This is a genomic window from Nonomuraea sp. NPDC049655 (genome assembly GCF_044465465.1).
Lineage (GTDB): Bacteria > Actinomycetota > Actinomycetes > Streptosporangiales > Streptosporangiaceae > Nonomuraea.
In genome coordinates this window covers 476,396-531,896 of the sequence record NZ_JBITLS010000003.1, presented here as the reverse complement: position 1 = coordinate 531,896, position 55,501 = coordinate 476,396, and the positions used below count along the sequence as shown (strand labels likewise).

Annotated in this window: 54 protein-coding genes (1 of these 54 only partly in view); 25 read left to right on the top strand and 29 right to left on the bottom strand. The window is 73.1% G+C overall.

Annotated elements, in window-relative coordinates; genetic code table 11:
- Window positions 1-475 carry the 3' end of a SpoIIE family protein phosphatase gene (locus ACIBQ6_RS12230; protein ID WP_397211588.1) on the top strand. It extends 3,701 nt beyond the left edge of the window, so the window shows 475 of its 4,176 coding nt (coding positions 3,702-4,176); the start codon falls outside the window, past its left edge; its stop codon occupies window positions 473-475.
- A complete protein-coding gene (locus tag ACIBQ6_RS12225) occupies window positions 472-798 on the top strand; it encodes an STAS domain-containing protein (protein WP_358286916.1) in 327 nt (108 codons plus the stop codon). Before ACIBQ6_RS12230 ends, ACIBQ6_RS12225 begins: the two co-directional genes overlap by 4 nt.
- Before the next feature lie 47 nt (window positions 799-845).
- Here ACIBQ6_RS12225 and ACIBQ6_RS12220 read toward each other — a convergent pair whose 3' ends face one another.
- A complete protein-coding gene (locus ACIBQ6_RS12220; protein ID WP_397211587.1) occupies window positions 846-1,955 on the bottom strand; it encodes a hypothetical protein in 1,110 nt (369 codons plus the stop codon).
- Window positions 1,956-2,329: 374 nt separating this feature from the next.
- On the opposite strand from ACIBQ6_RS12220, the gene ACIBQ6_RS12215 reads away from it, so the two are divergent.
- Together ACIBQ6_RS12215 and ACIBQ6_RS12210 are read left to right on the top strand one after the other, a co-directional pair.
- On the top strand, window positions 2,330-3,223 hold the full coding sequence (locus tag ACIBQ6_RS12215) for an SRPBCC family protein (protein ID WP_397211586.1): 894 nt from the start codon (window positions 2,330-2,332) through the stop codon (window positions 3,221-3,223).
- Window positions 3,220-4,389, top strand: coding sequence for a zinc-dependent alcohol dehydrogenase (locus tag ACIBQ6_RS12210; protein ID WP_358286910.1), 1,170 nt, complete (start codon window positions 3,220-3,222; stop codon window positions 4,387-4,389). The genes ACIBQ6_RS12215 and ACIBQ6_RS12210 overlap by 4 nt, the downstream gene beginning before the upstream one ends.
- A 127-nt stretch (window positions 4,390-4,516) precedes the next feature.
- Here ACIBQ6_RS12210 and ACIBQ6_RS12205 read toward each other — a convergent pair whose 3' ends face one another.
- From ACIBQ6_RS12205 to ACIBQ6_RS12165, 9 genes are all read right to left on the bottom strand, one after another.
- Window positions 4,517-5,563, bottom strand: a complete 1,047-nt coding sequence (locus ACIBQ6_RS12205; RefSeq protein ID WP_397211584.1) for an ABC transporter ATP-binding protein — start codon at window positions 5,561-5,563, stop codon at window positions 4,517-4,519.
- The gene (locus ACIBQ6_RS12200) at window positions 5,545-6,342 is read right to left on the bottom strand and encodes an ABC transporter permease (protein ID WP_358286907.1); all 798 of its coding nucleotides are present in this window, start codon (window positions 6,340-6,342) and stop codon (window positions 5,545-5,547) included. The genes ACIBQ6_RS12205 and ACIBQ6_RS12200 overlap by 19 nt, the downstream gene beginning before the upstream one ends.
- 95 nt (window positions 6,343-6,437) lie before the next feature.
- Window positions 6,438-7,241 carry a molybdate ABC transporter substrate-binding protein gene (gene modA / locus ACIBQ6_RS12195; protein WP_397211582.1) on the bottom strand — a complete coding sequence of 268 codons (804 nt, stop codon included), beginning with the start codon at window positions 7,239-7,241 and terminating at the stop codon, window positions 6,438-6,440.
- Between the two features lie 13 nt (window positions 7,242-7,254).
- Window positions 7,255-7,668: a helix-turn-helix transcriptional regulator gene (locus ACIBQ6_RS12190; RefSeq protein WP_357979097.1), complete on the bottom strand. Its 414-nt coding sequence runs from the start codon at window positions 7,666-7,668 to the stop codon at window positions 7,255-7,257.
- 151 nt (window positions 7,669-7,819) lie between these two features.
- Complete coding sequence (locus ACIBQ6_RS12185) at window positions 7,820-8,977, bottom strand: Cmx/CmrA family chloramphenicol efflux MFS transporter (RefSeq protein ID WP_397211580.1); 1,158 nt, start codon at window positions 8,975-8,977, stop codon at window positions 7,820-7,822.
- A 309-nt stretch (window positions 8,978-9,286) separates the two neighbouring features.
- The gene (locus ACIBQ6_RS12180) at window positions 9,287-11,077 is read right to left on the bottom strand and encodes an FtsX-like permease family protein (RefSeq protein ID WP_397211578.1); all 1,791 of its coding nucleotides are present in this window, start codon (window positions 11,075-11,077) and stop codon (window positions 9,287-9,289) included.
- A gap of 5 nt (window positions 11,078-11,082) precedes the next feature.
- Entirely contained in the window at window positions 11,083-11,811 is a 729-nt protein-coding gene (locus ACIBQ6_RS12175) for an ABC transporter ATP-binding protein (protein WP_397211576.1), read from the bottom strand.
- Window positions 11,808-12,341, bottom strand: a complete 534-nt coding sequence (locus ACIBQ6_RS12170; RefSeq protein ID WP_397211575.1) for a PadR family transcriptional regulator — start codon at window positions 12,339-12,341, stop codon at window positions 11,808-11,810. The genes ACIBQ6_RS12175 and ACIBQ6_RS12170 overlap by 4 nt, the downstream gene beginning before the upstream one ends.
- A gap of 59 nt (window positions 12,342-12,400) precedes the next feature.
- Window positions 12,401-13,249 (bottom strand): hypothetical protein, encoded by an 849-nt coding sequence (locus tag ACIBQ6_RS12165; protein ID WP_397211573.1) that lies wholly within the window; start codon window positions 13,247-13,249, stop codon window positions 12,401-12,403.
- 124 nt (window positions 13,250-13,373) lie between these two features.
- Between ACIBQ6_RS12165 and ACIBQ6_RS12160 the strand changes: the two genes are divergently transcribed.
- Window positions 13,374-13,499 (top strand): hypothetical protein, encoded by a 126-nt coding sequence (locus ACIBQ6_RS12160; protein ID WP_397211571.1) that lies wholly within the window; start codon window positions 13,374-13,376, stop codon window positions 13,497-13,499.
- Entirely contained in the window at window positions 13,492-13,644 is a 153-nt protein-coding gene (locus ACIBQ6_RS12155) for a hypothetical protein (protein WP_397211569.1), read from the top strand. Before ACIBQ6_RS12160 ends, ACIBQ6_RS12155 begins: the two co-directional genes overlap by 8 nt.
- Here the strand turns inward: ACIBQ6_RS12155 and ACIBQ6_RS12150 are convergent.
- Window positions 13,637-14,224, bottom strand: coding sequence for a TetR/AcrR family transcriptional regulator (locus tag ACIBQ6_RS12150; RefSeq protein WP_397211567.1), 588 nt, complete (start codon window positions 14,222-14,224; stop codon window positions 13,637-13,639). The genes ACIBQ6_RS12155 and ACIBQ6_RS12150 overlap by 8 nt on opposite strands.
- Window positions 14,225-14,323: 99 nt before the next feature.
- On the opposite strand from ACIBQ6_RS12150, the gene ACIBQ6_RS12145 reads away from it, so the two are divergent.
- Window positions 14,324-15,427, top strand: coding sequence for an FAD-dependent monooxygenase (locus tag ACIBQ6_RS12145; RefSeq protein WP_397211565.1), 1,104 nt, complete (start codon window positions 14,324-14,326; stop codon window positions 15,425-15,427).
- Window positions 15,428-15,452: 25 nt separating this feature from the next.
- On the opposite strand, the gene ACIBQ6_RS12140 is transcribed toward ACIBQ6_RS12145, so the two are convergent.
- The 5 genes from ACIBQ6_RS12140 to ACIBQ6_RS12120 all read right to left on the bottom strand — a co-directional run bounded on the left by ACIBQ6_RS12140 (window position 15,453) and on the right by ACIBQ6_RS12120 (window position 21,519).
- Complete coding sequence (locus ACIBQ6_RS12140) at window positions 15,453-16,058, bottom strand: response regulator transcription factor (RefSeq protein WP_358286887.1); 606 nt, start codon at window positions 16,056-16,058, stop codon at window positions 15,453-15,455.
- On the bottom strand, window positions 16,055-17,191 hold the full coding sequence (locus ACIBQ6_RS12135; protein WP_397211563.1) for a sensor histidine kinase: 1,137 nt from the start codon (window positions 17,189-17,191) through the stop codon (window positions 16,055-16,057). Before ACIBQ6_RS12135 ends, ACIBQ6_RS12140 begins: the two co-directional genes overlap by 4 nt.
- The gene (locus ACIBQ6_RS12130) at window positions 17,188-18,213 is read right to left on the bottom strand and encodes a hypothetical protein (protein ID WP_397211561.1); all 1,026 of its coding nucleotides are present in this window, start codon (window positions 18,211-18,213) and stop codon (window positions 17,188-17,190) included. The genes ACIBQ6_RS12135 and ACIBQ6_RS12130 overlap by 4 nt, the downstream gene beginning before the upstream one ends.
- A gap of 264 nt (window positions 18,214-18,477) precedes the next feature.
- Window positions 18,478-19,680, bottom strand: coding sequence for an RCC1 domain-containing protein (locus tag ACIBQ6_RS12125; RefSeq protein ID WP_397211559.1), 1,203 nt, complete (start codon window positions 19,678-19,680; stop codon window positions 18,478-18,480).
- Between the two features lie 198 nt (window positions 19,681-19,878).
- A complete protein-coding gene (locus tag ACIBQ6_RS12120) occupies window positions 19,879-21,519 on the bottom strand; it encodes a bifunctional metallophosphatase/5'-nucleotidase (RefSeq protein ID WP_358286879.1) in 1,641 nt (546 codons plus the stop codon).
- Between the two features lie 112 nt (window positions 21,520-21,631).
- Here ACIBQ6_RS12120 and ACIBQ6_RS12115 point away from each other — a divergent pair, with 112 nt between their 5' ends.
- From ACIBQ6_RS12115 to vph, 8 genes are read left to right on the top strand one after another with little or no spacing between them, the layout of a single operon-like run.
- On the top strand, window positions 21,632-22,495 hold the full coding sequence (locus ACIBQ6_RS12115; RefSeq protein ID WP_358286878.1) for a MurR/RpiR family transcriptional regulator: 864 nt from the start codon (window positions 21,632-21,634) through the stop codon (window positions 22,493-22,495).
- 8 nt (window positions 22,496-22,503) lie between these two features.
- A complete protein-coding gene (locus ACIBQ6_RS12110) occupies window positions 22,504-23,739 on the top strand; it encodes an extracellular solute-binding protein (protein ID WP_358286876.1) in 1,236 nt (411 codons plus the stop codon).
- The gene (locus tag ACIBQ6_RS12105; RefSeq protein WP_358286874.1) at window positions 23,730-24,614 is read left to right on the top strand and encodes a sugar ABC transporter permease; all 885 of its coding nucleotides are present in this window, start codon (window positions 23,730-23,732) and stop codon (window positions 24,612-24,614) included. Before ACIBQ6_RS12110 ends, ACIBQ6_RS12105 begins: the two co-directional genes overlap by 10 nt.
- Complete coding sequence (locus tag ACIBQ6_RS12100; RefSeq protein WP_358286873.1) at window positions 24,611-25,414, top strand: carbohydrate ABC transporter permease; 804 nt, start codon at window positions 24,611-24,613, stop codon at window positions 25,412-25,414. The genes ACIBQ6_RS12105 and ACIBQ6_RS12100 overlap by 4 nt, the downstream gene beginning before the upstream one ends.
- A 10-nt stretch (window positions 25,415-25,424) precedes the next feature.
- On the top strand, window positions 25,425-26,171 hold the full coding sequence (locus ACIBQ6_RS12095; RefSeq protein ID WP_397211556.1) for a sugar isomerase domain-containing protein: 747 nt from the start codon (window positions 25,425-25,427) through the stop codon (window positions 26,169-26,171).
- Window positions 26,168-27,190, top strand: coding sequence for a hypothetical protein (locus ACIBQ6_RS12090; RefSeq protein WP_397211554.1), 1,023 nt, complete (start codon window positions 26,168-26,170; stop codon window positions 27,188-27,190). Before ACIBQ6_RS12095 ends, ACIBQ6_RS12090 begins: the two co-directional genes overlap by 4 nt.
- A complete protein-coding gene (locus ACIBQ6_RS12085) occupies window positions 27,187-28,206 on the top strand; it encodes an N-acetylglucosamine kinase (protein WP_397211552.1) in 1,020 nt (339 codons plus the stop codon). Before ACIBQ6_RS12090 ends, ACIBQ6_RS12085 begins: the two co-directional genes overlap by 4 nt.
- 59 nt (window positions 28,207-28,265) lie before the next feature.
- Window positions 28,266-29,126, top strand: a complete 861-nt coding sequence (gene vph / locus ACIBQ6_RS12080) for a viomycin phosphotransferase (RefSeq protein WP_397211550.1) — start codon at window positions 28,266-28,268, stop codon at window positions 29,124-29,126.
- Window positions 29,127-29,147: 21 nt separating this feature from the next.
- Here vph and ACIBQ6_RS12075 read toward each other — a convergent pair whose 3' ends face one another.
- Window positions 29,148-29,684 carry a helix-turn-helix domain-containing protein gene (locus ACIBQ6_RS12075; RefSeq protein ID WP_397211548.1) on the bottom strand — a complete coding sequence of 179 codons (537 nt, stop codon included), beginning with the start codon at window positions 29,682-29,684 and terminating at the stop codon, window positions 29,148-29,150.
- Between the two features lie 53 nt (window positions 29,685-29,737).
- Between ACIBQ6_RS12075 and ACIBQ6_RS12070 the strand changes: the two genes are divergently transcribed.
- Entirely contained in the window at window positions 29,738-30,631 is an 894-nt protein-coding gene (locus tag ACIBQ6_RS12070; protein ID WP_397211546.1) for an alpha/beta fold hydrolase, read from the top strand.
- A gap of 22 nt (window positions 30,632-30,653) precedes the next feature.
- On the opposite strand, the gene ACIBQ6_RS12065 is transcribed toward ACIBQ6_RS12070, so the two are convergent.
- On the bottom strand, window positions 30,654-31,256 hold the full coding sequence (locus ACIBQ6_RS12065) for a TetR/AcrR family transcriptional regulator (RefSeq protein ID WP_358287569.1): 603 nt from the start codon (window positions 31,254-31,256) through the stop codon (window positions 30,654-30,656).
- A gap of 121 nt (window positions 31,257-31,377) precedes the next feature.
- Between ACIBQ6_RS12065 and ACIBQ6_RS12060 the strand changes: the two genes are divergently transcribed.
- A complete protein-coding gene (locus ACIBQ6_RS12060; protein ID WP_397211544.1) occupies window positions 31,378-32,190 on the top strand; it encodes an SDR family NAD(P)-dependent oxidoreductase in 813 nt (270 codons plus the stop codon).
- 76 nt (window positions 32,191-32,266) lie between these two features.
- Window positions 32,267-35,410 (top strand): BTAD domain-containing putative transcriptional regulator, encoded by a 3,144-nt coding sequence (locus ACIBQ6_RS12055; protein ID WP_397211542.1) that lies wholly within the window; start codon window positions 32,267-32,269, stop codon window positions 35,408-35,410.
- A gap of 307 nt (window positions 35,411-35,717) precedes the next feature.
- On the opposite strand, the gene ACIBQ6_RS12050 is transcribed toward ACIBQ6_RS12055, so the two are convergent.
- A complete protein-coding gene (locus tag ACIBQ6_RS12050) occupies window positions 35,718-36,503 on the bottom strand; it encodes an alpha/beta fold hydrolase (protein WP_397211540.1) in 786 nt (261 codons plus the stop codon).
- 134 nt (window positions 36,504-36,637) lie between these two features.
- On the opposite strand from ACIBQ6_RS12050, the gene ACIBQ6_RS12045 reads away from it, so the two are divergent.
- Window positions 36,638-37,342, top strand: coding sequence for a LuxR C-terminal-related transcriptional regulator (locus ACIBQ6_RS12045; protein WP_397211538.1), 705 nt, complete (start codon window positions 36,638-36,640; stop codon window positions 37,340-37,342).
- A gap of 28 nt (window positions 37,343-37,370) precedes the next feature.
- Here ACIBQ6_RS12045 and ACIBQ6_RS12040 read toward each other — a convergent pair whose 3' ends face one another.
- Window positions 37,371-37,694, bottom strand: coding sequence for a hypothetical protein (locus ACIBQ6_RS12040; RefSeq protein ID WP_397211536.1), 324 nt, complete (start codon window positions 37,692-37,694; stop codon window positions 37,371-37,373).
- 163 nt (window positions 37,695-37,857) lie between these two features.
- Here ACIBQ6_RS12040 and ACIBQ6_RS12035 point away from each other — a divergent pair, with 163 nt between their 5' ends.
- A complete protein-coding gene (locus ACIBQ6_RS12035; protein WP_397211534.1) occupies window positions 37,858-38,082 on the top strand; it encodes a hypothetical protein in 225 nt (74 codons plus the stop codon).
- 72 nt (window positions 38,083-38,154) lie between these two features.
- Window positions 38,155-40,230 (top strand): NAD-dependent DNA ligase LigA, encoded by a 2,076-nt coding sequence (gene ligA, locus ACIBQ6_RS12030; RefSeq protein ID WP_397211532.1) that lies wholly within the window; start codon window positions 38,155-38,157, stop codon window positions 40,228-40,230.
- Between the two features lie 195 nt (window positions 40,231-40,425).
- Here the strand turns inward: ligA and ACIBQ6_RS12025 are convergent, their stop codons facing one another.
- Window positions 40,426-42,039: a thiamine pyrophosphate-dependent enzyme gene (locus ACIBQ6_RS12025; RefSeq protein ID WP_397211530.1), complete on the bottom strand. Its 1,614-nt coding sequence runs from the start codon at window positions 42,037-42,039 to the stop codon at window positions 40,426-40,428.
- A gap of 305 nt (window positions 42,040-42,344) precedes the next feature.
- On the opposite strand from ACIBQ6_RS12025, the gene ACIBQ6_RS12020 reads away from it, so the two are divergent.
- Window positions 42,345-43,481, top strand: coding sequence for an FAD-dependent oxidoreductase (locus ACIBQ6_RS12020; protein WP_397211528.1), 1,137 nt, complete (start codon window positions 42,345-42,347; stop codon window positions 43,479-43,481).
- 41 nt (window positions 43,482-43,522) lie between these two features.
- On the top strand, window positions 43,523-43,975 hold the full coding sequence (locus tag ACIBQ6_RS12015; RefSeq protein ID WP_397211526.1) for a hypothetical protein: 453 nt from the start codon (window positions 43,523-43,525) through the stop codon (window positions 43,973-43,975).
- A 156-nt stretch (window positions 43,976-44,131) separates the two neighbouring features.
- On the opposite strand, the gene ACIBQ6_RS12010 is transcribed toward ACIBQ6_RS12015, so the two are convergent.
- Window positions 44,132-44,563, bottom strand: a complete 432-nt coding sequence (locus tag ACIBQ6_RS12010) for a hypothetical protein (protein WP_397211524.1) — start codon at window positions 44,561-44,563, stop codon at window positions 44,132-44,134.
- A gap of 68 nt (window positions 44,564-44,631) precedes the next feature.
- On the opposite strand from ACIBQ6_RS12010, the gene ACIBQ6_RS12005 reads away from it, so the two are divergent.
- On the top strand, window positions 44,632-45,849 hold the full coding sequence (locus tag ACIBQ6_RS12005) for an NAD(P)/FAD-dependent oxidoreductase (protein WP_397211522.1): 1,218 nt from the start codon (window positions 44,632-44,634) through the stop codon (window positions 45,847-45,849).
- A 116-nt stretch (window positions 45,850-45,965) separates the two neighbouring features.
- Here ACIBQ6_RS12005 and ACIBQ6_RS12000 read toward each other — a convergent pair whose 3' ends face one another.
- Both ACIBQ6_RS12000 and ACIBQ6_RS11995 read right to left on the bottom strand, forming a co-directional pair.
- A complete protein-coding gene (locus ACIBQ6_RS12000) occupies window positions 45,966-46,736 on the bottom strand; it encodes a hypothetical protein (RefSeq protein WP_397211520.1) in 771 nt (256 codons plus the stop codon).
- Window positions 46,733-47,089 (bottom strand): hypothetical protein, encoded by a 357-nt coding sequence (locus ACIBQ6_RS11995; protein WP_358286833.1) that lies wholly within the window; start codon window positions 47,087-47,089, stop codon window positions 46,733-46,735. Before ACIBQ6_RS11995 ends, ACIBQ6_RS12000 begins: the two co-directional genes overlap by 4 nt.
- Before the next feature lie 68 nt (window positions 47,090-47,157).
- Between ACIBQ6_RS11995 and ACIBQ6_RS11990 the strand changes: the two genes are divergently transcribed.
- Window positions 47,158-51,717, top strand: coding sequence for a CHAT domain-containing protein (locus ACIBQ6_RS11990; protein ID WP_397211518.1), 4,560 nt, complete (start codon window positions 47,158-47,160; stop codon window positions 51,715-51,717).
- 30 nt (window positions 51,718-51,747) lie between these two features.
- On the opposite strand, the gene ACIBQ6_RS11985 is transcribed toward ACIBQ6_RS11990, so the two are convergent.
- From ACIBQ6_RS11985 to ACIBQ6_RS11965, 5 genes are all read right to left on the bottom strand, one after another.
- Window positions 51,748-52,659, bottom strand: coding sequence for a hypothetical protein (locus ACIBQ6_RS11985; protein WP_397211516.1), 912 nt, complete (start codon window positions 52,657-52,659; stop codon window positions 51,748-51,750).
- The gene (locus ACIBQ6_RS11980) at window positions 52,656-53,486 is read right to left on the bottom strand and encodes a hypothetical protein (RefSeq protein WP_397211514.1); all 831 of its coding nucleotides are present in this window, start codon (window positions 53,484-53,486) and stop codon (window positions 52,656-52,658) included. The genes ACIBQ6_RS11985 and ACIBQ6_RS11980 overlap by 4 nt, the downstream gene beginning before the upstream one ends.
- Before the next feature lie 158 nt (window positions 53,487-53,644).
- A complete protein-coding gene (locus tag ACIBQ6_RS11975) occupies window positions 53,645-54,541 on the bottom strand; it encodes a hypothetical protein (protein WP_397211512.1) in 897 nt (298 codons plus the stop codon).
- Window positions 54,542-54,719: 178 nt separating this feature from the next.
- Window positions 54,720-55,112: a hypothetical protein gene (locus ACIBQ6_RS11970; RefSeq protein ID WP_397211510.1), complete on the bottom strand. Its 393-nt coding sequence runs from the start codon at window positions 55,110-55,112 to the stop codon at window positions 54,720-54,722.
- A complete protein-coding gene (locus ACIBQ6_RS11965) occupies window positions 55,106-55,444 on the bottom strand; it encodes a hypothetical protein (protein WP_397211508.1) in 339 nt (112 codons plus the stop codon). The genes ACIBQ6_RS11970 and ACIBQ6_RS11965 overlap by 7 nt, the downstream gene beginning before the upstream one ends.
- Window positions 55,445-55,501: the final 57 nt, after the last annotated feature.

Genomic DNA, 55,501 nt, shown 5'->3' with positions numbered 1-55,501 from the left:
GATCGAGGAGCTGGCCAGCGACGTCATGTCCTCCCTCGCCCCGGACGGCGGCTTCAACGACGACGTCGCGCTGCTGCTCTACCGCCAGCCCGCCCCGCTGGAGGTGGACTTCCCGGCCGAGTCGAGCCAGCTCGCCCCCGTGCGCTCGGCCCTGCGGGAGTGGCTGGCCCGCTGCCAGCTCACCCCTTCGCTGGTGCAGAACGTGCTCGTGGCGGCGGGGGAGGCGTGCGCCAACGCGATCGAGCACGGCCACCGCAACGCCCCCGGCCGGACGATCCGCCTGCGGGCCGTCGCCACCCCCGGCGACCTGCGGCTCACCGTCGCCGACACCGGCCGCTGGAAGCCTCCGGAGCCGGAGGCGAACCCGCACCGGGGCCGGGGCGTGGCGCTCATGCGAGCCCTGATGAACGAGGTCACCATCGAACCCGGCGCGGCCGGTACCACCGTCGACATGCAAGCGAGGATCAGCTCATGACCACCCCTCTGACCCTTGCGGCCTCGACGCGGCCGGACGGCACCCAGGTCCTGGCCGCCGCCGGCGAGATCGACATGAGCAACGCCGGGGCCCTGGAGGAGGCGCTGGCCCGAACCGGCGACAGCATGGTGCTCGTCGACCTGAGCGAGGTGGAGTACCTGGACAGCGCGGGCCTGACCGTGCTGTTCACGCACGCGTCGCGGATCCGGCTCGTCGCCAACCCGGTGCTCGAACCCGTCCTGACGATCGCCGGCTTCGCCGACGTCGCCGCCATCCAGGAGATCACGTACGTCGACCCGTCCCAGGACGGCCACAGCGCCTGAACGCCGCCGGCCGCGCTTCCTGGACACGCCCTGGCCCGAGGCGGGGATCACGCGTCCCGCTCGTCCCGCCAGCCGCCGGGTTCGGGATGGTAGCCGTAGGCGGCGGCCCGCACCGTGTCCTCGTCCTCCAGCCCGGAGCCGATCGTGCCGCCGACGGTGGCCAGTGAGCTGATGATCCAGGCCAGCTTCAGATAGTCGGTGAGGTCGACCGGCCGCTGCAGGTTCTCTGCCAGCACGGAGGTGTCGATCAGCAGCGCCGCGACGAGTGTCGTTCCGGCGAACAGCACCAGATAGGACACCGCGGCGGCCAGGGTGAGGGTGAGGACCGTGCCCAGGTTGAACAGCCGGGCCAGCTCGGCCGGTGTCTCCCGGTCCGATTTCTCCCACAGGTCGTGCGCGATGATCAGCCAGCTCACCAGCGCGGTCAGCCCGAGAAACATGATCACGGTGAGGCGGAGTCCGCCGAGCGCGTCACCCATCTCCCAGATGGTGTTGGTGGTGAGCGCGAACGCGGCCGTGGCGAAGGCGCCGACCAGGAGTTTGGACAGGCCCAAAAGGGCGCGCCCCGGGCGGTTGGCCCGGATCATTCCGGTCAGCAGCCGCACCCGGCCGGCCAGCCGCGAGGCGAGGTAGCCCAGCTCCCCGGCTTCGGCCTCGCCGACCACCCGGTGAATGGCGGCGACCTGGGCGGCCAGTTCGGCCGGTGCCCGGTCGGCCGGCGGCACCCGCTCCTCGGAGGCGTCAGTGAGCAGCCGGCGCACGAGGCCCGGGATGGCGGCGCGGAGCGCTCGCAGCTGGCACAGCCCCAGCGCGGGCAGGGACACCGCCGCGACGCGGCGCCGGGCGGACGTCTGCGCGACCAGCGGCACCCGCTCGGTGTGCAGCGGCAGGTCGGTCAGGCAGATCGCGACGTCCCACCGGGCGTCGGCGCGCCGGCGGGCGAGATCGTCGAGCAGCGCCTCCACCCCGCCGTCGCGGCGCGGCGCCACGTCACCCCAGCCTGCCCGGACGGTCCACCGCACGTGCGGGTCCACCTGCTCGGCGAGCCGGTCGGCCAGCTCGGCGGCGAGCCGCGCGACCACCTGCGCCGGATAGTCCGGCGGGGTCGCCACGAGCCCGACGACGATCTCCGGCCGATGCCGCTCACTGATGGCCATGAGCGCTCCTCGCCGGTAGCCGGGTGGATCCCGGGACCGAATACCCACAGTCGCGCGGCACATGCATCGTGTATCGGGTGATGCCTCGGCCTCGTCGCCGGCGAACGTGCGTCCGTCGCTGTCCGCGCCGGCGCTGCTTCCGGCGATCTCGGCGATCTCGGCGATCTCGACGTCGGTGGCGTTCGGGCTCGACGTGCCGGCACGACATGGCGACGTCCGGCCCGTCGTGGACGGCCATCCAGACGACCTCCACCTTCAATGCCTGAATCCGCTGGTGTCAGCCGTTTTGTCGGGGGCAAGGGACGCGGGGGCGTCAGCAGACCGGGGGCCGCCTGCGGCGTACGCATAAACCACTGCAACCTGCGTTAGGACACATGATGACCGACAAATTCGCCCGTGCGCTCGGGTGGGCCAGCCTCGCGCTGGGCGCGGCGCAACTGGGGGCACCACGGGCCGTGACCCGCCTGTGCGGCGTCGACGACGCGCCCGGGGCCGCGGCCGTCGCCAGGCTCGTCGGCGGGCGCGAGCTCCTGCACGCCGCGCTGCTGCTCGGCGCCAAGAACCCCGCCCAGTGGGTGTGGACCAGGGTCGCGGGCGACACGATGGACCTCGGCGTCCTGGGCCGGGCCGCCGCCGGCCGCACCGGCGCCCGCCGCACCCGCGCGCTGGCCGCGCTCGGCGCCGTCGCCGGCCTCACCGCCCTGGACGCCGCCTGCGCCCGGCGCGGCACCGCCAGGGCCAAGGGCCCGCTCCAGGTGCGCGCCTCCATCACCATCAACAAGCCCCGCGACGACGTCTACCGCTTCTGGCGCGACCTGGAGAACCTGCCCACGTTCATGGGCCACCTGGACTCGGTGCGCACCATGAACCAGCGCCACTCCCGCTGGAAGGCCAAGGGCCCGATCGTCGCCCTGGAGTGGGAGGCCGAGATCATCGACGAGCGGTTCGGCGACCTGATCGCCTGGCGGTCGGTTCCCGGCACCGGCATCGCCACCGCCGGCCTGGTCAGCTTCACCGACGGCCCCGGCGGGCACGGCACGGTCGTGGACGTCTCCCTGGAGTACGGCGCGCCCGGCCGCAAGCTCGCCGCCGCCGTCGCCCGCATGTTCGGCGAACACCCCGAGCAGCAGCTCCGCGACGACCTGCGCCGCTTCAAACAGGTCATGGAGACCGGCGAGGTGGTCCGCTCCGAGGGCAGTCCCGAGGGCCACCGCGCCCGGCGCCAGCTCCACCAGCGCCCCGCACAACCGATCGGAGGACGGGCATGAAGGCCAACGTGTGGGCGGGCCGCAACCGCCTGGAGATCCAAGACGTCCCGGACCCGCAGATCCTCAACGCGCGTGACGCGATCGTCCGCGTCACCTCGACCGCGATCTGCGGCTCCGACCTGCACCTCGTGGACGGCTACATCCCGACCGTCAAGAAGGGCGACATCCTCGGTCACGAGTTCATGGGCGAGGTCGTCGAGGTCGGCCCCGGCGTGCGCAACCTGCACGTCGGGGACCGCGTCGTGGTGCCGTTCCCCATCGCGTGCGGGGCCTGCTTCGCCTGCGAGGCCGAGCTGTACTCGCTGTGCGAGAACTCCAACCCCAACGCGGGCATGGCCGAGAAGCTGATGGGCCACGCGCCCGCCGGGATCTTCGGGTACTCCCACATGCTGGGCGGCTTCGCCGGCGGGCAGGCCGAGTACGTGCGCGTCCCGTTCGCCGACGTCGGCCCCATCAAGATCGAGGACGACCTGACCGACGAGCAGGTGCTGTTCCTGTCGGACATCTTTCCGACGGGCTTCATGGGTGCGGAGATGTGCGACATCAAGCCGGGCCAGACCATCGCGATCTGGGGCGCGGGGCCGGTCGGGCAGTTCGCCGCGGCCAGCGCGTTCCTGCTCGGCGCCGAGCGGGTCATCGTCATCGACCGGTTCCCGTACCGGCTGCGGCGGGTCCAGCGCACCGGCGCCGAGGTGCTCAACTACGAGGAGGTGAACGTGCTGGACGCACTGCGCGACATGACCGGCGGGCGCGGCCCCGACGCCTGCATCGACGCCGTCGGCATGGAGGCCCACCACCCGACCCCCGCCATGTACGCCTACGACCGCACCAAGCAGGCCGCCCGGATGGAGACCGAGCGGCCGTACGCGCTGCGCGAGGCCATCATGGCCTGCCGCAACGGCGGCGTCGTCTCCGTCATCGGCGTCTACGGCGGATTCGTCGACAAGTTCCCGATGGGCGCCGTCATGAACCGGTCGCTGACCATCCGCACCGGACAGTGCCACGTGCAGCGCTACACCGAGCCGCTGCTGCAGCGGATCCGCGCGGGCGAGATCGACCCGAGCTTCGTCGTCTCGCACCGCATGCCGCTCAGCGAGGCGCCGCGCGGGTTCGAGCTGTTCAAGCACAAGCAGGACGAGTGCAACAAGGTCGTCCTCACTCCGTAAGGCTGCCTTCGTGGCCCAGAGCCGGTTCCGCCCGATTTCCGCGGTGGCCCGCCGCTCCGCCAAGGCGGCGGAGCGGCGCAGGAACCGTCCGGATCGGCGCGGGCGAAGGGCTGTGGGATCGGGGCGTTCAGGCGGGGTAGGCGTGCGTCTCGGTGGCCTTGACGGAGGCCCAGATCCGCTGGCCGGGGGTCAGGTCGAGGTCGGCGACGGCGGCCGGGGTGATGTCGGCGAAGGCCGTCAGGGGGCCGTCGAGGTGCACGCGCACGTTGTCGCCGTGCCGTTCGATGCCCTCGATCCGGGCTTGCCACAGGTTGCGCGGGCTGCCGTCGGGGCGGCTGCGGTACAACGCCACGGCCGCGGGCGGGAAGGCCACGAACGCCGGCCCGTCGAGCTCTTCGGACGTGTGCAGCAGCACCTCGCCGACCTTGACCCGCACGCCCTCGGCCACGCCGCGATAGAGGTTGAGCCCGACCAGGCGGGCCACGTAGTCGGTGCGCGGATGGCGGGCGACCTCGGCCGGTGGGCCCTCCTGCACGACCGTGCCGTGCTCGATGACGATCAGCCGGTCGGCCAGCACCATCGCATCGAGCGGGTCGTGGGTGACCAGCACGGTCGCGCCCTCGAAGTCGGCCAGGTGGCGACGCAGCTGGGAGCGGATCTCCAGCCGGGTGTGGGCGTCGAGCGCGGCCAGCGGCTCGTCCAGCAGCAGCAGCTCGGGCCGTACGGCCAGCGCGCGGGCGAGGGCGACCCGCTGCGCCTGCCCGCCGGACAGCCGCCGCGGCCTGGCGGCGGCGTGGGCGGCGAGGCCGACCCGCTCCAGCAGCGCGGCGGCCGTCCGGCGGGCCTCGGCCTTGGGCACGCCCTGGCAGCGCGGCCCGAAGGCGACGTTGTCCAGCGCCGACAGGTGCGGGAAGAGCAGGTAATCCTGGAAGACCATGCCGATCGGGCGGCCCTCGGCGGGCAGCGTGTGCAGCGGCGCGCCACGCAGGCTGATGTGCCCAGCGGTCATCGGGGTGAGCCCGGCCAGGGCGCGCAGGGCGGTGGTCTTGCCGGCGCCGTTGGGGCCGAGCAGCGCCACCACCTCGCCGGCGGCGACCCGCAGCGAGACGTCGAGGGTGAAGGCCGGCCGGGTGACCACCAGACGGGCGTCGAGGGTCACGGCGCGCTCACCCACCGGTCGCGCAGGCTGGCCAGGATGACCACCGAGACGGCCAGCAGCACCAGACTGAGCACGATCGCCGCCTCCGGCTCGGTCTCCAGCGCCAGGTAGACCGCCAGCGGCATCGTGCGGGTGGTGCCGGGGAAGTTGCCGGCGAACGTGATCGTCGCCCCGAACTCGCCCAGCGCCCGTGCCCAGCACAACACGGCCCCGGCCACCACGCCCGGCATCACCATGGGCAGCGTCACCCGGCGGAACACCGTCCAGCGGGAGGCGCCGAGCGTCGCGGCGGCCTCCTCGAAGCGCTGGTCGGCGCCGCGCAGCGCGCCCTCCACGCTGATCACCAGGAAGGGCATCGCGACGAACGCCTCGGCGACGATCACACCGGCCGTGGTGAACGGCAGCGTGACGCCGAAGGCGGACTCCAGCCACTGCCCGGCCAGGCCGCGCCGCCCCAGCACCAGCAGCAGCGCCACGCCGCCGACCACCGGCGGCAGCACCAGCGGCACGGTGACCAGCGCGCGCACCAGCCGCCGCCCCGGGAACGACACCCGCGCCAGCAACCAGGCCAGCGGCACGCCGAGCAGCAGGCAGAAGGCCGTGGCGACGGTGGCGCACAGCAGCGACAATCGCAGCGCCTCCAGCACGTGCGGCTCGGCCAGCCGCTGGAGCAGCGTGGACCAGGGGGCCCGGATCAGCAGCCCGGCCAGCGGCAGCACCAGGAACGCCAGCCCCGCCAGCGCGGGCACGACCAGCATCCACGGCGCCCGCCCCGAGATCTCACGGCCCGACATCTCACGGCCTGCTACCTCACGGCCCGAGACCTCGGGGCCCGCGGCCGGACGCCCGGCGGGCGGGTCCGCCGGGCCCGGACGCCGGGAGCGTGCGCTCACGCGGCCTCGAAACCGGCCTTGGCCAGGACGTCCTTGCCCTGCTGGGACAGCACCAGGTCGACGAACTGCTTGGCCAGGTCGCCGGCCGGGGCCTTGGTCAGGGCCGCGATCGGGTAGTCGTTGATCGCCTGGGCGGCCTCGGGGAAGTCGATGCCGGTCACCTTGCCACCGGAGGCGATCACGTCGGTGCGGTAGACCAGCGCGGCGTCCACCTCGCCCAGCTGCACCTTGGTGAGGGTGGCCTTGACGTCCTGTTCCAGGGTCACCGGCGTGACCTTGAGACCGGCCGCGCCGAGCGCCTTGACCGCGGCGGCCCCGCACGGCACCTGCTCGGCGCAGAGCGCCACCTTCACCGCGGGGTCGGCCAGGTCCTTCAGCTCGTCGACCTTGGCCGGGTTGGCGGCGGGCACGGCGATCTGCAGCTTGTTGCGGACGAACGTGGCCGGGGCGCCCGCGAGGGAGGCGTCGGTGACCGTCTTCATGGTGGCCGGGCTGGCGGCGGCGAACACGTCGGCGGGGGCGCCCTGGACGATCTGCTGGGCCAGGGTGGCGCTGGAGCCGAAGTTGAACCTCACCGTCGTTCCCGGATGGGCGCTCTCGAAGCTCTTGCCGAGCTCGGTGAACGTGCCGGTCAGCGAGGCCGCCGCGAACACCGTCACCTCCCCGGCGCCCCTGCCGGCGGACGAGGCGGGAGCGGACGAGGCGGACGTGGCCGGCGCGCCCGAGCCGCAGCCGGCCAGGCCGGCCAGCGCGAACGCGACGGGCAGGGCGATCGACCATCGGGAAAGACGCCTGAACACCAAGGGGGTCTCCTCACACCTGACTGGCCACGCGCTCGTGACCGGGGATCTCCACGACGACGTTGGTGGACTTGATCACGGCGACCGCCACCACCCCCACCTGCAGGCCCAGCTCGTCGGCCGCCTGCCGGCTCATCAGCGACACCACGCGGAACGGCCCGGCGGCGATCTCCACCTGGGCCATCACCGCGTCGCGGATCACCTCGGTCACGATGCCGCGGAAGCGGTTGCGCGCCGAGGAGCGGCCGCCCTCGCCGTCGGACTCGATCTGCGAACGGGCGAAGGCCGCCAGGTCGGCGCCGTCGACCCGCCGGTGGCCGTGCTCGTCGCGCTCGGCCGCCAGCCGGCCCGCGTCGACCCACCGCCGGACGGTGTCGGAGCTGACCCCGAGCAGCGCCGCGGCCTCGCTGATCCGGAACGTCGTCACAAGCCCACACCCTACCTTCCGCATAATCCACCCTGAAGCCCCATTTGGCTACGCAACAGCGGCACGATCGCCGGGCACGCCATCGCATTCACGAGAGCACGTCCGGCGACCGCGCCCGGTCACCGCCGCCGGACCATCTTCCCGCCCCCGATCAGCGCCGCGTGACGCTCGCCGGCGACCTGTGGACAACGGCCGCCACGGCAAGTGCCACGACCACCAGCAGGGCGCTGACCCACAGCGCCGACCGGTAGCCGAGCCCGGCGGCGATGGCCGCGCCGCCGAGCGCCGGGCCCGCGGTGGCCCCCACGTTGAGCGCCGCCGTGGCGAAGGAGCCGCCGAGCGAGGGCGCCGCGGCGGCGGCGTACAGGACGCGGGCGATCAGGGTCGAGCCGACCGCGAAGGACAGCGCGCCCTGGACGAAGACCAGCACGAACGCCGCGGCCGGAACGCCCGCCGCGACCGCGAACAGCGCCCACCCGGCCGGCAAGGCGAGCCCGCCCACGACCAGCACCAGCGCCGGCCGCGCGTCCGACAGCCGGCCCGCGGCGGTCACCCCGACGAACGACCCCAGGCCGAACAGCGCGAGCAGCACCGGCACCCACCCCTCGGAGACGCCGCTCACCTCGGTGAGCAGCGGCGACAGGTAGGTGAAGGTGCCGAAGGTGGCGGCGTTGACCAGCGCGCCCAGCGCCAGCGCGACCAGCAGGCGCGGCTCGCGCAACGCCCGCAGCTCGTGCCGGGCGCGCGGAGGGGCGCTCTCCTGCCCGCCGGCCGGCACCGACCGCACGACCGCGACGACAGCCGGCAGCGACACCAGCGCCACCGCCCAGAACGCCGACCGCCAGCCGAACGCCTGGCCGAGCACGGCGCCCGCGGGCACCCCGGCGACGCACGCCAGCGTGATCCCGCCGAGCAGGACGGACGTGGCGCGGCCCTTGGCGTCGGGGGCGGCCATGCCGGCCGCCGTCGCCAGGCCCACGGCGAGGAAACCGGCGTTGGCCAGCGCCCCGAGGACGCGGGTGGCCAGCAGCACGGCGAAGTCGGTGGTGAGCGCGCCCGCCACGTGCACGAGCACGAAGGCGACGAGGAAGACGAGCAGCGCCTGCCGGCGTGGCCAGCGCAGGCTGAGCAGCGCCATGAGCGGCGCCCCGACGACCATGCCCGCGGCGAACGCGGACGTCAGCGCGCCCGCGGCCGGGACGGACACGCCCAGGTCGGCGGCGATGGCCGGAACCAGCCCGGACAGCATGAACTCCGACGTTCCCTGGGCGAACACGGCCAGCCCGAGAACGTAGATGGCGAAAGGCACGAGCGGTACTCCAAAAGCAGCACGAAGGAACGCGGCGCGCCGGCGGCACAGCGGGGCGCGGGCGCTACCGCGAGGAGGGAAGGCCCGGGTTCGACGCCACGACGGTGGCGGAACAGCCGGGAGAAACCGGTCCGTACGAAGGTGATCGGATGCCGGAAGGGCGCGCGGTCTCAGGGACGGCGCGGCCGCAGGACATCACGAGAAGCCACCGACGATCGGTGGCTAGCGTCTTGACGCTTCGGGACCGGACACGCGCCACACCCTAGCCGGAGATCATGGAAGCCGTCCACCGGGTTCCCGCGCGGCCGGTCACGCGGTCTCGGCGCTGAGTGCCTCGGCCACGGGCCGGCGGGCGGCCAGCCGGGCGGGCAGGGCGACGAACGCCGCGGTCGCCAGGAGGGTGGCCGGCACGGCGGCGGCGAGCCATGAGAAGGGGGCCTGCACCGAGTTCCCGGCCGCGAAGAGCGAGAGCAGGCCGAGACCCAGGGGGACGCCGACGACGGCGCCGGGCAGGCTGGGCAGCAGCTGGGCGCTGGACAGGCCCGCGGCGACCTGCCCGGGGGTGGCGCCGAGCGTGCGGGCGACGGCCATGGTGGCGCGCGCCTCCATAGCGGTGGTCCAGGTGAGCGTGACGGTGTTCACGACGGCCAGGACGATCAGCAGGGCGGTGACGGCGAGCATCAGCCGGCGGTCCTGCTCGCCGCGCAGGTTGGGCAGCACGGAGGAGCCGTCCAGGCCGTAGCCCCGCTCGGGCTGGACGTGGAGGGTCAGCAGGGCGACCATCGCGATCACCGTGGTGGCGGTGGAGCACGCCTGGAGCACCGCCCGGCCGGGACGGCGGGCGGTCAGCCGCAGCCCGAGCAGGAGCGGCGTGGGCAGCAGCGCCGACAGGGCCGTGATCAGGGGCCGGTGACGGGGCGGGCGCGCGGTCGCGGACAGCGCCGTGACGGTGGCCGTCCGCATGGCGCGCAGCGTGGGACGCAGCGTGGACAGCACCGCGACCGCCACGGCCAGGACGGTCGCGGCGACCACGACGGAGCCCCCCAGCTCGGCCGCGTCGCCGATCCGGCTGGCCGTGGGGCCGGCCAGGGCGGGCGCGGCCAGGCGGGCGATCGTCAGCCCCAGCGCGTCGCCGGCCAGCGCGAGCGCCAGGTACTCGGTGAGCAGGACGGTGGCGATCAGGCCAGGGGTGGCGCCGACGGCCTTGAGCAGCCCGGCCCGGCGCGTCTGAGCGGCGGCGCGCCCGGCGGCCAGCGCCGCGACCCCGGTGACGGCCAGGAAGCTGAGCAGCCAGCTCCCGACCACCAGGATCGGCTGGCTGTCCTTGAGGATGACGGTGTCCTGCTCGGCCGTGAACTGCCAGGAGTGGAAGTTGACCCGCAGCTCCGGGTCGCGGTGCGCGTCGCGGAACGCCTCGGTGGCGGCGGGGTCGCGCAGCCTGAGGTCGATGGCCGTGGTGACCGGCAGGCGCCGGGCGGAGGCCAGCGTCCGGGCGTCCGAGCTGGTCAGCCAGGCCAGGCCGGCGTAGTCGCTGGGGCCGCCGCCCGGCCCGATCTGCGCCGCCCAGGGGTAGACGGAGGTGGCCGCGGTGACGGCGATCCCGACGACGGGGTACGGCCGGCCGGCGATGGTGACCCGGTCGCCGACGCCGACGTCCAGGGCGGTGGCGAAGCCGCGTTCGAGGACGGCGCCGCCGGGGCGCACCCACCGGCCCGAGGTCACCAGCGGCCGGTTGACCGGGCCGGGCCGCTCGGCGAAGCCGTGCACCACCACCTGGGACGACGTCGAGCCGCGCGCGGTGAGGTCGGCGTAGACGATGCGGTAGGGGCCGTGGTGGGCGGCCACCTCGGGGGCGTCGGCCAGCGAGGCCAGGGCGGAGGTCGCCGCCCGGCCCGAGCCGCCGGACAGTGCCACCACGTCCGGTCCGGCGGTGGCCGCGCGGGTCTGCTCGTACAGGGAGCGGCTGGCGTCGCCCAGGGACAGGCCCAGGGCCATCGTCGCAGTGGCCACGGTCACCGCGAGCAGCAGCATCGCGGCCTGGACGCGGTGCCGCCGCACGTCGGCCAGCACCAGCCGGGTGACGAGCACGACGGTGCCCATGGCGTTCAGTCCTCCAGCCCGATCAGGCCGCCCAGCCCCCGCGGGCGGGCGGCGGCCAGGTGGGTGTCGTCGACGAACATGCCGTCGCGCATCGAGACCAGCCGGTCGGCCGTCGCCGCCACCCGCTCGTCGTGCGTGACGATCACGAGGGTCTGCCCGGCGGAACGCAGCTCGCCGAAGATCCTCAGCACGTCGAGGGTGGCGGCGGTGTCGAGGTTGCCGGTGGGCTCGTCGGCCAGCACCACCAGCGGGTCGTTGACCAGCGCGCGGGCGACGGCGACGCGCTGGCGCTGGCCGCCGGACAGTTGCGAGGGCAGGTGCCGGGCGCGGGCGGCGAGCCCGACCCGGTCCAGCAGCGCGTGGGCTCGCCGCCTGGCCTGGCGGCGTGAGCGGCCGGCCAGCAGCGCGGGCAGCTCGACGTTCTCGGCCGCCGACAGCTCCTCCACCAGGTGGAACGCCTGGAAGACGAACCCGACCGACCGGCGTCGCAGGCGGGCCAGGGCCCGCTCGCTCAGCGTGTCGACGCGCCGGCCGGCCAGCCACACCTCTCCGCCGGTGGGCCGTTCCAGGCCGCCGAGCAGGTGGAGCAGGGTGGACTTCCCGCAGCCGCTCGGGCCGGTCACCGCCAGCGTCTGCCCCTGGGGGACCTCCAGGTCGACCTCGTCCACCGCGCGGACCCGGCTCTGCCCCTGGCCGTGCGTCTTCACCAGGCCGTGGGCCCGTAACACGTTCATGCGCCCTCGTCTTCATCTTCGGCCCCGGACCAGGTGCGCTCGCAGGCGTCCAGCCAGCGCAGGTCGGCCCGCAACCGCAGCACGACCCCCTCCAGCAGCAGGCCGGCGGGTGATCCGGGCGGTTCGTCCAGCGTCGCCCGCTGGACCTCGCGCAGGCGGCGCAGCAGCTCGCGGCGCTGCGCCGCGACCAGTTCGACCGGGTCGGCCAGCCGGGCCGCGGCCGCGGCGGCGAGTTTGAGATGGAACTCGGCCAGGTCCGGTTTCGGCCAGCCGACCTCGGCGAGCCAGGCGGCCACCCGGCGCTGGCCGTCGGGGGTCAGCGCGTAGACCTTGCGGTCGGGCCGCTCGGGGAGGCCGTCGGCCCGTTCGCAGGCGACGAGCCCGGCCTTCTCCAGCCTGGCCAGGGTCACGTAGATCTGGCCGGGGTTCATCGACTCGCCCAGCGGGCCGAGGCTGTGCCGCAGGCGGGCGCGCAGGTCGTAGCCGTGCGACGGCTCCTTGGCGAGCATCGCCAGCACCGCGTCCTGCACGGCCCCACCCCCTAACGGTTAGCCAATAGATAGCGGTTAGCCGTAGGAGGTGTCAAAACCTACGGGGACGGGCGCGGCCTGATCATCCACAGGCCCAGGCCGTACATCGCCAGGCCGAGCAGGACGAACCCGGCGGCGACCGGATAGCGCAGTCCGACCGGCATGTACGTGGCCAGGAACCAGGAGTGGCGCAGCATGTCGTCGGAGACGAAGACGGCCGCGAGGATGCCCTGCGGCACCAGCGGGATCGCGCCGAGGCCGAAGCACCACCAGGTGACCATGCGCTGCGTCGTGGACAGCCGGTCGAAACGGGAGGCTACGGCGGGCTGCTGCCTGCGGCCGGTGCGCATCAGATCCAGCAGCTCGGGGCCCTGCGCGCGCAGGCGGCGTTCGGCGAGCAGGCCGAGGCCCCAGACGCACAACGCCCCCGTCAGGACGCCCACGGCGACCCCGGCCCAGCCGTACCGGAGGACGACCAGCGCCGCGGGCAGCCCGGTGAGGGCCACCAGGGCGAGGGTCAGGTAGGCCAGCCCGGTCAGGCCGCTGTCGTCCTCGCTGGTGCGCAGCGGGTTGCCGGCGCGGCGGTGCGGGTCGGTGCCGGGCACCAGCCCGTACACCGAGATCAGCGGCACCAGCCCGGCCGCGCCGCCCAGCAGGGCGGCCAGCAGCGCCAGGACCAGCGGCCACGGACCGCCGGTGATCGCGGTGAACGCCACGGTCAGCACGGCCGCCACCGGCGTCTGCGCTGTCAGCCACGCCAGTTGCCGGCCGCGCACGTCGCTCGCGCCGGGGGTCATCAGGGTCAGCCAGAGCGCGGTGCCGTCGGCGCCGTACTGGTTGGCGGCCATGGCCGCGGCCATCACGACGAAGATCGGGCCCGCGTAGGGCAGCATGCCGTTCCAGCCCACGACCAGATGGCACGGTCAAGATATTAAACGGCCATTCAAAGGAAGGTAAAGACGGTTTGACCTGGGCGGCACGCCTGGGGTGGTGGCAGGAAGATCGACCGGCCGGGGGAGCGAGGAGCACCGAATGTCCTACGAGCCCTCGCGGCGTGCCCTGCTGACGGTGGCGGCCCTGCTGCCGCTGACGGCCTGCGGCGCCGACGTCCGCCGTCCGGCACAGCGACGGCACCGCGGGCAACCTGCTGATGCGTGACGCCGGCGGCCCGGCCCGGCTCACCGCCTTCCTGCGCGGGCTGGGCGACCGGGCCAGCCGCATCGACCACTACGAGCACGGCACGCCGCCCAGGGAGGCGCTGATCGCCGAGGCCGTCCGGGCGATCGTCGCCTCGCTCACCTGACCAGCCCGAACCGGGTGGTGACGGCTCGCAGCCCCTCGATCACGTCGGCGGCCGAGGGCGCGGCCTGCGGGTCGTTGAGCCACTGGGCCATCACCCCGAGCAGCAGCGCGAGCTGCACCGAGCCCACGGCGCGCACCTCGCCGTCGCCGATCTCCTCCTCCGGCACCCCGGTGAGCTGCGCGGCCATGCCCCGCCGCCCCTCGCGCTGACCGGCCACGAGCTGTTCGCGCAGCTCCGGCGAGTGCTCCGCCTGGACCAGCGCCTCCAGGTTGGCCAGCCACAACGTGCGGTGCTCGTTGATCGAGCCGATCAGCTGCGCCCACAGCGCCTCGAAGCTCTCGGCGGGTGACCTGCCGGGGTCGTCGAGGGCGGCCAGGGCCGCGCCGACCTTCTCTCCCCATTCGCCCATGGCCTCGACCAGGGCGGCGTTGAGCAGCGCCTCACGCGAGCCGAAGTGGTAGCCGATGGCCGCCATGCTCACGCCCGAGGCCGTGGCGATGTCGCGGACGGTGGTGCGCCCCCAGCCCTTCTCCTCCAGGCAACGCCGCGCCCCGGCCAGCAGGTCTTCGCGATTTCCCATGGCAGGAAGCCTAGCACGTACGCCTTAGACAACCGTCTTGCGCGTTTGCCCAAATCTGCGTACGGTGTGGAGCGTTCACCGACGAAAGAGGACATGGCAATGCGCATCCTGATCTCCGGCGGCAGCGTCGCCGGCCCCGCCCTCGCCTACTGGCTGCACCGTCACGGCCACCAGGTCACCGTCGTCGAGCGCGCCCCGGCCCCGCGCGGCGGCGGCGCGGCCATCGACTTCCGCGGCTCGGCCCTGGACGTGCTGGACCGCATGGGCCTGCTGGCCGAGATGCGCCGGCACGCGACCACGATGACCTCCATGACGCTGGTCGACGAGGCCGGCGACACGCTGGCGGTGCTGCCCGCCGACGCGATCTCCGGCGAGCTGGAGGTGCTCAAGTCCGACGTCACGAAGGTCCTGTACGAGGCCACCCGCGACACCGTCGAGTACCTGTTCGACGACACCGTCACCGCGCTCGACCAGGACGCGGCGGAGGTGCGGGTGCAGTTCGAGAAGGCCGCGCCGCGCACGTTCGACCTGGTGGTCGGCGCCGACGGGATGCACTCCAAGGTGCGCGCGCTCGCCTTCGGCCCCGAGTCGCGCTACGTGCGCGACCTCGGCATCTACGGCGCGCTGTTCACCACCGGCAACATCCTGGACCTGCGGGACGCGGGCCTGATGCACAACACCCCCGGCCGCAGCGCCCTGGCCTTCACCGCCCACGGCAACACCGAACTGCGGGTCGGCCTGTCGTTCGCCGCCGACGACCTGGTCTACGACCGGCGCGACCGCGCCCAGCAGGAACGCCTGGTGGCCGAGCACTACGCGGGAGCGGGCTGGCAGGTGCCCAGGCTGCTGGCGGCCATGCGGGAGGCCGAGGAGTTCTTCTTCGACTCCTCCGGCCAGGTCGTGATGGACACCTGGACGAACGGCCGGGTCACGCTGCTGGGCGACGCGGCCTACTGCGCGGCGCCGACCTCCGGCCGCGGCACCTCACAGGCCCTGATCGGCGCGTACGTGCTGGCCGGGGAGCTGGCCGAGGCGCCCGACCACGCCGCGGGCCTGGCCGCCTACGAGCACCGGATGCGCGACTACGTCGAGCGCAACCAGCGGCACGGCCGGGCCGCGGCCCGCTGGTTCTTCGGTGCGCCGGACGAGCCCATGCCGGACGACGTCGACGACACGGTCCCGCTCAAGGAGTACGCGCTCTGAGGCCGTGGCCGAAGACCCCGGCGGCTCAGAGCCAGCCCGCGTCGCGGGAGATGCGGATGGCGTCGATGCGGTTGCGCCCGCCGACCTTGCTGATCGCGTTCGACAGGTAGTTGCGCACGGTGGCCTGCGACAACGAGAGCTGGGTGGCGATCTGCGCGGTGCGGATGCCGGACGCGGCGGCGCGCAGCACCTCGGTCTCCCGGGCGGTGAGCGGGCTGCTGCCGGTCTCCAGGGCGGCGGCGACCAGCTCGGGGTCGATCACCCGTTCGCCGCGGGCGATGCGCCGGATGCCGTCGGTCAGGGTCTGGGCGGGGGCGTCCTTGACGATGAACCCCCGCGCGTGCACCTTCAGCGCGCGCAGCAGGTTCCCCGGCTGGCTGAGCCCGGTGAGCACGAGCGTGCGGCAGTCCGGCAGCCGCTGCGACAGCTGCTCGGCGGCCGACAGGCCGTCCAGGCCGGGCATGTCGATGTCGAGCACCGCGACGTCCGGGCGCACCCGGAGGGCGGCGGCCAGCACCTCGTCGCCGCGCTCGATCTCGGCCACGACCTCCATGTCGTCCTCCAGCGAGAGCAGGGCGACCAGGGCCGAGCGGATCATGTGCATGTCCTCGGCGATCAGTACGCGGATCACGGGCCTTCCTCGGGAACCTCGACCGACAACCGGAAACGGCCGTCGTGGACGGCGGTGGACGACGAGCCGGACGCCGCGCGGGCGCGTTCGGTCACCCCGGCGAGCCCCGACCCCGGCCGCCCGACGCCGCGCACGCCGTCGTTGACGATCTCCAACCGTACCCTGCCGCCGCCGCGGGCCACGGTGATCGCGCAGGTCGTGGCCTCGCTGTGCCGCAGCAGGTTGGTGGTGCCCTCGCGGATGGCCCACGCCAGCGCGTCGTGGGCCGGGCCGGACAGCGGCGGCAGCGCGGCCACGTCGAGCCGGGTGCCCACCCCGGCCGCGCCGAGCAGCGCCGCCGCGCCGTCGATCTCGGTGCGCAGCGATACGGCCAGCTCGTCGCGGGTGATCGCGCGCACGTCCCTGAGGGCGTCGCGGGCGACTCCGGTCAGGCTCTCGATCTCGGCACGGGCCGCGCCGGCGTCCTTGACGAGCAGCCGCAGGGCCAGGTCGCCCTTGAGGGAGATGGCCGACAGGCTCTGGCCGAGCAGGTCGTGCAGGTCGCGCGAGACCCGGGCGCGTTCCTCGCCGACCGCGGCCGCGGCCAGCTCGGCCCGGGTGGCCTCCAGCTCCTCCAGCAGCAGCACCAGGCGGGCCCCGGCGACCAGCGCCCCGCCGAACACGACCAGGCCGAGCACGGGGTAGACGGCCAGCAGGAGGGCGTGCGGGACCGTGTCGCCGTCGTGCAACATCTGCGCCACCTCCAGCGCGGCGGGGTGCAGGACCTGCGCGACGGCGGCCACCGCCCGCGCCGGGCCGCGCAGCAGCATGACGATCGAGGCCAGGGCGAAGATGGTCATGCCCTCCCACTGCGTGGCGAGCCACCACAGGGGCAGGTTCGCCAGCAGCAGGAGCGCCGCCAGGGTCCAGGGCCAGCCCGCCGGACGCGCGCCGCGGGCGGCGGCCAGGCTGTGGCGCAGCTGGAGCGCGAGGGCCACCAGGACGCCCAGTCCCGCCAGGACGGGGTTCCCGGGCGGCCCCTCCATGCCCATGCCGATGTAGACCGGCACCTGCGCGGCCAGCGGGACGTGCAGCGCGACGAACGGCCGGTGCGGATGCCGCAGCACCCAGGCCGGCGGGATCTGCGCGGTCATGCCGGCACCTCGATCGTCTCGGTCACGTCGTCGGCGCGGACCTCCAGCAGCACCCGGCCGCCCGCGACGGTGGCGGCGATCGTGCAGGCGCGCACGCCGTCGGCGCGCAGCAGGCGCGTGACGGTGGCGCGCAGGGCCGCGCGCGGGCCGGGCGGGATCGTCTCCGGGACGCCCTGCCTGGGCAGTTCCAGGCGGGTCGGCACGCCCGCCGCCGACAGCAGCGTGGCGGCCGTCTCCAGTTCGGCCCGCAGCGACGGCTGCCGGTAGCCGCGCACCCGCCGTCTGGCCTCGGCCAGCGTGCGGCGCGAGTCGTCGGCGAGCTGGGCGAGCTCCGCCGCCAGCCCGGGGGCGGGGCCAGGGCTGTTTCCAGTGGTCAGGGCCGCCGCCGCGCGTTCGCCGCGGGCGGCGATCGACTCCAGCGCGCCGCCGAGCGTGCGGCGCAGGTCGTCGTCGATGCGCCGCCGCTCCTGCGCGACCGCCTGCTGGGCCAGCGCCTCCCTGGCCGCCTGCAGCCGGGTCAGCGCCGCGGCGAGCCAGACGAGCAGCAGCAACGCCCCGCCGCCGCACAACACCGAGAACGCCGGCCACGACGCGACCTGCCACGGCAGGCCCAGCAGCAGCGCCACCGGCGCGGCCGCCGCCACCAGGGTGACGCAGGCCAGGTACGACCACGGCGCCGGCAGCACCAGCACGGCCGACACCACGAGCCCCGCGTACGCCCGTGGCCACATGTTCCCGGCCAGGGGCGTCACGCCGAGCACGACGACGGCCATGACCGCGAACGTCCAGCGACCGGCCGGCGGACGGCGGGCGTGGGCGGCGTACCAGACGTGGCGCAGGTGCAGGGGGAGGTAGGCCGCGGTCGCGGCCAGGCTCCACAGCCCGGTGCGGCTGTCGTTGCCCTCGTAGCCGAACGACAGCGTCACCTGCAGCAGCGGCAGCAGGGCGCTGCACACGACGGCGACGACCGGCGCCAGCCGGACGACGCGGCCGGACCGCCAGAACTCCGCCCTGTCCGCCACCCTGCCCACCACCCGTCGACGTTCCCCGGCTGACCAGGGTAGGCCGCCCGGCCGGACGGCGGCGCGGCCCGGCCGCCGGGGCCGGACCACGGTGAGCGGCAGGGTCATGAGGGGTCGTCGCCGCCTTCCTCGGGGGATGTCGAGGGACTCAGCCTGCACCCGGAGGACGGCGGCGAACAGATGCAGATGTCATCGGTCGGCCCGTGAGATTCGCGGCGGGTTCGTCCGGGTTGCGGATGGGTTCAGCCCGTCTTGCGAATGGGTTCAGCCGGTCTTGCGGATGGCCAGGCCGTGGTCGCCGCCGGCGGCGATGAACGTGAGCCCCGGCCCCCACGCGTTCGGCCGCGGCGGCATCGGCACCGGGACGCCGGTGCCCGTCTGGCCCGAGTTGTACTGCCCCCAGCCGTACGCCTCGCCGCCGCCGGTCAGGGCCAGGCCGAACGCGCAGCCGGCGGCGACGTCCTTGACGTCCGACAGGCCCGGGACGAGCTGCGGCTGCTTGACGAGCGCGCCGGTGAAGGCCACCTGGGCCTCGGTGTTGTCGCCCCAGCCCCACACGTTGCCCGAGCCGTCCACCAGGTAGCTGTGCCGGCAGCCGGCGGCCACCGCGCGCACCTGGCCGTACCTGCCGACGACGTGCACCGGGCTGTAGGACGGGGTGACCGAGGTGGTGCCGTTGCCGAGCTGGCCGGAGTTGTTGGCGCCCCAGGCCAGCAGCGTGCCGTCGGAGCGGACGGCCAGCGAGTGGGAGAACCCGGCGGCGATGTCGTAGACCGGCCCGCTCTCGCCGCCCAGGCCGGGCAGCACGGTGGGGCTCGCCTTCGCCGCGTTCGTGCCGTCGCCGAGCTGGCCGCGCGAGTTGTCCCCCCAGACCAGCACGTTGAAGTCGTTCCGCAGCGCCATGCTGTGGAACCAGCCGGCCTCGATGTGGGTGATGCCGCGCAGCTCGCCGAGCGGCTGCGGGGTGGCGTACGAGCCGCCGAACGAGCCCAGGCCGAGCTGGCCGGAGTTGTTGACGCCCCACGCCCAGACGTGCCCGTCGCCGGTGCGCGCCAGGCTGAACCCCCAGCCGGCCGCGACCTCCGCGACCCCGGTCAGGCCCTGGACCTTGACCGGGACGTTGCTGTCGGTGTGACCGCCGTCGCCGAGCTGGCCGTTGTTGTTCTGCCCCCAGGCCCAGACCGAGCCGTCGGCCGCGATGGCCAGGGAGTGGGTGAGGCTGCCGGCGACCTCGGTGAAGCCCTGCTCCTCGGCGCGTACCTTGACGGGGAGCTGCTGGTCGGCGTAGCCGCCGTCGCCGAGCTGCCCGAAACCGCCCTTGCCCCAGGCGATGGCGTGCGTGGCGGGCGGCGCCGCCTGCGCCGTCGCCTGGGCCGGGACGGCGGCCGCGAGCGTGGCTGCCGCCACGGCCGCCACCAGGACGGCCCGCGATCGTCTGCCGAGCCTCCTCGGGATGGAGAGCTGCATCTGACCTCCTCATGGTCCGGGTGCCATCGGACGACGGCGCCTCAGACCATGGGCGTTCCGCGGCGTTCCATCCCGTTCCATTGACCGAGGTCGTGCTGCTGTTCGCCGAGATCGGCAGCGAGCCGGCGCAACCGCCGCGCCCGGCTGGACGGCCGGGGACCCCGCTCGCCGGGAGCGCGGCGGGCGGGACGGAGGCGGCTAGTTCACCCGGGTGACCCGGTTCAGGGCCGGGGCGGGCAGCGGGCTCCTGGCCCGGATGTAGGACTCGAACGCCTCGATGTCACGGACCTTCTCCACCCGCTCGGTGCCCTCGGTCAGCACCGAGAAGCCGTCGCCGCCGGTCGCGACGAAGGAGTTGGCGGTCAGGCGGTACTTCGCGGCGGGGTCGACGACGGCGCCGTTGAGCTTGATGCTCGCCGGGTCGACGCGGTCGCAGGCGGGCTTGGCGTTGTCGTAGGTGTAGGTGAGTCCCTGCGAGACGCCGAGCACGCGCGCGGTGCTCTGGCCGCACCACTGCTGCTCCAGCAGCCGTTCGAGCTGGGCGCCGGTGAGCGTCATGGTGACGAGCATGTTGCCGAACGGCTGTACGCGCAGCGCCTTGCCGTGCGTCACCAGGTTCGACATCTCGTTGCCGGTGGGGTTGACGATCAGATCGCCGCCGATGCCGCCGCCGTAGGGCGGCTGGACGGCGATCTGGGCGCCGCCGTTCTCGGCGGCGGAGGTGGCGAACAGGCGGGCGTCGGCCAGGGCGTGGCCGACGGTGGACTCGCCGGCGGCGTTGCGCTGGGCGGTCAGGTCGCGGGCGAGCAGGCCGACCGGCCGGTCGAGCAGCTTCTGCGCCTGCTCGTCGGTGCGGCGGCGCAGGGCGGCGATCCGGGCGTCGGGCTTGATGTCGTGGGTGACGGTGATGTTCTCGGCCTTGGCGGAGGTCGGGTTGCCGGTCGCCCGGTCTACGGTCAGGACGACCTTGGTGAGCTCGCGCGTGTGGGCGGAGGTCTGCGTGACGGGGATGCCGTTGACCACGCAGTTGTACGGGTTGTGCGTGTGCCCGGAGATGACGGCGTCGACTTCGGGGTCGAACCGCTGCACGATGTCCTTGATCGGCCCGGCCAGGTTGTTGCACTCGTTGGGCAGGCCGCCGCCGGTCTGCCCGCCGCCCTGGTGGATCAGGACGACGATCGTGCGCACGCCCTTGGCCTTGAGCTCGGCCGTGTAGGCGTTGACCGCCTCGGCCTCGTCGCGGCCCTCCAGCGGCTTGGTGGGGCCGGGGGCCTCGTTGAGGGCGTTCTTGTAGTCGACGCCGATGATGCCGACCTTGACGCCCTTGACCTCCTTGACGATGTAGGGCGTCAGCGCGGGCTTGCCGGTGGTGGTGTCGACGATGTTGGCGCCCAGGTAGGGGAACGCGGCGCCCTTGAAGCCGGGCAGCGCGCAGCCGTCGATCGGGTGGCAGCCGCCGTTCTCCATCCGGCGGAACTCGGCGATGCCCTCGTCGAACTCGTGGTTGCCGACGCTGGAGGCGTCCAGGCGCATCAGGTTGAGCGCCTGGACGCCCGGCTCGTCGTGCAGGGCGGTGGCGTTCATGGTGCTGGAGGAGTAGTTGTCGCCGGCCGAGAGCCGCAGCGTGCCGTCGGGGTTGTCGCGCTGGAGCCGGTCCATGTGGGCGGCCAGGTACTCGGCCCCGCCCGCCTCGACCGGCCCGGACGGCGTCATGGCGAAGCTGGTCGGGAAGCCGGAGTGGAAGTCGTTGAAGGCCAGTAATTGGATGTCCACGGCGTCGGCGCGGGCGGGCAGCAGGCTGGTGCTGCCGAGCACCAGCGCCATGAGGAGGTTGCGCATGGCCACGAAAGTGACATAGTCCCATCGATTCCCACAAGAGGGAAATTTTCTAACATTGGACGTCGAATGTGAACTATTGACATACCTTGCGGGAAGCGGGAGGGTTCCTCCCATGTCACCGATCCTGGCCAGAATCCGAGGGATCGAGCCCACCCTCACGGCCACCCACCGGCGCATCGCCGAGACGATCCTCGCCGAGCCCGCCACCGTGGCCGCCTCGACCATCGGCGAGCTGGCGGAGCGGTGCGGCACCTCGCTCACCACCGTCACCCGCTTCTGCCGGCAGCTCGGGCTGGCCGGCTACCCCGAGCTCAGGCTGGCGCTCGCCGCCGAACTGGGCCGCAACGACGCCGCCCCGCGCGAGCAGGGCCTGATCGCCTTCTCCCCGGACGACCCCGCGAGCCTGGTGCTGCGCAGCCTGCTGGCCAGCGACATGCGCGCCATGGAGGAGACGGCGGCCCAGCTCGACCTTCAGGCCGTGGACCGGGCGGTCGAGGCCCTGGTGCGGGCCCGGTTCATCGACTTCTTCGCGGTCGCCGGCAGCGCGGGCGTGGCCATGGACCTGCACCTGCGCCTGCACGCCATCGGCCGCCCCGGGGCGTTGTGGACCGACGTGCACAGCGCCGTCTGCAGCGCCAACGCCCGCGACCGCGACGACGTGGCGCTCGGGATCTCCCACTCGGGCACCACGGCCGAAGTGGTCGAGCCGCTGTCCATCGCCAAGCGACGCGGCGCCACCACCGTCGCGGTCACCAACTTCCCGCGCAGCCCGCTGGCCGAGGTGGCCGACATCGTGCTGACCACCGCCGCGCAGGACACCCCCTTCCGCGCCGGCGGCGTGGCCGCCCGCCACACCCAGATGCTCGTCCTGGACTGCCTCTACATCGGCGTCGTCCAGCGCACCCACGAGACCAGCAACCAGTTGCTCACCGCGGCCACCGACGCGGTCGGCAAGCACCGCCTGCCCCCACGCTAGGAGTCCCCATGCGTCTCGCCGCCGCCGCTGTCGCCTTGGCGATGGCGGTCACCGCCTGTGCCCCTTCCGCCACGACGAGTGCCGATTCCGGCAAGATCACCCTCTCGGTCTGGGGCTGGGGTCCCGAGGCGAACTACGACAAGATGTTCGCCGAGTACGAGAAGCTCCACCCCGGCATCGACGTAGACGCCCGCTCGTTCACCACGGCCACCGAGTACGACACCATCCTGTCCACCGGCCTGGCCGGCGACAGCGGACCCGACCTGGCCTGGCTGCGCGCCGGCGCCAACCTCCAGCCGCTGGTCGAGGCCGGACGGCTGCTCCCGCTCGACACCGAGGACGTGCCCGGCCTGGCCGCCTACGACGAGAAGGTCCTGCGCTACGCCAAGGGCGACAAGGACGGCAAGGTCTACGGCGTGCCGTTCGCCGTCCAGACCCTCCAGGTGATCTACAACAAGAAGATCTTCGCCGACAACGGCCTCACCCCGCCGAAGACGTACGCCGACATGATCTCCGCGGCCGACAAGCTCAAGGCCAAGGGCATCGTGCCGTTCGCCTTCGGCGGCAAGGACGACTGGATGCTGCCGATCGTGGCCGGCATCTTCGGCACCGCCCACTGGGGCGGCGACGCGTTCATCGCCGACGTCAAGGCCAAGCGCAAGAAGTTCGCCGACCCGCGCTTCGTCGAGGGCATCGACCAGCTCAACAAGCTCAAGCCGTACTTCCCCGACGACGTGGCCGGGGTCTCCTACACCGACGCGCAGATCCTGTTCTCCTCCGGCAAGGCGGCCATGTTCCCCGGCGGCCTGTGGGAGCTGAACTTCTTCGGCGAGCACGCCAAGGGCGTCGACCTGGGTGTCTTCACCCCGCCCACGCCCGAGGGGGAGGGCGTCATGCCCGGCTTCACCGACGGCTCGTACGGCGTCAACGTCAAGACCAGGCACAAGGCCGAGGCGCTGAAGTTCGCCGCATGGCTGGCCTCCAAGGACTACGGCCAGCTCTACACCGACACCTTGCGCATCTTCTCCGCCGTGCCCGGCGTCACCCCCAAGGATCCGCTGCTCAACGAGGTCTCCGCCACCTTCGCCCAGCGCGGCGGCACCTACTTCATGAACGAGTTCGCCTACGGCAACCCGACCTCGGCCACCGTGTTCTCCAAGGCGTTGCAGGAGATGCTGCTGGGCCGCATCAGCGCCGAGGAGGCCGCCGAGCAGCTCGACAAGAGCGTGGCCACATGGCTCTAGCCGCACGGCGGGGATCGTCGTACCTGTTCCTGATCCCCGCCTTCCTCCTGTACTCGGCGTTCGTGGTCTATCCGCTGTTCACCGGGCTGACCTACAGCTTCTTCTCCTGGAAGGGCACCCTGCGCGACCAGCCGGCCGGGCTGGACAACTACGCGAACCTGCTGTCCGGCGCCTTCCTGGACCAGCTGCTGCCGGCGCTCGGGCACAACTTCCTGCTCTTCGCCGGCACCATGCTGGTGCAGAACACGCTGGGCCTGGCCTTCGCGCTGGCGCTGTTCCGCGTCCGGCGCGGCAAGCGGGCCCTGCAGACCATGTTCGCGCTGCCGTACCTGGTCAACCCGCTGGTCATCGGCTACCTGTGGACCCTGCTGCTCAGCCCGGCCTTCGGCCCGGTCAACGCGCTGCTCAAGCCGATGGGCCTGGCGATGCCGTGGCTGGGCGACCCCGCCACCGCCCTGCCGACCGTCATCCTGATCACCAGCTGGCAGTGGGTGGGCTTCCCGATGCTGCTGTTCAGCGCCGCGCTCGGCGGCATCCCGCAGGAGTACGCCGAGGCCGCCAGGACCGACGGCGCCGGCTCCTGGCAGGTGTTCTGGCGCGTCACGCTGCCGCTGCTCAAGCCGGCCATGGCCACCGTCACCATCCTCAGCTTCATCGGCAGCATGGGCACCTTCGCCCTGGTCTACGCCCTGGGCGGCTCCAACGGCGCCCCCGCGGGCGCGACGGACGTGCTCGGCCTGCTGTTCTACCGGACCGCCTTCGCCTCGGGCGACGTCAACGCGCTGGGCACGTCCTCGGCGCTGGCGGTCTTCATGTTCACCTTCATCTTCGGCTCGACGCTGCTGCTGGAACGGGTCCTGAGGAGGAAGTCGTGAAGGCCGTGGCGATCCGGGTCCTGCTGTGGGGCTACGCCGTCCTGTCCATGTCGCCGCTGCTGGTCATGCTGCTCAGCTCCCTCCGGCCGACCAGCGAGATCTTCGACCAGCCGCTCGGCTGGCCCAGCGGGCTCGGCAACTACGCCAAAGCCTGGACCGACGCCTCCTTCTCCACGTACGTGGTGAACTCGGCGATCGTCGTGGTCTGCTCGGTGCTGCTGGGCGCGGTGGTGTCGTTGCTGGCGGCGTACCCGCTGGGGCGCCGGGAGTTCCGGGGGCGCGGGCTGTTCGCCGCCTACTTCGTCTCGGGCATGACGCTGCCCGCCCATCTGGGCGTGCTGCCGCTGTTCTACCTGCTGGAGAGCATGGGCCTGGTGGACTCGCTGGCCGGGCTGGTGCTGGTCTACGCGGCCGGGTCGGTGCCGTTCAACGTGTTCGTGCTGACCGCGTTCTTCCGCCAGCTCCCGCACGAGCTCGACGAGGCCGCCGCCCTGGACGGCGCGGGCCCGTTCGCCACCTTCTGGCACGTGATGCTGCCGCTGGTACGGCCCGCGCTGGCGACCGTGGTGGTCTTCCAGTTCGTGCCGATCTGGAATGACTTCTTCTACCCCCTGGTCCTGATGCGGGACGAGAGCAAGCTGACCCTGCCGGTCGGCCTCACCCACTTCTTCGGCCAGTTCCAGAACGACTGGGGCACGCTCTTCGCCGGCCTGGTGATGACGACGATCCCCCTGGTCGTGCTCTTCATCCTGGCCACCCGCCAGATCGTCGCCGGGCTCACCGCCGGCATGAACCGTTGAGGACAGTTTGATGGATCTTGTGATGGCCTTCGCCGACGAGACGCGCTCGCGGCTGGAGCGGCTGATGGCCGAGCAGCTGCCCGCCATCAGGCGCGCGGGCGCGCTGGTCGCGGCGACCGTGCGCGCCGGAGGCGTCCTGCACGCCTACGGCACGGGACATTCGGAGGCGGTGGCGCTGGAGGTGGCGGGGCGCGCGGGCGGGCTCATCCCGACCAACCGGCTCACCCTGCGCGACCCGGTGGTGCTGGGCTCGGCCGATCCCGGCGCGTTCGACCCGCTGGCCGAGCGCGACCCGCGCACCGCCCACCAGGTGCTGGCCCTGCACACGGTGCAGGACTCCGACGCGTTCGTGATCGCCTCCAACTCCGGCGGCAACGGCTCGACCGTGGAGATGGCCCGGCTGGTCAAGGAGCGCGGCCTGCCGCTCGTCGCGATCACCTCGCTGGCCCACTCGACCGCCATCACCTCGCGGCATCCGTCGGGGGAGCGGCTGTTCGAACTGGCCGACATCGTGATCGACAACCTGGCCCCGTACGGCGACGCCGTCCTGCCGACCGAGCACGGCCCGGTCTGCGGCATCTCCTCGATCACCTCGGCGCTGATCGTGCAGCTCATGGTGGCCGAGGCGATCGGCGAGCTCCAGGCGGACGGCACGGTCCCGCCGGTCTACCTGTCGGCCAACATCCCCGGCTCCGACGCGCACAACGACGCCCTGGTGGCCCGCTACGCCGGCCGCATCAGGACGGGCGCGCTGTGACCCTGACGATCGCCGCCTTCTGGCCGCCCCCGCCCCACGAGACGACGGCCGCCCGCTACCGGGAGATCGCCGAGGCCGGGATCGACCTGGTCATCACCGGCAACTACCTGAGCGACCGGGTCATCCTGCGGCACGCCCTGGCCCGCGCCGAGGAGGCCGGGCTCGGCATGCTGGTCGCCTCCGACCCGCGGGTGGACGTGCTCATGCGCGACCTGGACGTGGACCCGGCGCCGCTGATCGCCCAGGTCGTCGAGGACTACCGCCCGTTCCGCTCCTTCCGCGGCCTCAGCCTCATGGATGAGCCGGTGGCCGGGCAGTTCCCGCGGCTGGCGGCCGGGGTCGCCGCCGCGCGGGCGGCCGGCGCGTTCGCCTACGCCAACCTGCTGCCGAGCCACGCCACCGGCCCCTACGACGCGTACGTGGGGGAGTTCGCCCGGGTCGTCCGGCCGGATGTGCTGTCGTTCGACCGGTACCCGTTCCTGACCGGCGGGTTCGACGAGGGCTACCTCGCCGACCTGGCCACCGTGCGCGAGCACGCCCGCAGGGCCGGGCTGCCGGCCTGGATGTACGTGCAGACGCTGGCCTACGACGGCCACCGCGAGCCGTCGGCCGCCGAGCTGGCCTGGCAGGTCAACACCGCCCTGGCCTACGGGTACACCGGCGTCCAGTACTTCACCTACTGGACGCCCGACCCGGCGCGCGGCGAGGGCTTCCAGCCGGCGCTCATCGGCGGTGACGGCGTGCCGACCGAGCGCTACGACGTGGTGCGCGACCTCAACACCCGCTGGCTGCGCCCGGTGGCGGCCGAGCTGACCGGGTGGACGTCGGCCGAGCACGCCGGCGACGTCCTGGTCGGCCACTACGGCGAGCGGCGGCTGGTGTGCAACGCCCGCTTCGACCGGCCGGCGGAGGTCACGCTCGACGGGATCACGCAGGCGTTCGACCCGGCGACCGGCTCCTACCAGCCGTGCGGCGCCATCCTCACGCTGGCGCCCGGCGCGGCGCGGCTGGTCCGGTGACGCTCTTCGCCGGGGTGGACGCCGGCGGCACCACCACCCGCGCCGCCGTGCACGCGGCGGACGGCACCAGGCTCGGGCACGGCACCGCCGGTCCCGGCAACCCGGCCGCGCACGGGCCGGCCGCGGCCCGCCTGGCGATCGGGCAGGCCCTGCGCCGCGCGCTCGACGGCCTGGACCCCTCGCTGGTGGCCGCCTCGGTGGCCGGCGTGGCGGGCGGCGACGACGCCTTCGCCGCGACGCTGGGCCGGACCTGGGCCGAGTGCGGCATCGCCGCGCCGCCGCGCGTGGTCGGCGACGTGGAGATCGCCTACGCGGCCGGGACCGCCGCGCCGTCCGGCACGCTGCTGCTGGCCGGGACGGGTGCCGCGGCGGCCCGCTTCTCCGGCCGGACGGTGACCGCGGTGGCCGACGGGCTCGGCTGGCTGCTGGGCGACGAGGGCGGCGGGTTCTGGATCGGCCGGGCGGGGGTGCGCGCCGCCGTCCGCGCCCTGGACCGCCCCGCTGACCACCCCGAAGCCCGCCTCCCGGACCATCCGGACCACACCCGGGACCGCGCCGAGGGCCGCAGAGACCGTGCTCTGGGCGCGGACCTGCCGTACGGGCCGCTGGTGGATCTGGTGGGCGCGCACTTCGGGGTGACGGGCGAGCCGCGGCGGCGGGCGGACCGGATCGTCCGGCTGGCCCAGGCCGACCGGATGCTCGTGGCCGCCGCCGCGCCGCTGGTGTCGCGGGCGGCCGCCGCCGGGGACGAGTGCGCGGCCGGCATCGTCGCCGAGGCCGCCCGGCGGCTGACCGCGACGGCGACCCGGCTGTCCGGCGACGGGCCGCTGGTGCTGGCGGGCGGGGTGCTGACCGCGGACGGCCCGGTGCGCGCCGCCGTCCTGGCCCGGCTGGCCGGGCGGCGGGTGACGACCGCCCGCGACGCCACGGCCGGGGCGTGCTGGCTGGCCGCCCTCGACCGGCTGGGCGACCAGGCCGCCCACGAACGCTTCACAGCCCTTCCGCCGCCCCGCTAGTACTGTGACCGGGTCGGCGGGTATCGCGCCCGTGCCGCGGAAAGGACGGTTCGCACCGCATGCAGGTCCCACAGATGGATCGTGCTCTGCTGAGCCGGCTGCTGCCGGGCGTCGAACCGGAGCGGCTCACCGTTCGCCAAGGGCAGTTCCACCAGGTGGTGATCGGCGCGGATCGGGTCGTGTGCCTGCCGCGCACCGGGGCCGCGGCCGCCCGGCTGCCGCAGCGGGCGGCCGTCCTGCGCCTGCTCGCCGGGTTCGATCTCGGCTTCCGCACGCCCCGGCCGTTGCCGGAGGCCGGCGCTCCCGGCCCGGACGAGCCGCCGTTCCTGGTTCTCAGCCGCGTTCCCGGAGCCCCGCTGGAGGCCGGAGAACTCGAAGATCCCCGGGTGGCCGCGGCCGCGGCGGCGCAGTACGTCACGCTGCTGCGCGCACTGGCCAGGATCGGCGCGGAGGACGACGTGCGGGCGGTGCTGCCGGCACCGCGGGATCGGTGGCGGGAGTTCACGGCGGGCGTCCGCGCCGAGCTGTTCGGGCTCATGTCCGGGCGCGGGCGTCAGCGGGCCGAGCGGGAGCTCGCGGCGCTCGACGGCCTTCCCGACATCACCGAGGCCGTGGTGCACGGTGACCTCGGCGCGGAGAACGTCCTGTGGGAGCACGACGACGGGCTGCCGGTGCTCAGCGGGGTGATCGACTGGGACGAGGTGACGATCGGTGATCCCGCCGAGGACCTGGCGGCCGTCGGGGCCGGTTACGGCACGCCTTTCCTGGATCGGGTGCTGAGGCTGGGAGGCTGGTCGGACGGCGCGACGGCCGCCCGCATCGCCGTCATCCGCGCGTCCTTCGCCCTGCAGCAGGCCCTGTCCGCGCATCGGGACGGTGACGAGGAAGAACTGGCGGACGGCCTGACCGGCTACCGCTGAGCTCGTCCGGGAGAACGGGGCTCAGGCGGACGGCTCCTCGGCCGGGAACAGGATCGGGCTGATCAGGTGGCGGGTGCGCTCGGGCGTGGGCGGGTTGGCGATCCTGGGCAGCAGCGCGGCGCGCAGGTCGGCGATCAGCGCGGCGCGTTCGTCCGGGCTGAGCCAGATGGCGTGCTGCCGGTAGCCGACCAGGTCGGCGGCCGGATCGGCCTGGTCGCGGTCGAGGTAGGCGCCGAACTCGGCCAGCAGGGCTGCCATGGCCACGGCGAACGCGCGGCGGTGGTCGTCCCGCGAGGCCGCGGCGGCGGTGTCGGCGTCGATGGCCGCCCGCGCCGGGCGCAGCCGGTAGCGCCGCTCGACGGCCCCGCGCACGCGCTGCTCGCCCTCCACGTCGAGCAGGCCGCCCTCGGCCAGCAGGCCGACGTGCCGGTAGACGGTGGCCTTGGAGACGTCGGGCAGCAGGTCGCACAGGCCGGAGGTGGTGAGCGTGCGGCCGCCCGCCATGGCGTGCACGATGCGCAGCCGTACGGGGTGCAGAAGCAGGTCCACCGTGTCCATGGACGTACGATCTCACACCTGCTACCTTTCTCAAACCTGAGAAAGGATGAATCATGGCCCATCACGCCCTGGACGCCCCTCCGCTGGGCCGCCTGCACGACGTCGGCGGTCGCCGGATCATGCTGCACCGCTCGGGCGCCGGCGGCCCGCCCGTGGTGTTCCTGCCCGGCGCCGGAGCCGTCGGCCTGGACTACCTCAACGTGCACGACCGCGCCGCCGAGCTGACGACCAGCGTGCTCTACGACCGTGCGGGCACCGGCTGGAGCGAGCCGGTCGAGCTGCCCCGCACCGCGGCCGAGGTGACCGACGAACTGCGCGCGGCGCTGGAGGCGGCGGGGGTGCGCGGCCCGTACGTGCTGGCCGGTCACTCCCTGGGCGGCGCGTACGCGCGCCACTACGCCCGCCGCTTCCCCGGCGACGTCGCGGCGCTGCTGCTGCTCGACCCCTTCCACGAGGACATGGCCGCCCGCGCGCCCCGGCAGGCGCGCGAGATGCTCGACCAGATGCGCGAGCAGGCGCTCCCGGAGCCGACGCCGGAGCAGCTCGACGCCGCCCGCCCGGCCGTCGAGCGGCTGCTGGCCGCCTGGCCGGACGGCGTGCGCGAGGCCCTGGTCGACCATCACCTGACCGCCTGGCGCACCGGCTGGCTGGAGGGCCGCAACCTCTACGACGAGGTCTCGGCGGAGTTCAGGGCCGCGCCGCCGGCGCCCGACGTGCCGGTGATCGTGCTGTCGGCCATGGGGGCGGACGCCACCCAGTCCCAGCTCTGGCCGGAGGACGTGCTGCGGGAGATCAACGCCGGCAAGCTCGCCCTGCACGCCGAGCTGGCCGCCTCCTTCCCGCGCGGCGAGCACCGGGTGCTGGACGACGCCGGGCACGGCTGGCTGCACGAGGAACGGCCCGACGCCGTGCTCCAGGCGCTGGCCGACCTGCTGCGGGTCCTGTGAGGCCCGGGGACCCGGCCACGGCTCAGGGACGCAGGGCCTTGAGCGCCAGGTCTACCAGCGCGTCGGCGTACTGCGGGGTGAGCGGGCCGGTGCGCAGGAGCCAGCGCTGGTAGAGGGGGGCGTAGAGCAGTTCGAGCGCGAGGTCGAGGTCGGCGTCGGGGGCGAGCTGGCCGGCCTGCTGGGCGCTGCGCAGGCGGGCCTTCTTGGCCTCGTCGACCGGGCCGGCCAGCTTCTCGCGGTACTGGGCGGCCAGCTCGGGGTCGGCGACGATCTCCAGGTTGAGCGCCCGGATCGGCGCCTCGAAGCCGGGGTCGGCGAACTCCGCCACGGTCGCCCGCATGACGGTCTTCAGGTCGGCCTCGATGTCGCCCGTGTCGGGCAGCGTCACGCCCTGGTCGCCGTGGCCGCCCTCGCTCAGCGCGAGGAAGGAGTCGAAGACCACGGCGCCCTTGGACCGCCACCACCGGTAGATCGTCTGCTTGCCGACGCCGGCCCGCGCGGCGATCGCCTCGACGGACACCTTGGCGTAACCCACCTCGGACACCAGCTCCCTGGCGGCCTGGAGGATCGCCTGCCGTGAGCGCTCGCTGCGGCGCGCGGGATCGGGCTGCTTCACGCCGCCCATCATAGCCCATCAACGAGACGAGACGGTCCGTCTTGACAAGTCACCGGCCCTTGCTGGCACACTGATGGACCTACGGCGAGACGGACCGTCTCGTCTTGGACGGAGAAGGAGGCGAGAGCGCATGCGCGTATGGTTCGTCACGGGTGCGTCCCGGGGGCTGGGCCGGGCGTTCACCGAAGCGGCCCTGGACCGGGGCGACCGCGTCGTGGCCGCCGCCCGCGACGTCGGCCCGCTGGCCGAGCTGGAGGCCCGGCATCCGGGCGCGCTCGTCCGGCTGCCGCTCGACGTCTCCGACCGCGCCGCGGTGCGGGAGGGCGTGGACCAGGCGGCGGCCGCGTTCGGCAGGCTCGACGTCGTGGTCAACAACGCCGGCGGCATGCTCTTCGGCATGCTGGAGGAGGCCACGGAGGAGCAGATCAGGGCGCACTTCGACGTGAACCTGTTCGGCGCGATCTGGGTCACCCAGGCGGTGGCACCGTACCTGCGGGCCCAGGGGTCGGGGCACATCCTCCAGGTCACCTCGATGGGCGCGGGCGGCGGCATGGCCTCGGTCGGCCTGTACGCGGCGGGCAAGTCGGCGCTCGACTCGGTCACCCAGGCGCTGGCCATGGAGCTCGCGCCGTTCGGCGTCAAGGTCACCAACCTGCAGATGGGCGGCTACGACACCGGCCTGTTCACGCTGGGCACCACGGCCACCGAGCCCGACCCGGTCTACGACGGGCTGCGGGCCGAGCTGGCCGCCATGTGGGGCGAGGACGCGGGCCCGCCGCCGAGCAACGCCGCGCCCGTCGTCATGGAGCTCGTGGACCTGCCCGAGCCGCCGCGCCGGCTGATCGTCGGCAGCCGCTCGTACGACCTCGTCCAGCAGATGGACGAGGCCCGCACCGCGGAGTACCGCGCCTGGGAACACCTCAGCCGCAAGGCCGACGGCTGACCCCGGGGGACCGGTTCCAGGGGGCGGACGGGCGGGGATGGGCCGGGCGTTGTCCTGGTTCCGGCACAATTGCGGTGTGCGAGTCGGATTGCTGGGGCCCTTCGAGGTCCGGAACGCCCAAGGGGACGTGGTCGAGGTTCCCGGTGTCCGGCTGCGCGCGCTGCTCGCCGCCCTCGCCCTGGAGCCCGGCCGGATCGTCACGCGCGCGCGGCTGATCGACTGGATCTGGGGGGAGCGGCCGCCCGCCGACGAGGTCAACGCCCTGCAGGCGCTGGTGTCCAGGCTGCGCAGGGTGCTGCCCGACGGCGTGATCGAGGCCGATTCCGGCGGCTACCGGCTGGCCGTGCCGCGCGAGGCGGTGGACGTGTGCCGCTTCGAGCAGCTGATCGTCCAGGCCCGCGCCGCCGCGCCCGCCGCCCGCGCCGACCTGCTGCGCAGTGCCCTGGAGCTGTGGCGCGGCGCCCCCATGGCCGACATCGCGATGCAGGACAGCGACGCCTTCGACGCCGTGGTCACCCGGCTCGACGACCTCCACGTCGCCGCGCTCGGCGACCGCATCGACGCCGACCTGCGGCTCGGCCGGGGCGCGGAGCTGGTCACCGAGCTGACCGGGCTGGTGGCCGCGTACCCGCTGCGCGAGGGGTTCGTGGCGGCGCTGATGCGGGCGCTGGCCGAGGCGGGCCGCGGGAACGAGGCGCTGACCCTCTACCAGCGCACCCGCGAGCGGCTGGCCGACGAGCTGGGCGCCGACCCGTCGGCCGAGCTGTCGGAGCTGCACACCGCGCTGCTGCGCGGCGAGGTGGGCGAGCGGGCGGACAACCGCAGGACGAACCTGCGCGCCGAGCTGACGAGCTTCGTCGGCCGGCACGACGACGTCTCCGCGGTCGCCGACCTGGCCACCAGGTACCGCCTGGTCACCCTGACGGGGGCGGGCGGCTCCGGCAAGACGCGGCTGGCCACCGAGACCGCCCGTACGATGCTCCCCGAGCTGCCCGACGGCGCCTGGCTCGTCGAGCTGGCCCCGGTCCGGGCCGGCGGCGAGCTGGCGCAGGCCGCCCTGACCACGATCGGCCTGCGCGACCAGGGCATGCTCGGCGGCGGGCGCGGCGGCGACCCGATGGACCGGCTCATCACCGCCATCCGCGACCGCTCGATCCTGCTCATCCTGGACAACTGCGAGCACGTCATCGAGGCCGCCGCGTCGTTCGCGGACCGGCTTCTGGGCGAGTGCCGCGGCCTGCGCGTCCTGGCGACGAGCCGCGAGCCGCTCGGCATCACCGGCGAGGTGTTGTGGCAGGTCGAGCCGCTCACGCTGCCCGCCGAGGGCGCCTCGCCGGCCGAGAGCGGGGCCTCGCCCGCGGTGCGGCTGCTGCGCGACCGCGCGGACCTGGTGCGCAAGGACCTCGGCTCCGACGCCCCGACCCTCGCGGCCATGGCGCGGATCTGCCGGGCGCTCGACGGCAACCCGCTGGCGATCGAGCTGGCCGCGGCCCGGCTGCGCACGATGTCGGTCGACCAGCTCGCCCGCCGTCTCGACGACCGGTTCCGCCTGCTGACCAGCGGCAGCCGTACGGCGCTTGCCCGGCACCGGACGCTGCGCGCGGTCGTCGACTGGAGCTGGGACCTGCTGAGCGAGGCCGAGCGCGGCGTGCTGCGCCGGTTGTCGGTGTTCTCCGGCGGGGCGAGCCTGGAGGCGGCCGAACGCGTGTGCGGCGACGAGACGTCCGCCGGTGAGCTGGTCTTCGACGTGCTGACCGCGCTGACCGAGAAGTCGCTGCTGCTGGCCGACGACGAGGGCGCCCCGCGCTACCGGATGCTCAACACCATCAGGGAGTACGCGGCCCAGCGGCTGGCCGAGGCCGGTGAGTCCGAGGCGGCGCGGCGGGCGCACCTGGCCCACTTCACCGAGCTGGCCGAGACCGCCGACCCGCACCTGCGCCGGGCCGAGCAGCTGGAGTGGCTGGCCGTGCTCGACGCCGAGCACGACAACATCATCACGGCCCTGCGCGGGGCGATCGCCGAGGGGTGGGCGTACGAGGCGATGCGGCTGGTCGGGGCGGCCGGCTACTACTGGTTCCTCAGCGGCCACCGGGCCGAGGGCGCCGAGCTGAGCATCGCCGCGTCCGAGCTGGAGGGCGAGGTGCCCGACGAGGTCCGGGCGATGGCCTACCTCATGGTGACCATGTTCGTGACGTCCGGCGTGGGCGGCGACCAGTTCCAGGCGCGGGAGTGGATCCAGGAGGCCCACCGGCTGGCCCTGCGCAGCGGGTCCCGCAAGCCGCTGCTCGGGTTCGCCGCGCTGCTGGAGCGCACGCTGCAGGGCCCGGCGGCGTTCCTGCCCGCGTTCGAGCCGCTGATCGCCGACGCCGACCCCTGGGTGCGGGCGCAGGGCAGGCTGGCCGGCGGCCGGTTCCGGCTCACGCTCGGCGGCGACGAGACCGACGTCGATCTCGACGCCGAGACCGCCCTCGCCGAGTTCCGCGCGCTGGGCGACCGCATGGGCATCTCCCTGGCGCTGACCTTCCTGGCCGATCGGCTCGCCATGCGCGGCGAGTTCGCCCGTGCCTGCCAGTACTACGAAGAGGGCGCCGTGGCGCAGACCGAGGTGGGCGCGACCGAGGACGTCGTGGGCGTGTGGGCCCGGCTGGCTCAGCTGCACTGGCTGCTCGGCGACGAGCGGGCCAGCGCCGCCGCCATGGCCGAGGCCCAGCGGCACGCCGACGGGATCGTCTGGCCGGACTCCCTCGCCGAGCTGGCGCTCGGGCAGGCGAAGCTGGCGCGCTGGCGTGGCGAGGCGGACCGGGTGCGCGAGCACCTGGCCACCGTCCAGGCGGTGCTGCCCAACGATGAGATGGTCGGCTCCGTCCGCTCCACGATCATGGACCTGTACGGTTACCTCGCCGACGACGTCGAGCAGGCCCGCGCCTACCGGCGCAGGGCGTTCGACGCGGCCGTGGAGAACATGTTCCCGCCGACCATCGCCGAGGCGCTGGTCGGGATCGCCGACGTCGCGCTGCGCGAGGGCCAGGACGAGCAGGCCGTCCGGCTGATCGCGGCCAGCGAGGCGGTGCGCGGCACGCCGGACCGCTCGCTGCCGGACGCCGCCCGCATCGCCGGACAGGCGCGCGAGCGCCTCGGTGAGACGGCGTTCGCCGCGGCGGACCTCGACGGCCGCCGCCGCGACTTCCGCGAACTGGCCGAGATCACCCTCGCCCGCTGAACGTCCCGCGCGCCGGCGGTTGTGCTTGCGGGGGCGGCTACGACGTGGGCCCGGCGTGGACGACCGGGCCGCCGCCCGTTCGGCTGATGGTGACGTGCCGGTCCGGCCCCTGCTTGAGGGCGGCGAGTTCGCCGGAGACCGGGCGCGAACACCTCGTAGGTCCTGCGTCCGAGCAGGAGGATGTCGGCTTCGTCGAGCTGTCCGGAGACGGCCGCGGCCATCTCCTCGTCGTAGTAGGGAAAGTGCCACTGCTCAGGGGCTTCCACGACACCGTCCACCGACACGAACAGCTGCGAGACGATGGTGGTCATGCTGTGGCCTCGGTGAAGAACGCGGCGAGCGCGGGGGCGATGGCCTCGGGGGCCACGTTGTGCGGCTGACCGGTGAGGGTGGCTCGCCGGACGTCCGGCAGCAGGTCGGCAACGGCCTGCGCCGTGCTGCTGATCCACGGGATGGTCTCGCCGTCGATCACCAAAGTGGGCGCCGTGACACCGGTCAGCCGATCGGCGGGCAGGGAGAAGTCGCCGGTGATGGTGGCGTCGTAGATGAGCGTGTGGGCCACGGCCTCCATCGCCGGCCAGCCCGGGAAGTCGCGCATCGGGGCCACGAACTCGGCCGGGATGCCGACCGCGGCGGTGAGGAACAGCTCGCACATGTCGCCCCTGCGGCCCTCGGCCAGCAGCGCCACGAGCTGCTCGCGGTAGTCGGCAGGCACCGGCGTACGGGTGCCGGGCAGGATGTAGGGAACCTCCCACACCGCCACCCTGTCGACGGCGAGCCCGCGGGCGGCGGCCTCCAGGGCGATGATGCCACCACCGGAGGTGCCGTACAGGTGCGCCGACCCGCCCGCCGCGGCGATGATGGCCTCGATGTCCTCGAACTCGCGGTCCACCGCGTAGGGGGCGGTGTCACCGCTGTCGCCACGGCCGCGCCGGTCGTAGTTGTAGACGGTCAGGTCCTTGGCCAGCAGCTCGGCCAGGGGCGCGGTCGCGGATCGGTCGTTGGGGCCGGCGCCGATGAGGATCACCGCCGGGCCCTGTCCGATCCGGTCGTAGGCGATCGCGGTGCCGTCCTGCGAGATGACCTTGTCCATGTCGTTTCCCTCGTGTTGGTGTTCGTCGCTTGCATGATCAGAATGCTTCACGTGGCGGCTGTCCCACATCCGTGGTCTCCACTGATTCGCTACTGAGACATCCGTGACGTCCGCACGTACGTGATGATGTCCGGATGATCGCAAAGGTGTCCCAGCGGGAGGCCGAGGTGCTGGCGGCGGTGGCGGCGCGGCTGTCGAACGCGCAGATCGCGAACAGGTTGCGCATCTCCGTCCGCACGGTCGAGAGCCACGTCGCCTCGCTGCTGCGCAAGTACGGCGCGGCCGACCGGCAGGAGCTGGCACAGCAGGCGGTGCAGGCCGGTGTGGACCGCGACATCCCGGAGGGGCCGCGCCCCGGGGTCCCCACCCCGATGACCTCGTTCGTCGGGCGCGAACGGGAACACGAGGCGGCCCTGGCGGCATTCGGCGCCTCCCGGCTGGTCACCCTGCTGGGTCCTGGCGGCGCGGGCAAGAGCCGCCTCGCGGCGGAGATCTGCTCCTCCTACCCGGCCGGCGGGGCGTTCGTGGATCTGGTTCCCGTACGGGACGGGTTCGTCGCGCAGGCGGCGGCCAAGGTGCTCAGGGTCAGTGAACGCGCCCAGCAGCCGTTGGAGGATGCCGTCATCGAACGGCTTCGCCGCGATCGGGCGCTGCTCGTCCTCGACAGCGGCAGGGTCCACGCGGACCCGGACGCGCTGGCGGCCTCGGTCGCCCGGTGGGAGGGCATCGACGCCCGGCTGGAACGGGCCCATACCCTCCTGCTGATCCCGCATCGCGCCGAAGAGGGCCGAGCCGCCCTCGCTGCACTGCTCACGAGTACGGGTAGGAGAACCCTGTAACTCGTCCGCTCCCGCCCGTGCATACCAGCTATGGGGTGTTCGTGCCGTCGCGTGCTGCGATGGCCGCGGCCATGAAGTCCTGGAAACGCGCGAACTGCTGCTGATCCATCTTCAGCGGCACCCCGTTGACGATCCGGTCCTTGTACCGGGTGCCGATCGTGACCTTGAAGCCGTCACCGTGTGGTTTCGCGTCCACGCCGAGGAACGCCACGTGGTATCGCCTGGCCTCCGTCAGGCAATGGAAAATTTCGAAGGTCCTCCCGTCTTGCACCAGGATGTACTCACCGATCGCGAACTCCGCTGCCATGGTTTCCCGTTCATGCCGCTTGATGTGTCCGGGGTCAGGGGTCACCCCAGGCACTGTCGTCGAACTACGAGCCCCTGCTCGGCCTTCTGGCTGGCAGGCCTCCTTCGTGCACGCGCCCTGCCCGGACGCGCTTCCGGGGAACACGGCCGGACATCGAGCCGGCACGACGGGCGGTGGGCCCGGCTCGTAACAATCATGAACCGCAATCGTGAACCACCGCAAAGCCACCTGGCGGCTGGGTCATGTGCGGGAGAAGATCCCGACGGGGAGGGCAGCCGGATTCCTCCCGCCCAGGGATCAGCTTGCCTTCACCGGCCTGGCGCAACGCGTCCGCGGTGATCGCGCGATGTGGTACCGGTTGATGAACCGCCACGCGCCCGTCGACGAGTCACTCGCCGACGATGTCACCGCGCTGCTTGCCCGGCTGTCGTGACGCCGCTGCCCGATCGTCGCTTGGAAGTGCCACGAGTCGCGGATTGTCGGTTGCGAACGGCATTGTTATGGCATGACCGAGACGCCCCCTTTCACCGTCCTCGCTGATGACACGGCCTACGCCGAGGCCGTGCAGCTCGCCGTGGACTCCGCCGCCGCCTACTACGCCGACGGCACCTCCACCCTCGACGACGACTCCTACGACCGGCTGGTGCGCGGCATCCAGGCGTACGAGGAGGCCCATCCCGAGCAGGTGCTGCCGACCTCGCCGACGGGCAAGGTCGCGGGCGGCGCGGTCGTGGGGGACGTGCCGCACACCGTGCCGATGCTCAGCCTGGACAACGTGTTCGGCGCCGAGCAGCTCGCCGACTGGGCCGCCTCGGTCGAGCGCAGGCTCGGCCGTCCGGTCACGGCGTGGAGCGTCGAGCCCAAGCTCGACGGCCTGGCCATCTCGGCCCGCTACCGCGGCGGCCGGCTGGCCCAGCTCGTCACCCGGGGCGACGGCACCGCGGGCGAGGACGTCTCGCACGCCGTCGGCACCATCGTCGGCCTGCCCGAGCGGCTGGCCGAGCCGGTCACGGTGGAGCTGCGCGGCGAGGTCATGATGACGACGTCGCAGTTCGAGGAGGCGTGCGCCAAGCGCTCGGCGCACGACGGCACCACGTTCGCCAACCCGCGCAGCGCCGCCGCCGGCACGCTGCGCGCCCAGGACCGGCCGTACGTGTGCGAGCTGACGTTCTTCGGCTACGGCGCGCTGCCCGCGCCCGGCGACGACTCGGAGCTGGCGACGCGCCTGCGCGAGCTGCCGCACAGCCAGGTCATGGAGTGGGTGGCCGGTCAGGGCGTGCAGACCACGGCCGCCACCGCGGTCGCCGGGATCGTCACCGACACGCTGGAGCGGGTGCAGGAGCGCGTCGGCGAGATCGCCGCGGCCCGCGCCGGGCTGCCGTTCGGCATCGACGGCATCGTGATCAAGTGTGACCTGGCCTCCGACCAGGCCGAGGCCGGGTTCAGCTCGCGCGCGCCACGCTGGGCGACCGCCTACAAGCTGCCCGCCACCGAGAAGATCACCAAGCTGGTCGGGGTGGAGTGGAACACCGGCCGCACCGGCGTCATCGCCCCGCGCGCCGTGCTGGAGCCGGTCGAGCTCGACGGCAGCGTCGTCACCTACGCCACCCTGCACAACGTCGCCGACATCACCCGGCGCGGCCTGATGCTGGGCGACAGCGTGGTGGTCTACAAGGCGGGCGACGTGATCCCGCGCGTGGAGTCGCCGGTGGTGCACCTGCGCACCGGCGAGGAGCGGCCGATCCCGATCCCGCAGGTCTGCCCGATCTGCGGCGACGCCATCGACCGCTCGCAGGAGCGGTGGCGGTGCGTGCGCGGGCGGGCCTGCCAGGCGATCGCGTCCATCATCTACGCCGCCGGACGCGACCAGCTCGACATCGAGGGCCTGGCCGAGAACCGCATCAAGCAGCTGCTGGACGCCGGTCTGATCGCCGACTTCGCCGACCTGTTCTTCCTGACCCGCGAGCAGCTGCTCAGCCTGGAGCGCATGGGCGAGACCAGCACCGACAACCTGCTGGCCGCCTTCGAGCAGGCCAAGGGCCGGCCGCTGAGCCGGGTGTTCGCGGCGCTCGGCGTCCGCGGCACCGGCCGGTCGATGAGCCGCCGGATCGCCCGCCACTTCGGTTCGATGGAGGCCATCCGGGCCGCCGACGCCGAGGCGATCCAGGCGGTCGAGGGCATCGGCCCGGAGAAGGCGCCGGTCGTGGTGGCCGAGCTGATCGAGGTCGGGCCGCTGATCGACAAGCTGGTCCAGGCGGGCGTGAACATGGCCGAGCCGGGCTGGACGCCCCCCGCCGAGCCCGGCGCACCGGAGACCGGCGGCGGGTCCGGGCTGCCGCTGGCCGGGATGTCGGTCGTGGTGACCGGCGCGATGACCGGCACGCTGGAGGCGTTGAGCCGCAACCAGATGAACGAGCTGATCGAGCGGGCCGGCGGCAAGGCGTCCTCCAGCGTCTCGGCCAAGACGTCGCTGCTGGTGGCTGGGGAGAAGGCCGGTTCCAAGCGGGCCAAGGCCGAGAGCCTGGGCGTGCGGATGGTGACGCCGGAGGAGTTCGCCGAACTTGTCAGCTCCTTTCTGTAGCTTCATGAGCCAGAGCAGGTTCTGTGGGGGCGAGCTGCGGTCGCGGGTGGCCTCGGCTCCGCAGCTGGGATCTGCTCGGGAGGGCCCCAGCCCCCGGCCCCTCCTAGGACGGCCCAGCCGAACAGTCAGACAGAGGACCACCCACGCACCCACCCACCTTCCTTGTTGCGTCAGGAGGTGGGTTCGGGCGGTGGTTCAGGGCAGCACTGCGGGCAGGCCGCGCGAGTCGACCTTCGCGACGATCAGCGCCGGGGCGCTGGACGACGCCTTCACGGTGGCGAGCGCCTGGTCGAGCTCTGCCGCGGTGTCCACGGAGTACGTGGACCGCACGCCCAGAGCGTTGGCGAACTTGACGAAGTCCCATTGGTTGAGCAGGACGTAGGGCTTCGGCGTCACGCCGGGGTCGGTGAAGTAGTCCGAGTCGATGAGGTACTGCTCCAGGCCGTAGATGCCGTTGTCGATGACCACGACGACGGGGTCGCGGTCATAACGTACGAACGTGGACAGTGCCTGGGCGGTCATGTGGAAGCCGCCGTCGCCGCAGATGACCAGAGGACGCCTGCTCGACCCGAAGGACGCACCGACGGCAGCGGCCACGGAATGGCCGATGGAGGCCCACACGGCGCTGCTCAGGAACCCGTCGCGGCCTTTGACCGGCAGGCTCGCCGCCGAGGCGCCACCGAGGAAGGTGTCAGGCATCGCCAGCCATGAGGCGTCCAGGGCGGCGCCGACGCGGTCGAACACCTGGGCGTAGGTCAGCGGGCCGGTGGCGACGGGCGGGGCCGGGTCGACGGCCGCGGAGACGGGAACCGGCGCCTCCTTCGCCGCCTCGGCCACGAGCGCGGTCACCAGGGCGGTGATGTCCGCGTTCTGCTTGCTCCCGTTCTTGATCTTCACCTTGCCGTCGTAGGCGGTGACGAGGTGGTCGGTGTTGTCCCGGATGAACGCGGCGTAGCTGCCGGGGAAGACGCAGCCGAGCATCACGATCAGGTCCGCGTCCCGGACCTCGGGGGGCTGGCAGCTCGGCGGGGCGAAGACCCCGACCCAGCCGTCGTCCTGTTCGGACAGCACCGATTTGGCCAGCACTTGGGTCGACCAGCGGACACCGAGCTTGGCGATCAGGGCGGCGACCTCGTCGGCCAGTCCGTAACGCTGGACCTCGACGCCCAGCAGGAGCACGGGCTTCGTGGCGGCGCGCACGAGCCCCACGATCGTGGTGGCGAGCTGCTGCTCCGTGCCCGCCGCCGGATTGGTGACGGGCAGCGCCCCGGCCGGGGGCGTACAGGCCGCCGTCCAGATGGTCCGATCGATCTCGATGTAGACCGGCCGTTTCTTCCTGATCGCCGTCGAGATCGCGCTGTCGACCAGGGCGGGCACGTCGGCGGCCTGCCCGGCGCGGGCTGCGCTCGCGGTGACCAGCCGGTAGGCGTTGAGGTCTCCGTCGGGCTGGCCGGTCGAGTGCGAGAACAGGACGTCCAGGTTCTTCAGGTTGGCCAGGTTCGCGGCGCTCGGGCCGCCGTTCACGACGACGACCGGGCTGCGCTCGACGAACGCGCCGGCGATGGCGTTGATCATGCTGAGCATGCCGACGCCGTTGGCCACCGCGGCGGCGCCCAGGCCCTTCGTTCGCGCGTAACCGTCGGCCGCGTATCCCGCTTCGAGGTCGGTGGCGGTCACCACCGGCGTGATGTGGTGCGCGCCCACCGCGTCGAACAGCGGGGCACCATATGCGGCGGGCACACCGAACAAGGTGTCGACCTGTTGCTGGCTCAGCCGCTTGAGGATGTAGTCGGCAACGGTGAAGGGCACGATGACGCTCCTGGGCATGCCCGCCGTACGGCAGATCAGTCGAAAGGGATAGGCGCGGATCGTCCGGCCGTTTGGGACGCCTACCCGCGCAGCCGGCCGGGCGAACGCGCGGGAGCCGTGCCTTGACCTTACTCAGGGCGGGTGTTTCCACAGGTCAAGGCGTCCACGTGCGGCACGGCCGGACGTCGTCGCCGCCTTGGAAACAGTCGTCCAGAGGCCGGTCAAGCGTTGGAGTCCGGGGAAGGGCCGGACACCTGCACGGGTATGCGTACCGGTGGCCAAGCATCCGATCAACGGAGCCCGACATGCTGCTGGACGAGCGTGGAGTGAGCACACCTGCCAACCTGCCCACTCCGGACTTCACCTTCGATCCCCATCAGCCGGGCGCGTGCCTCGCGGGTCTGAGGCCCTACCGCACGCACTCGTATCGGCTCGAAGGAGAGGAGCTTGGCGACAGGTTCGTCATCCACAACTACGGCCACGGCGGTGGAGGCATCACGCTGAGCTGGGGCTGCGCCGCCGCGGTACGAGACATGGTCCTCAAACGTCAGGCCGACACCAAGATCATCGAAAGGGAGATCGCGGTGATCGGCGCAGGCGTCATGGGAATGACCGCCGCGACCCTGCTGCTCGACCTCGGGCTGAACGTCACGATCTATTCCGACCGCAAGCCGGTCGAGACCACGTCGTACAAGGCAGGCGGCCAATGGGCCGCGTCGATCCTGGAGTATTCCAAGGACTTCGCCAAGGTGCAGGAGTTCCAGTACATCCTCGCGACCGCCTACACGATGTTCAAGGCCAGCATCGGCAAGGGCTTCGGCGTGTCCGAGGTCGACAACTACAGCGTCCGCCCCACCTCGGGCATCGACGTGGTGCATGAACTCGTGCCGGGACTGCTGCCGCCGCGCGAATATCTCCCGCGCCTGCCGTTCCAAGGACACGACACCTCCGGATACAGGTACCGGACGTTGCTCGTCGAACCGCCGATCCTCATTCCCAGGCTGGAACGCGACCTGAGGGCGCGCGGCGTCATGTTCGTGAGCCGGAGATTCATCAACAGCACGGACGTGCTCACGTCCCTGACGCAGAAAGTCATCATCAACTGCACCGGGCTCGGCGCGAAGGAATTGTGGAACGACAACAACATGATCTCGTACCGAGGACAGCTCGCGATGTTGCGGCCGCAGGTGAACCTGGAATACCTGTACGGGCAGAAGGGGTACATGTTCCCGCGCCATGACCATGTCGTCATCGGGGGCACCGTCGAGGAGAACGACCACGAGGTGTTCGACCCCGACAAATGCAAAGAACTGGTGGACTACATGGCCGGCGTGTTCGGCCAGGGGCCCGCAGTGCCGATGCCGGACTTCCACGTTCACCATCCGCGCAACGAGCGCCTGGTCGATCCGAGACTGTCGATCGCCCATGACGCCGAGAACTGAACGCGGGAATGTCAGCAACCACAGGAAGTGACGAGGCGTCAATGACTCAGACAGTTCAGGGATTCAGCGTCCAAGCCAAATGTCTCGCCCAGGACGGCGAGCCGTGGCATCTGCCCGGACCGGACGACACAGCGGAGAAGGGGGAGAGAGTGACCCTGCACATCACTGCCCGCCTTCTCAACTCGTCGCAGCCCTCCACGGACCTGGCGATGATCGAGTGCGAAATGCTCCGCGGATTCACGCCGGTCACGGACTCGCTCGACGCCCTCGTCGCAGGCGGCCTCGTCACCTTGTACGACATAGATGAGACAGATCAGCTGAACCAGCGACTGGAGCTCTACCTCAAGGAAGTCGGCAGCACCCCTACCGAGATCGCCTTCGAGATCGAGTGCAAACACGCGGTCCACGACCTGAACCCATCGACGATCGAACTGTCCGACTCCTACGACGCCGACAGCGCCGTGACCACCACGTATCCCACGGTCAAAGAATGACGAGCCAGTCGTTGAGGGCAGCGACGGGGATGGCGGCTTCGTAGCGGACAGCACCGGCGCCGCGCCGGCCCGGCAGCCCCGCGTACGACAGCTCGGACGCCGCCCGGACCGCCGCGCGCCGGGCCGCCGTTCCGCCGGATTCCCGGCGGATGCGGGCTACCCCCAGCACGGACCCTGGGCGCTGTCGACCCAGTCGATCTTGGTGACGGTCACGGGCAGAGGGTAGGTCTCATGTCCCACCCCGACGTCACCGTCCTCGGCGCGGTGAACGCACATCGACCCGCTCTGGCCGGCCGAATTGACGAACGAGACCACGACGTGGTCCTCGGTGGCGGGCCGGCCGTAGTTGAAGAAGGACCGGACGTTCTTGTAGGGGCTGAAGAGCACCCCGATGGCCGACCAGTCTTCGCCCCGGCCGATGCCGATCTTCGTTGCTTCCGAGAGGACCTCTGTCGAATACACGCAGAAATCTCCCCGCCCGCAGCCATACAGGCGATCGGGAAGGCTTGCCGCGCTCGCGGGTGACACGAACGCCAGCCCTGCGAGAGAGATGGCAGCGACAGCAGCCGGGATGAGTCTTCTCAGCATGAGATCTCCTCGTTAGTTGTCCGAGCAAGCCCAAAGGCCGTGAAACGCCTGCCCGTTGTTCTCGGCTGGTGGGCGGTCCAAGCGACGCACTCCTGATCGGATGGCTCGGTTGGCGCCGCTGCCATGGGGCCGGAGACGAGTGTTCGTGCGAGAATCGGGTCGTGGAGCGGCCTGGATGTGTTGCTGTCATCGGGGTGGGCGTTCTCGGAGCCTGTGTGGGCTGGAATCTGGCACGGCACGGCGTCAAGGTGGTCTTCGTCGACGCCGGCCGGCCGGGTGAAGGGGTCACCGACTGGTCGTTCTCGTGGGTCAACGCCAGCGCCAAGACCGCGAGCAGGTCCTACTTCGACCTGAACGTCGCGAGCATGGCGGCGTACCGCGAGCTTGCCGGGATCATCGGGCCGGACCCATGGTGGCACCCCGGCGGCCACCTGCGCTGGGCGGACGACCCCGCGACGGAGGCGAGCCTCCTGGAAACGGCCGGGCTGCTGGCCGGCTGGGGCTACCGGGCCGAGGTACGCACGGGAGCCGAGGTACGCCGCCACCTCGAACCCGCGCTCACGCTGGCCGACGAGGTTCCGGTCGTGTTCTTTCCCGACGAAGCCTGGGTGCACGGACGCCATCTCGTCGGCCGCCTGGTCGATCAGGCCGTCGCGGCCGGCGCCGAGCCCCGGTTCGGCACCACGGTCCATGACGTCGGCACAGCCGCCGACGGGAGCGTACGGACCGTCACCCTGTCCGACGGCAGCCGTCTCGACGTCGACGTCGTCGTGAACGCCGCGGGACCCGGCGCCGCCCACGTCGCCGGGCTCGTCGCGCGGCACTTGCCGATGCGCCGGGAGCCCGGCCTCGTCACCCGGATCGAGTGTGCCCAGGTGCCGATCCGCCGGACCATGCACGCGCCCCGCGTCGCGATCCGTCCTGACGGAGACGCTTCGGCGGTCCTCCACAGCCGCGAGGTCGACGCGCTCATCGACACCGGCGAAGAGCCGGCGGCGCTCGAACGGCTGCTGCACGAGTCGGCGCGGCACGTCGTTCGCGGGTTCGAGGACTCCCGCATCGCCGGGACACGGGTGGTCGACCGGCCCATCCCGGGCGACGGATACCCCTCGGTGGGAGCGGTGCCGTCCGTGCCGGGCTACTACGAGGCCGTCTCCCACAGCGGCATCACGCTCGGGCCGGTGATCGGCCGGCTGCTCGCCTCGGAGATCGTCAGCGGGAGGAGGGACGAGACGCTCGCCGACTTCCGCCCGGAACGGTTCTCCCATGACGACCCGGCGAGTTGACGGTACGACCTCCTCCGCAGCGGGCCTCAGCCTCCCGAGGGCACACCACCACGAACGCCCAAGAGCGGGCCTGCCGTAACTGCACGGGCCGCACCCGGCCGCCCGGAGTCGGGCCCTCACTCCGGGCGGCGGCGCGCCGGGAGGTCGGGGCCGCCCTTGTGCAGCCGGGCGTTGATCTGGCCGGCCTCCTCCGCCGTGATCACGCCGTGCTGCAGCTCCACGCCCAGCGCCGTGGCCAGGTCGCGCTGGCGGACGTCCACCAGGCTCTCCACCAGGGTCGCGTACGCGTGGGCATGGCGCCGGCCGGCCGTCCAGCCGCCGGTCACCAGGCCCGCCGCGACCACGGCGCCGGGCCACCAGGCGCAGCCGAGGAGCGCGTACAGCAGGCCCCAGCTCACGGTGAGCGCGGCGGTGTCGAGCGCCGCGCGGGCGTCGCGTACGGGTACGCGCTGGTGATCCTCCAGCAGCGACCACAACCGGGGCCACACCAGGGAGACCCGCAGTCCGTGGTACTCGGCCCGCACCCGCTCCTCCAGCAGCGCGAGCCGCCGCCCCGGCCAGGTGAGCCTGCGTCCGCGCCGTTCCAGCAGCCACAACCGCTCGACCGCGCCCACCGCCAGCCGGGCCAGGCCCGCCGCCACGGCGGCGGCCAGCACCGCGATGACCCCCACCGTCACCAGCGCCACCGGGTCGAGGCCGATCCGGGTCAGGCCGGCGCGGGTGCGCCGGACGAGCAGGCCCAGATCGAGGGCGTGGGCATGGCCGAGGGTGACCGTGCACCAGGCCGCCGCCGCGAAGCAGAGACCGAGCGGCCAGGCCGGGGACAGCCAGCGTTCGGTGGCCTTCTTGCCGACCTCGGTGAGCAACCCGTCGAGCACGGCGGTCACGACTCCGTGAAACGCATGGGCCGCCGGCGCAGGGCGCAGACGGGGGGCCGGTTCGCGGCGTCGCGACCCGACCGGCGGGGGCACCAGCCGTCTGGGCAGACGTACACGCCGCGCAGCTCGGGCCCGGCGGCGCCGAACAGCAGATACGGCTGCGGATGCGGATCTCCGCGCGACTCGTCGGCGTCTTCGGCCGTGGCGGGGTCGAGCAGCGTCAGCACGTCGCGGGCCGTGCCGCCCTCGTCGAGCACGGTCAGCGCGTCGGCCAGGGCCGCCGTCCAGCCGCCGGCGGCGGCGTCCCGCCGCAGAGAGGGAAGTTCGGCGCAGAGGTACGCCCGCGCCTCGTCCTCGGTCATGGTCACATCGTCCACGATGGACGGCCCTCTCCGGTATCCCGCGATTCCTCCGGCCGCTCTGAGCGGACATGGAACCCGACCCGGCCGAGCTGCTGGCCCGCTTCGAACGCGAGGACGACCTCGAAGCCCTCGACCAGGCGGTAGACCTGTACGCCCGGGAGGGCGGCACGCCGCACGGCAGGGCGTTGCTGATGCGCCACGGCCGCACCGGCGCCCGGGACGACCTGGACCAGGCCGTCGCCGCCTGCCTGACCGCGCTGGAGAATCCTCCCGCGGACGTGCGGGAACGACTCACGGGCCTGATCGCCGCGGCTGACGCGCTGGTCGCGAAGTGGGACCTCACCGCCGCCCCGGCCGACATCGACGCCGCGATCGTCCGGTATCGGCAGGCGGCCGACCTCGCGCCCGACTCCGCCGCGGCGCTGTCGAAGCTGGGACTGACCGTCGCCAGACGCCGCATGATGGGCGGGGGAGAGCCCGGCGACCTCGCCGGCGCGCTGGAGCTGTGCCGCCGGGCGATCGCCCTGGGCCGTCCCGACGGAGACTCCGACCTGGACCGGGCGGCGGATCTGAACAGGCTGTCGGTGGTGCTGAGCGTGCGGGCGACGGAGGCCGGGGACCCGGAGCTCGCCCGGACGGCGATCGCGACCATGGACGAAGCGATCGCGCTCCTGCCCCACACGGGGCTGCACCGCCGGCGGTACGAGATCGGCCGGTTGACGATCGTCGGCAACCGCTACGCCATGCTGGAACGCCCCGAGGACCTCGACGACCTGCTCACCGGCTGGGCCGCCCTGGCGGACGACCTGCCCGCGGACCTGCCCGCCCGCCGCTTCGCCGTGCTCCAGCACGGTTTGATGCTGTACGCCCGGTTCGGCGCCACCCGGCTGCCCGCCGACCGGGACGACGCGATCACCGTCCTGCGCCGGGCCCTCGGCGACCCGCGCCCGGGGTTGTCCGCACTCGACCGGTTCGCGGACCAGGTGCTGCGCAACCTGCTGTGGAACCGCATCTCCCAGGGGGCGCGTCTGGATGACGTCGACGAGCTCGCCGCCCGCGTCCGCGCCCTCCTGCGGGACCGGCCCGACGACCAGGAGCTGCGCGAGGAGTTGCAGGCGACGAGCACCGCCCGCTTCTCCGTCACCGGCGACCAGGCCGATCTGGGCTCGGGCGAGGACCTGCAGGACGAGGTGAGCCGGGCCACGGCCAGGGTCATGAGGGCGATCACCGCCGATCCGGACGAGCTGGAGGCGGCCATCGCCCAGGCCGACCGGGCCCTGACCACGCCCGGTCACGACGAGGACCGGCTCCACCTGCTGCGCTTCACCCTCACCGGAGCCCTGTACGCCCGCTACGCGGCGCGCGGCGACCGCCGGGACCTCGACCGCTCCGCGGACATGCTCGCCGACCTGACCCGGACCGACCTTCCGGTCACCGGCCACCTGAAGGTGCAGCTCGCTCTCGTCCGGTGCGCCGTCCACGACCTGACCGGCGAGCGGGCCGTCCTCGACGACGCGCTCGCCCTCGTCGCGGAGGCGGACGAGCTCATGCCGCCCGGCCACGACGACCGCAGGCTCGTCGAGCACGTCCGGGGCATGACGAGGTCGCGCCTGCACCGCCAGGACGGCGATCCGGCCCACCTGAAGGCGGCCGTGGACGCGTACCGGGCGGCGCTCGACACGACGCCCGCGACCCACCCCAACCGCAGCGTGCTCGAGTCGGAGCTCAGCATCGTGCTGCAGGACGGCGCCGCCCACTCCGCCGGCGCCGGCGCCGACGCCGCCCTCGACCTGGCCCGGCAGGCCGCACGTTCGGCGCCGCCCGGCGAGCGGCGCTTCAACGCGCAACTGGCGCTGGGCCGGGCCCTGGCCCAGAACTCCCGGCTCGCCGCCGACCCCGGCACGCTCGACGAGGCGATCTCCGCCCTGCGCCGGGCCCTGCCCGAGTTGCCGGACGGGCACCCCAACCGGGCATTCGCCCTGAACGTGCTGTCGCAGGCTCTCACCGCGCGGGCCGAGTCGACCGGGTCCCCGGCCGTCCTGGACGCGGCGATCGCGGCGGGCGAGGAGGCGCTGCGCCTGCCGGTGCGCGGATCCGTCCGGGCGAACGCCATGCTCAACCTGGCCGAGGCGCAGCGCATCCGCGGCCAGCGCACCGGCGACCGCGCCGACGTCGAGTCTGCCGCGCGGACCCTCACGCAGGCGCTCGACGAGCTGCCCGAGGACCACCCGCAACGGCCGCCCTGCCAGACCCAGCTGGCCATCGTGCTGTCGCAGCGGTACACGATGCTCGGCGAGGTCGCCGACCTCGACAGGTCCGTCGACCTCGCCCGCTCCGCGCTGGCCGCGCTGCCGTCGCGCTCTCCGCTCACGGGCCCCACGCTCCAGGCGCTCAGCGGCGGCCTGTGGAAGCGGGCCGACCACCGCGGCGACAGGGGGGACCTCGACGAGGCGGCCGAGACGATCGAACGGGCCCTGGCCGCTCCCACCGCCGACCTGACGCAACGGGCGCCGATGTTGTACCACAAGGCGGGCGTGCTGCGCCGCCGCGCCGACGTGCGGGGCAGGCCCGGCGACCTCGACGAGGCGATCGCGGCCGGCCGCGAGGCCCTGGCGATGCTCCCGCCCGGTCACGCCTTCCGGCCCGTCCTCACCAAGGGCCTGTCGCTGCTGTACGTCAGCCGCTACGACGACCACCCCGGCGACCTGGAGGAGATCGTCCGCCTGGGCCGAGAAGGGCTGGCCGCCACGTCCAGGGACGACCCGTCGTGGGCCGGCCAGCAGCACCTGGTGGGCCACGGCCGGCTGCTGCGCTTCTGGCGTACGGACCGGATGCGCGACCTGCGCGCCGCCATCCGGCACCTGGAGGCGTCGGTGGACGCGACCCCGCCCGACGACCCCCTGCTGGCCGCCCGCGCCTCCCAGCTCGGGCTGGCCCTGAACGAGAGGTACGAACGCCGCCGCCGCAGCCGCGACCGCGACCGCGCCATGGCCGCCTTCCGGCTCTCCGCCGGCGTCACCTCGCAGGACTCCCTGGCCCGGCTGGAGAACACCCGCATGTACGCCGGCTACAACCTGCACCACGGCCACCCGGTCGAGGCCCTGGAGCAGTACCGGGTGTGCGTGCAGGAACTGCTGCCGCTCGCGGCCTGGCGCGGGCTCGACCGGGGCTCGCAGGAGTACCAGCTCAGGCAGGCGGCGGGGCTGGCCACGGAGGCGGCCGCCTCGGCGCTGGTCGCGGGAGCGCCGAGGGCCGCCGTCCAGCTGCTCGAACAGGGACGCAGCGTGTTGTGGGCCCAGCTGCTCCAGACCAGAAGCGACCGGAGCGAGCTGCGCGCCCGTCATCCCGGGCTCGCCGCCGAGTTCGACGAGGTGAGCGCCGTCCTGGACAGGCCGTCGGCCGGCGAGTCACTGCAACCCGACGAACTCGGCTCGATCGGGCGTCCCGACCGGCGGCTCGAAGCCGACCTGCGGCGCCGGGCGACGGCCCGCTTCACCGAGCTGTGCGACCGGATCAGGGAGCTGCCGGGCTTCGCGTCCTTCCTCCGGCCGCCTGACTTCACAGCCCTGCGCACGGCCGCCGACCGCGGTCCCGTCGTCCTGGTCAACCTGGACCGGCGGCGCTGCGACGCGTTGCTCCTCACCACCGGCGGGCTGCGCGTGCTGCCGCTGCCGCGGCTGAGCCGCGAGGAGGCCGCCGGGCGGGCCCGGGAGTTCCGCCGCACGCTCGCAGCGGCGCACGGCGGCATGGCGGCGCGCATCTCCGCCGCCCAGACCGTGCTGGCCACCCTGGAATGGTTGTGGGACGCCGTCACCGGCCCCGTGCTGCACGAGCTCGGCCTGCCCGTGGCCGCGGACGGAGACCCGCCCAGGCTCTGGTGGTGCCCCACCGGGCCGCTGGCGGGCCTGCCGTTGCACGCCGCCGGACGGCACCGTGACGGCGGCCCGTGGGCGGGCGACCACGTCGTGTCCTCCTACACGCCGACCCTTCAGGCCCTGCTCCGCGCCAGGGCCATGCCGTCGGCGCCGCCGTCCGCGCCGGTCCTGGTGGCCGCGCTGGCCGCCACCTCGCGCCCTGACCGGCAGTACGCGAACCTGCCCCAGGTCCCCGCCGAGGTACGGGCCATCCGCGACGCCCTGGGCCCGCGGGCGGTCGTGATCGAGGACTCGGCCGCCACCCGGCGCGCCGTGCTCGACGCCATTCCCGCCTACCGGCGGGTCCACTTCGCCTGCCACGGCGACCAGGACGACGCCGCCCCCTCCGCCAGCCGCCTGGCGCTGCACGACGCCGACCTGACCGTGCTCGACCTGACCACGGTCGGCGTGGACGAGGGCGATCTGGCCTTCCTGTCGGCCTGCGAGACCGCGCAGGGCGACGCCGCGCTCACCGACGAGGCCATCCACCTGGCCGCGGCGTTCCAGCTCGCGGGCTACCGCAACGTGATCGGCACCCTGTGGTCGATGTACGACGCCTCGGCCGCCGAGGTGGCCGCGGACGTGTACGCCGTTCTCGCCGCGGGCGCCGCCGACCCCGCGGTGGCGCTGCACCGGGCCGTCACCCGGCTGCGCGGCACCGCCCGTTTCGGCAGCCCGATGTTCTGGGCGCCGTACGTGCATATCGGCGTGTGACCGCGACCAGCGGTCGGCCGGGGCGGGCGGTCAGGGCGGGCAGTCGGGGGGCATCCGGAACACGCCGAACTCCAGGCGCAGCGAGTCGTCGGCGGGCAGGGCGATCGCCCGCGCCGACAGGTCGGACATCCAGCAGGCGGGCAGGAGGAAGTACCGCTGGTTGGAGTTGATCAGCAGGCGCAGGCCGGCGTAGCGGAAGCGGTACATCGCGCCGGGGTCGGGCAGGGCGGTCTCGGTGATGCCCGGTCCCTGCAGGTTCAGGCGCCGGGCCGCGTAGACCACCGTGTTCGGCAGCCTGCGCATGTCGGCCAGCGTCCGGTCGGCCTCCCGCTCACCGCGTGACTGCGCGAAGAGGGTGATCCCCCACAGCAGCAGGAACAGCAGCAGCGCCGTGCAGAGCGTGCGCCGGACGAGCCGGTCGGTGGCGGAGGGCGTGAGACGCGCATCGAGCCGTTGCCGCAGGGAGGAGCCGTAGACCAGCAAGAAGACGCCCAGGCCCAGGCAGAGGGGCATGGCGTAGGGCGGCAGCGGCCGCCATCCGGCCAGGCTCGCGATGCCCACCGCGGCCCCCGCCGCCCCGAGGACGGCCATGATCCTGACCGCCCACCTGGCGAAGGCGCGATGCCGCTCGGCGGACCGGGTCAGCCACGCGTGCGCCGGCGGCGCGACCAGCGCCGTCACCAGCACGAGGATCAGCGGCTCTGCCGCCAGCGTGACGCTGCGCAGCGCGTAGTCCTGCAGGGACAGGCCCAGCATGCTCTGGTCCACGCCGAGGCGGGCGTACATGGTGTTGGTACGGACCGCCCCGAAGTACACCATGATGGCGGCGATGAAGGTGGTCGGCGTCACGACGTGGGCGAGGATCCGCCACAGGCGGGACACGTCCTGCCCGGTGCCGCCGTCGTCGTCCGGGGGTTCGGCAGCGGGCGGTGGGGCGGTCACGACGGGCCCGGCGCCGGGCCGGGCTCCTCCGGCGGCGGCTCGGAGTGGTCGCCGGGCGGCCCGGTCCCGCCGCCGGTGTCCGGGGGCTCACCGGGCGGCTCGGTGCCAGGCGCTACGGAGGACGGCTCGCCCGGCTCCGACGGCTGCGCGGGCCCGGACGTGAGCTCGGACGAGGGCTCGGACGAGGGCCCGGACGAAGGCTGCGAGGGGCCGGGCGGGGCGGTGAGCGTCGCGCACTCCGGAAGGGTCTCGGTGCCGGACACCACCGCGCACGCGTTCCTCAGGTAGCCGTCCGGGACCTGGCCGCCCTCCCGCTTGATGCGGGCGATGACCTGCCTGACCCTGTCGCGTTCGCCCAGCGCGGCGGCGCTCTCCAGTTCCGCCTGGTCGATCATGGCGAACAACGGCGCGCGCATCTGCCGGGGAATGTCCTTCCGGTGACGGTTCGCGGCGTCGGCCCGCTTGATCGACTCGTCCCATTTCCCGCTGTTCGCCTTGATCACCGCGCCGCAGGCGTTGGCCACCGCCTTCTGGCTGTCGGAGCTGCCGGGGTCGGCGGCCACCTCGTCGATCTTCCGCGCCGCCGGTCCGGCGAAGTCCCGGTCCTGGAGGATCTTCTGGCAGTCCAGTCCCACCTGCGCGGTGGGGTCGGGGAGGTCGCCGGCGTCGTCGGGGACGATCGGGGTGTCCGGCGTGATCACGGGCCGGGCCTGCCTGGGCGCGCCGGGCCCGGCCTCGCCCGCTCCGGAGCTGTCCGGACCGCCGTCGCCGCAACCACCGGTCAGCGCCACGGCGGCGAGCAGTGTCACCGCCGCCCGCCAGGACATTCCCACCGTTCCCCCGAATGCTCCACGACCTATCGGAAACAGGTCATACCGCTTGCGGTCGGACGCCACTCTCGGACGACCCGAAGCTGGGAAATCCTTTGTCCTGGGGGATCGGGCGGAAGGCGGCCGGGCCGGTGGTCGCGGCCCGGCCGGGTGCGTCAGGCGGGCGGCACCGCGCCGTTCTTGGAGACGGGCACGGCGAGCTGCGAGGGGCCGGTGAGCCGCAGCTCCTCGGCGGGCAGGTTCGCCAGCACCGGGTTCAGGTGCTTCAGCGTCAGCGACACGATGGGGGTCGCCGGGCTGGAGACGTCGAACTTCTCCAGGTCGACCCAGCGGACGAGGGCGAACACGTCCGCCGGGATCTGGTCGCCGCCTTTCTGCACCGGGACGCAGAGCTGACGGGCGGCGGCCACCTGCACGGTCCTGGGCGGGATCTGGTTGACCAGGACGGGGTTGAGCTGGGTGAGGTTCAGCGCCTTGTTCATCGACGGGTTCGGCGTGTGCGCGTAGCACAGCAGGTCGATGTGCGAGACGACGTTCAGCACGTCCGGCGGCGGGACGACGCCGTTCTTGCTGACCGGCACGCACAGCTGCTGCGGCGAGCTCAGCGTGACGCTGAGGCCCGGCAGGCCCTGCAGGACGGGGTTGAGGTGGCGCAGCGACAGGGGCAGGTTGATCTGCGGGCCGCTCACCCGGTAGCAGGACAGGTCGACGAACCTGACGAAGTCGAGCGCGGGCGACGGCGGGATGACGTTGTTCTTGGCCACCGGCACGCAGACCTGCTCACGCGGGCCGAGCGTGACCTGCACGGGCGGCTGGTTGGCGAGCACCGGGTTGATGTGCTTCAGCGTCAGCGCGACGGCCGGCGGCTGGTACGTCGTGGTCTTGAAGCAGTCGAGGTCGAGGCTCGACACGAATTCCTTGGCCGTCGGCAGCGCCAGGGCCCCGGCGGGGGTCGCGACGAGGAAGGCGGCGGCGAACACGGCCAGACCAGCGGATAAGAGACGTCTTACCGCGGTCGTGGCGTGACGGTGGGGGGCAGGTCTTCCGTTCATCCATCCTCCTGGGCGGTGATGTGCCTTGACTGTGCGCCCGCGCGACCTGCCCGACAAGGTGGATGGCCGCTGTTTGACAGCCCCCTGTCAGCAGGGGGTGCGGCCGGGGCGGTGAGCGTCCGCCTGCCGGAAAGGCCGTGGCCCGCCCCGAGCTCCCCGGGGTGGGCCACGGCCGTGCTCACGACAGGGTGACGGTCCCGACCAGCACGCGGTGGTCGGAGCACAGGCCGCCCGGGTTGCCGGTGCACGTGGTCGCGGGGGCGAGCGAGTCGGCCGCGTAGGCGCCGCTGATCCGGTCGGCCCTGGCGAAGATCATGTCGAGCTTCGTGCCCGAGCCGCACGGGCCCTTGCCGTCCGGCGTGCTGACGGTCAGCTCGCCGTAGCCGGAGCAGTTGCCCGCGTCGGCGTCGTCGAGCTCGTGGTAGCGGCCGGTGTTGCCGCGGTTGTTGGGGGTGTTCACGGTGGGGGAGTAGTAGCCGTTCAGGCGGGCGGCGTCGGGCGGCAGGTTGAAGTCGCCCGCGACGACCACCGTGTCACCGGCCGCGTGGTACGCCTCCAGCCTGGTCAGCACGGCCCGCCGGTCTGGGCGGGGTAGGTGGCGACGAACCGGGCGAAGTTGCCGTCGTCAGCGGGCCAGCCGGCCTCCCGCAGGCCGGTGACCAGCGCCTGGTACTGGCTCGCACACAGCTCGTTGAACGAGACGAGGGTCGCGCCCCGCGCCACGATCGAGCCCACGGCGGCCCGGACCATGCCGTTGCCGGTCGAGCCGTGGTTCAGCGTGTTGCCGGCCGCGTTCCAGTGCCAGACGGTGACGGGCGTGGCGGCTCGGGCCGCGCCGGGCACGGCCGAGACGGCCAGGACCGACGAGACGATCACAGCGGCCAGGCGCCTGGGAAACCACACGGGCTCGCTCCCCGAAGTCGATGATCAGTGACGTACAGCGGACCAGAGCCGGGTCCG

What these genes read in the sequence shown, in the direction of transcription:
- ACIBQ6_RS12120 (WP_358286879.1), bottom strand. Translation starts at nt 21,519, where the DNA reads ATGCGCAACCTCCTCATGGCGCTGGTGCTCGGCAGCACCAGCCTGCTG.
- ACIBQ6_RS12175 (WP_397211576.1), bottom strand. Translation starts at nt 11,811, where the DNA reads ATGAACGTGTTACGGGCCCACGGCCTGGTGAAGACGCACGGCCAGGGG.
- ACIBQ6_RS12095 (WP_397211556.1), top strand. Translation starts at nt 25,425, where the DNA reads ATGGATCTTGTGATGGCCTTCGCCGACGAGACGCGCTCGCGGCTGGAG.
- ACIBQ6_RS12160 (WP_397211571.1), top strand. Translation starts at nt 13,374, where the DNA reads ATGTCCTACGAGCCCTCGCGGCGTGCCCTGCTGACGGTGGCGGCCCTG.
- ACIBQ6_RS12225 (WP_358286916.1), top strand. Translation starts at nt 472, where the DNA reads ATGACCACCCCTCTGACCCTTGCGGCCTCGACGCGGCCGGACGGCACC.
- ACIBQ6_RS12220 (WP_397211587.1), bottom strand. Translation starts at nt 1,955, where the DNA reads ATGGCCATCAGTGAGCGGCATCGGCCGGAGATCGTCGTCGGGCTCGTG.
- ligA (WP_397211532.1), top strand. Translation starts at nt 38,155, where the DNA reads ATGACCGAGACGCCCCCTTTCACCGTCCTCGCTGATGACACGGCCTAC.
- ACIBQ6_RS12010 (WP_397211524.1), bottom strand. Translation starts at nt 44,563, where the DNA reads ATGCTGAGAAGACTCATCCCGGCTGCTGTCGCTGCCATCTCTCTCGCA.
- ACIBQ6_RS12110 (WP_358286876.1), top strand. Translation starts at nt 22,504, where the DNA reads ATGCGTCTCGCCGCCGCCGCTGTCGCCTTGGCGATGGCGGTCACCGCC.
- ACIBQ6_RS12020 (WP_397211528.1), top strand. Translation starts at nt 42,345, where the DNA reads ATGCTGCTGGACGAGCGTGGAGTGAGCACACCTGCCAACCTGCCCACT.
- ACIBQ6_RS12105 (WP_358286874.1), top strand. Translation starts at nt 23,730, where the DNA reads ATGGCTCTAGCCGCACGGCGGGGATCGTCGTACCTGTTCCTGATCCCC.
- ACIBQ6_RS12070 (WP_397211546.1), top strand. Translation starts at nt 29,738, where the DNA reads ATGGCCCATCACGCCCTGGACGCCCCTCCGCTGGGCCGCCTGCACGAC.
- ACIBQ6_RS12210 (WP_358286910.1), top strand. Translation starts at nt 3,220, where the DNA reads ATGAAGGCCAACGTGTGGGCGGGCCGCAACCGCCTGGAGATCCAAGAC.
- ACIBQ6_RS12215 (WP_397211586.1), top strand. Translation starts at nt 2,330, where the DNA reads ATGATGACCGACAAATTCGCCCGTGCGCTCGGGTGGGCCAGCCTCGCG.
- ACIBQ6_RS12200 (WP_358286907.1), bottom strand. Translation starts at nt 6,342, where the DNA reads ATGTCGGGCCGTGAGATCTCGGGGCGGGCGCCGTGGATGCTGGTCGTG.
- ACIBQ6_RS11995 (WP_358286833.1), bottom strand. Translation starts at nt 47,089, where the DNA reads ATGACCGAGGACGAGGCGCGGGCGTACCTCTGCGCCGAACTTCCCTCT.
- ACIBQ6_RS11980 (WP_397211514.1), bottom strand. Translation starts at nt 53,486, where the DNA reads ATGTCCTGGCGGGCGGCGGTGACACTGCTCGCCGCCGTGGCGCTGACC.
- ACIBQ6_RS12135 (WP_397211563.1), bottom strand. Translation starts at nt 17,191, where the DNA reads ATGACCGCGCAGATCCCGCCGGCCTGGGTGCTGCGGCATCCGCACCGG.
- ACIBQ6_RS12015 (WP_397211526.1), top strand. Translation starts at nt 43,523, where the DNA reads ATGACTCAGACAGTTCAGGGATTCAGCGTCCAAGCCAAATGTCTCGCC.
- ACIBQ6_RS12045 (WP_397211538.1), top strand. Translation starts at nt 36,638, where the DNA reads ATGATCGCAAAGGTGTCCCAGCGGGAGGCCGAGGTGCTGGCGGCGGTG.
- ACIBQ6_RS12075 (WP_397211548.1), bottom strand. Translation starts at nt 29,684, where the DNA reads ATGGACACGGTGGACCTGCTTCTGCACCCCGTACGGCTGCGCATCGTG.
- ACIBQ6_RS12180 (WP_397211578.1), bottom strand. Translation starts at nt 11,077, where the DNA reads ATGGGCACCGTCGTGCTCGTCACCCGGCTGGTGCTGGCCGACGTGCGG.
- ACIBQ6_RS12065 (WP_358287569.1), bottom strand. Translation starts at nt 31,256, where the DNA reads ATGGGCGGCGTGAAGCAGCCCGATCCCGCGCGCCGCAGCGAGCGCTCA.
- vph (WP_397211550.1), top strand. Translation starts at nt 28,266, where the DNA reads ATGCAGGTCCCACAGATGGATCGTGCTCTGCTGAGCCGGCTGCTGCCG.
- ACIBQ6_RS12050 (WP_397211540.1), bottom strand. Translation starts at nt 36,503, where the DNA reads ATGGACAAGGTCATCTCGCAGGACGGCACCGCGATCGCCTACGACCGG.
- ACIBQ6_RS11990 (WP_397211518.1), top strand. Translation starts at nt 47,158, where the DNA reads ATGGAACCCGACCCGGCCGAGCTGCTGGCCCGCTTCGAACGCGAGGAC.
- ACIBQ6_RS12155 (WP_397211569.1), top strand. Translation starts at nt 13,492, where the DNA reads ATGCGTGACGCCGGCGGCCCGGCCCGGCTCACCGCCTTCCTGCGCGGG.
- ACIBQ6_RS12060 (WP_397211544.1), top strand. Translation starts at nt 31,378, where the DNA reads ATGCGCGTATGGTTCGTCACGGGTGCGTCCCGGGGGCTGGGCCGGGCG.
- ACIBQ6_RS12125 (WP_397211559.1), bottom strand. Translation starts at nt 19,680, where the DNA reads ATGCAGCTCTCCATCCCGAGGAGGCTCGGCAGACGATCGCGGGCCGTC.
- ACIBQ6_RS12150 (WP_397211567.1), bottom strand. Translation starts at nt 14,224, where the DNA reads ATGGGAAATCGCGAAGACCTGCTGGCCGGGGCGCGGCGTTGCCTGGAG.
- ACIBQ6_RS12145 (WP_397211565.1), top strand. Translation starts at nt 14,324, where the DNA reads ATGCGCATCCTGATCTCCGGCGGCAGCGTCGCCGGCCCCGCCCTCGCC.
- ACIBQ6_RS11975 (WP_397211512.1), bottom strand. Translation starts at nt 54,541, where the DNA reads ATGAACGGAAGACCTGCCCCCCACCGTCACGCCACGACCGCGGTAAGA.
- ACIBQ6_RS12115 (WP_358286878.1), top strand. Translation starts at nt 21,632, where the DNA reads ATGTCACCGATCCTGGCCAGAATCCGAGGGATCGAGCCCACCCTCACG.